The 57,477-nt window shown below is 54.4% G+C and carries 50 protein-coding genes, 2 tRNA genes and 1 pseudogene (1 of these 53 only partly in view); 27 read left to right on the top strand and 26 right to left on the bottom strand.

The features are described 5' to 3' along the window. Both dnaJ and INT19_RS10200 read left to right on the top strand, forming a co-directional pair. Nucleotides 1-111: the end of a molecular chaperone DnaJ gene (dnaJ, locus tag INT19_RS10205; RefSeq protein ID WP_193060649.1), read on the top strand. Its footprint begins 1,044 nt before the window's first position; only the last 111 of its 1,155 coding nucleotides appear in the window; its start codon lies off the left edge, out of view; it ends in the stop codon at nt 109-111. Between the two features lie 203 nt (nt 112-314). Next, complete coding sequence (locus tag INT19_RS10200; protein ID WP_193060648.1) at nt 315-1,217, top strand: DMT family transporter; 903 nt, start codon at nt 315-317, stop codon at nt 1,215-1,217. Here INT19_RS10200 and INT19_RS10195 read toward each other — a convergent pair. The 3 genes from INT19_RS10195 to INT19_RS10185 are packed head-to-tail and all read right to left on the bottom strand — an operon-like array spanning nt 1,195 to nt 4,125. Next, nucleotides 1,195-1,944: an ABC transporter ATP-binding protein gene (locus INT19_RS10195; protein WP_193060647.1), complete on the bottom strand. Its 750-nt coding sequence runs from the start codon at nt 1,942-1,944 to the stop codon at nt 1,195-1,197. The genes INT19_RS10200 and INT19_RS10195 overlap by 23 nt on opposite strands. Further along, complete coding sequence (locus INT19_RS10190) at nt 1,938-3,008, bottom strand: FecCD family ABC transporter permease (protein WP_193060646.1); 1,071 nt, start codon at nt 3,006-3,008, stop codon at nt 1,938-1,940. Before INT19_RS10190 ends, INT19_RS10195 begins: the two co-directional genes overlap by 7 nt. Continuing rightward, complete coding sequence (locus INT19_RS10185; RefSeq protein WP_193060645.1) at nt 2,998-4,125, bottom strand: ABC transporter substrate-binding protein; 1,128 nt, start codon at nt 4,123-4,125, stop codon at nt 2,998-3,000. Before INT19_RS10185 ends, INT19_RS10190 begins: the two co-directional genes overlap by 11 nt. Nucleotides 4,126-4,397: 272 nt before the next feature. Here INT19_RS10185 and INT19_RS10180 point away from each other — a divergent pair, with 272 nt between their 5' ends. Further along, nucleotides 4,398-4,679: a DUF2218 domain-containing protein gene (locus INT19_RS10180; RefSeq protein WP_193060644.1), complete on the top strand. Its 282-nt coding sequence runs from the start codon at nt 4,398-4,400 to the stop codon at nt 4,677-4,679. Nucleotides 4,680-4,818: 139 nt separating this feature from the next. After that, a complete protein-coding gene (gene dapB, locus INT19_RS10175) occupies nt 4,819-5,625 on the top strand; it encodes a 4-hydroxy-tetrahydrodipicolinate reductase (RefSeq protein ID WP_089039924.1) in 807 nt (268 codons plus the stop codon). A gap of 135 nt (nt 5,626-5,760) precedes the next feature. Here dapB and guaD read toward each other — a convergent pair whose 3' ends face one another. The 4 genes from guaD to INT19_RS10155 form a co-directional block, all read right to left on the bottom strand. Beyond that, the gene (gene guaD / locus INT19_RS10170) at nt 5,761-7,110 is read right to left on the bottom strand and encodes a guanine deaminase (RefSeq protein ID WP_193060643.1); all 1,350 of its coding nucleotides are present in this window, start codon (nt 7,108-7,110) and stop codon (nt 5,761-5,763) included. 35 nt (nt 7,111-7,145) lie between these two features. After that, nucleotides 7,146-9,557 carry a xanthine dehydrogenase molybdopterin binding subunit gene (gene xdhB / locus INT19_RS10165; RefSeq protein WP_193060642.1) on the bottom strand — a complete coding sequence of 804 codons (2,412 nt, stop codon included), beginning with the start codon at nt 9,555-9,557 and terminating at the stop codon, nt 7,146-7,148. Further along, a complete protein-coding gene (gene xdhA / locus INT19_RS10160; RefSeq protein WP_193060641.1) occupies nt 9,541-11,025 on the bottom strand; it encodes a xanthine dehydrogenase small subunit in 1,485 nt (494 codons plus the stop codon). Before xdhA ends, xdhB begins: the two co-directional genes overlap by 17 nt. Before the next feature lie 106 nt (nt 11,026-11,131). Further along, on the bottom strand, nt 11,132-12,490 hold the full coding sequence (locus INT19_RS10155) for an NCS2 family permease (RefSeq protein ID WP_083000706.1): 1,359 nt from the start codon (nt 12,488-12,490) through the stop codon (nt 11,132-11,134). Nucleotides 12,491-13,065: 575 nt separating this feature from the next. Here INT19_RS10155 and carA point away from each other — a divergent pair. From carA to greA, 3 genes are all read left to right on the top strand, one after another. Further along, complete coding sequence (gene carA, locus INT19_RS10150; RefSeq protein WP_193060672.1) at nt 13,066-14,211, top strand: glutamine-hydrolyzing carbamoyl-phosphate synthase small subunit; 1,146 nt, start codon at nt 13,066-13,068, stop codon at nt 14,209-14,211. A 72-nt stretch (nt 14,212-14,283) separates the two neighbouring features. Beyond that, a complete protein-coding gene (carB, locus tag INT19_RS10145) occupies nt 14,284-17,514 on the top strand; it encodes a carbamoyl-phosphate synthase large subunit (RefSeq protein ID WP_193060640.1) in 3,231 nt (1,076 codons plus the stop codon). Beyond that, nucleotides 17,511-17,987, top strand: a complete 477-nt coding sequence (gene greA / locus INT19_RS10140; RefSeq protein ID WP_009723748.1) for a transcription elongation factor GreA — start codon at nt 17,511-17,513, stop codon at nt 17,985-17,987. The genes carB and greA overlap by 4 nt, the downstream gene beginning before the upstream one ends. 132 nt (nt 17,988-18,119) lie before the next feature. Here greA and yhbY read toward each other — a convergent pair whose 3' ends face one another. Further along, a complete protein-coding gene (gene yhbY, locus INT19_RS10135) occupies nt 18,120-18,446 on the bottom strand; it encodes a ribosome assembly RNA-binding protein YhbY (protein WP_089039920.1) in 327 nt (108 codons plus the stop codon). A 114-nt stretch (nt 18,447-18,560) separates the two neighbouring features. Here yhbY and rlmE point away from each other — a divergent pair, with 114 nt between their 5' ends. From rlmE to INT19_RS10055, 16 genes are all read left to right on the top strand, one after another. Beyond that, a complete protein-coding gene (rlmE, locus tag INT19_RS10130; RefSeq protein WP_083000710.1) occupies nt 18,561-19,208 on the top strand; it encodes a 23S rRNA (uridine(2552)-2'-O)-methyltransferase RlmE in 648 nt (215 codons plus the stop codon). Nucleotides 19,209-19,452: 244 nt separating this feature from the next. Further along, nucleotides 19,453-21,450 carry an ATP-dependent zinc metalloprotease FtsH gene (gene ftsH, locus INT19_RS10125; RefSeq protein ID WP_089039919.1) on the top strand — a complete coding sequence of 666 codons (1,998 nt, stop codon included), beginning with the start codon at nt 19,453-19,455 and terminating at the stop codon, nt 21,448-21,450. A gap of 107 nt (nt 21,451-21,557) precedes the next feature. Continuing rightward, on the top strand, nt 21,558-22,475 hold the full coding sequence (gene folP / locus INT19_RS10120; RefSeq protein ID WP_193060639.1) for a dihydropteroate synthase: 918 nt from the start codon (nt 21,558-21,560) through the stop codon (nt 22,473-22,475). After that, entirely contained in the window at nt 22,472-23,821 is a 1,350-nt protein-coding gene (glmM, locus tag INT19_RS10115; protein ID WP_193060638.1) for a phosphoglucosamine mutase, read from the top strand. The genes folP and glmM overlap by 4 nt, the downstream gene beginning before the upstream one ends. A gap of 126 nt (nt 23,822-23,947) precedes the next feature. Beyond that, complete coding sequence (gene tpiA, locus INT19_RS10110; protein WP_193060637.1) at nt 23,948-24,697, top strand: triose-phosphate isomerase; 750 nt, start codon at nt 23,948-23,950, stop codon at nt 24,695-24,697. Between the two features lie 4 nt (nt 24,698-24,701). Further along, nucleotides 24,702-25,061 carry a preprotein translocase subunit SecG gene (secG, locus tag INT19_RS10105; protein ID WP_009723741.1) on the top strand — a complete coding sequence of 120 codons (360 nt, stop codon included), beginning with the start codon at nt 24,702-24,704 and terminating at the stop codon, nt 25,059-25,061. A gap of 34 nt (nt 25,062-25,095) precedes the next feature. Continuing rightward, a tRNA-Leu gene (locus INT19_RS10100) sits at nt 25,096-25,182 on the top strand. Nucleotides 25,183-25,346: 164 nt separating this feature from the next. Then, a tRNA-Met gene (locus INT19_RS10095) sits at nt 25,347-25,423 on the top strand. Nucleotides 25,424-25,718: 295 nt separating this feature from the next. Then, a complete protein-coding gene (gene rimP / locus INT19_RS10090; RefSeq protein WP_030074116.1) occupies nt 25,719-26,180 on the top strand; it encodes a ribosome maturation factor RimP in 462 nt (153 codons plus the stop codon). 70 nt (nt 26,181-26,250) lie between these two features. Continuing rightward, the gene (gene nusA / locus INT19_RS10085) at nt 26,251-27,765 is read left to right on the top strand and encodes a transcription termination factor NusA (RefSeq protein ID WP_009723738.1); all 1,515 of its coding nucleotides are present in this window, start codon (nt 26,251-26,253) and stop codon (nt 27,763-27,765) included. A gap of 26 nt (nt 27,766-27,791) precedes the next feature. Next, entirely contained in the window at nt 27,792-30,335 is a 2,544-nt protein-coding gene (gene infB, locus INT19_RS10080; RefSeq protein WP_193060636.1) for a translation initiation factor IF-2, read from the top strand. Nucleotides 30,336-30,352: 17 nt separating this feature from the next. After that, complete coding sequence (rbfA, locus tag INT19_RS10075; RefSeq protein ID WP_038480714.1) at nt 30,353-30,769, top strand: 30S ribosome-binding factor RbfA; 417 nt, start codon at nt 30,353-30,355, stop codon at nt 30,767-30,769. Continuing rightward, nucleotides 30,769-31,689 carry a tRNA pseudouridine(55) synthase TruB gene (gene truB / locus INT19_RS10070; RefSeq protein WP_089039915.1) on the top strand — a complete coding sequence of 307 codons (921 nt, stop codon included), beginning with the start codon at nt 30,769-30,771 and terminating at the stop codon, nt 31,687-31,689. Before rbfA ends, truB begins: the two co-directional genes overlap by 1 nt. A gap of 119 nt (nt 31,690-31,808) precedes the next feature. Further along, entirely contained in the window at nt 31,809-32,078 is a 270-nt protein-coding gene (rpsO, locus tag INT19_RS10065; RefSeq protein WP_009723734.1) for a 30S ribosomal protein S15, read from the top strand. A gap of 137 nt (nt 32,079-32,215) precedes the next feature. Beyond that, nucleotides 32,216-34,378: a polyribonucleotide nucleotidyltransferase gene (gene pnp / locus INT19_RS10060; RefSeq protein WP_083000730.1), complete on the top strand. Its 2,163-nt coding sequence runs from the start codon at nt 32,216-32,218 to the stop codon at nt 34,376-34,378. A gap of 88 nt (nt 34,379-34,466) precedes the next feature. Then, nucleotides 34,467-35,636, top strand: coding sequence for an MFS transporter (locus tag INT19_RS10055; protein WP_193060635.1), 1,170 nt, complete (start codon nt 34,467-34,469; stop codon nt 35,634-35,636). A gap of 80 nt (nt 35,637-35,716) precedes the next feature. Here INT19_RS10055 and INT19_RS10050 read toward each other — a convergent pair whose 3' ends face one another. The 11 genes from INT19_RS10050 to dksA all read right to left on the bottom strand — a co-directional run bounded on the left by INT19_RS10050 (nt 35,717) and on the right by dksA (nt 48,102). Beyond that, nucleotides 35,717-36,895 (bottom strand): acetyl-CoA C-acetyltransferase, encoded by a 1,179-nt coding sequence (locus INT19_RS10050; RefSeq protein WP_193060634.1) that lies wholly within the window; start codon nt 36,893-36,895, stop codon nt 35,717-35,719. Nucleotides 36,896-37,103: 208 nt separating this feature from the next. After that, nucleotides 37,104-37,484 carry an aspartate 1-decarboxylase gene (gene panD / locus INT19_RS10045; protein ID WP_089039911.1) on the bottom strand — a complete coding sequence of 127 codons (381 nt, stop codon included), beginning with the start codon at nt 37,482-37,484 and terminating at the stop codon, nt 37,104-37,106. Between the two features lie 26 nt (nt 37,485-37,510). After that, nucleotides 37,511-38,380: a pantoate--beta-alanine ligase gene (gene panC, locus INT19_RS10040; RefSeq protein ID WP_193060633.1), complete on the bottom strand. Its 870-nt coding sequence runs from the start codon at nt 38,378-38,380 to the stop codon at nt 37,511-37,513. A 29-nt stretch (nt 38,381-38,409) separates the two neighbouring features. Continuing rightward, on the bottom strand, nt 38,410-39,201 hold the full coding sequence (gene panB, locus INT19_RS10035; protein ID WP_089039909.1) for a 3-methyl-2-oxobutanoate hydroxymethyltransferase: 792 nt from the start codon (nt 39,199-39,201) through the stop codon (nt 38,410-38,412). Between the two features lie 135 nt (nt 39,202-39,336). Beyond that, nucleotides 39,337-39,858, bottom strand: a complete 522-nt coding sequence (gene folK, locus INT19_RS10030; RefSeq protein ID WP_193060632.1) for a 2-amino-4-hydroxy-6-hydroxymethyldihydropteridine diphosphokinase — start codon at nt 39,856-39,858, stop codon at nt 39,337-39,339. 7 nt (nt 39,859-39,865) lie between these two features. Next, nucleotides 39,866-41,251: a polynucleotide adenylyltransferase PcnB gene (gene pcnB / locus INT19_RS10025; RefSeq protein WP_038480742.1), complete on the bottom strand. Its 1,386-nt coding sequence runs from the start codon at nt 41,249-41,251 to the stop codon at nt 39,866-39,868. 876 nt (nt 41,252-42,127) lie between these two features. Beyond that, entirely contained in the window at nt 42,128-43,513 is a 1,386-nt protein-coding gene (locus tag INT19_RS10020) for a sigma-54-dependent transcriptional regulator (protein WP_089039907.1), read from the bottom strand. Then, nucleotides 43,491-46,436 carry an ATP-binding protein gene (locus INT19_RS10015; RefSeq protein ID WP_193060631.1) on the bottom strand — a complete coding sequence of 982 codons (2,946 nt, stop codon included), beginning with the start codon at nt 46,434-46,436 and terminating at the stop codon, nt 43,491-43,493. Before INT19_RS10015 ends, INT19_RS10020 begins: the two co-directional genes overlap by 23 nt. Then, entirely contained in the window at nt 46,426-46,602 is a 177-nt protein-coding gene (locus INT19_RS10010) for a hypothetical protein (protein WP_009723722.1), read from the bottom strand. The genes INT19_RS10015 and INT19_RS10010 overlap by 11 nt, the downstream gene beginning before the upstream one ends. A 1-nt stretch (nt 46,603) precedes the next feature. Then, nucleotides 46,604-47,503: a tRNA glutamyl-Q(34) synthetase GluQRS gene (gluQRS, locus tag INT19_RS10005; protein WP_193060630.1), complete on the bottom strand. Its 900-nt coding sequence runs from the start codon at nt 47,501-47,503 to the stop codon at nt 46,604-46,606. 161 nt (nt 47,504-47,664) lie between these two features. After that, nucleotides 47,665-48,102 (bottom strand): RNA polymerase-binding protein DksA, encoded by a 438-nt coding sequence (gene dksA, locus INT19_RS10000; protein WP_009723720.1) that lies wholly within the window; start codon nt 48,100-48,102, stop codon nt 47,665-47,667. A 186-nt stretch (nt 48,103-48,288) separates the two neighbouring features. Between dksA and INT19_RS09995 the strand changes: the two genes are divergently transcribed. Both INT19_RS09995 and sfsA read left to right on the top strand, forming a co-directional pair. Then, nucleotides 48,289-49,449 carry an aminotransferase class I/II-fold pyridoxal phosphate-dependent enzyme gene (locus tag INT19_RS09995; protein ID WP_089039904.1) on the top strand — a complete coding sequence of 387 codons (1,161 nt, stop codon included), beginning with the start codon at nt 48,289-48,291 and terminating at the stop codon, nt 49,447-49,449. After that, complete coding sequence (sfsA, locus tag INT19_RS09990) at nt 49,446-50,174, top strand: DNA/RNA nuclease SfsA (protein WP_193060629.1); 729 nt, start codon at nt 49,446-49,448, stop codon at nt 50,172-50,174. Before INT19_RS09995 ends, sfsA begins: the two co-directional genes overlap by 4 nt. Here sfsA and INT19_RS09985 read toward each other — a convergent pair. The 6 genes from INT19_RS09985 to INT19_RS09960 all read right to left on the bottom strand — a co-directional run bounded on the left by INT19_RS09985 (nt 50,171) and on the right by INT19_RS09960 (nt 54,779). Further along, the gene (locus INT19_RS09985; protein ID WP_089039902.1) at nt 50,171-50,632 is read right to left on the bottom strand and encodes a DUF4426 domain-containing protein; all 462 of its coding nucleotides are present in this window, start codon (nt 50,630-50,632) and stop codon (nt 50,171-50,173) included. The genes sfsA and INT19_RS09985 overlap by 4 nt on opposite strands. Nucleotides 50,633-50,680: 48 nt before the next feature. Then, on the bottom strand, nt 50,681-51,274 hold the full coding sequence (metW, locus tag INT19_RS09980) for a methionine biosynthesis protein MetW (RefSeq protein WP_038480763.1): 594 nt from the start codon (nt 51,272-51,274) through the stop codon (nt 50,681-50,683). After that, nucleotides 51,274-52,470, bottom strand: coding sequence for a homoserine O-succinyltransferase MetX (gene metX / locus INT19_RS09975; protein WP_193060628.1), 1,197 nt, complete (start codon nt 52,468-52,470; stop codon nt 51,274-51,276). Before metX ends, metW begins: the two co-directional genes overlap by 1 nt. 64 nt (nt 52,471-52,534) lie before the next feature. Then, nucleotides 52,535-53,128 (bottom strand): YggT family protein, encoded by a 594-nt coding sequence (locus INT19_RS09970; RefSeq protein ID WP_089039900.1) that lies wholly within the window; start codon nt 53,126-53,128, stop codon nt 52,535-52,537. Between the two features lie 29 nt (nt 53,129-53,157). Continuing rightward, nucleotides 53,158-53,982 carry a pyrroline-5-carboxylate reductase gene (gene proC / locus INT19_RS09965; RefSeq protein ID WP_193060627.1) on the bottom strand — a complete coding sequence of 275 codons (825 nt, stop codon included), beginning with the start codon at nt 53,980-53,982 and terminating at the stop codon, nt 53,158-53,160. Between the two features lie 80 nt (nt 53,983-54,062). Further along, nucleotides 54,063-54,779, bottom strand: coding sequence for a YggS family pyridoxal phosphate-dependent enzyme (locus tag INT19_RS09960; protein ID WP_193060626.1), 717 nt, complete (start codon nt 54,777-54,779; stop codon nt 54,063-54,065). 34 nt (nt 54,780-54,813) lie between these two features. Between INT19_RS09960 and INT19_RS09955 the strand changes: the two are divergent. Further along, nucleotides 54,814-54,918 (top strand): annotated as a pseudogene (locus INT19_RS09955) (twitching motility protein PilT); the annotation flags it as partial. Between the two features lie 38 nt (nt 54,919-54,956). Here INT19_RS09955 and INT19_RS09950 read toward each other — a convergent pair. After that, nucleotides 54,957-56,099, bottom strand: a complete 1,143-nt coding sequence (locus tag INT19_RS09950; protein ID WP_193060625.1) for an anhydro-N-acetylmuramic acid kinase — start codon at nt 56,097-56,099, stop codon at nt 54,957-54,959. 116 nt (nt 56,100-56,215) lie between these two features. Here INT19_RS09950 and tyrS point away from each other — a divergent pair, with 116 nt between their 5' ends. After that, the gene (gene tyrS, locus INT19_RS09945; RefSeq protein ID WP_089039896.1) at nt 56,216-57,415 is read left to right on the top strand and encodes a tyrosine--tRNA ligase; all 1,200 of its coding nucleotides are present in this window, start codon (nt 56,216-56,218) and stop codon (nt 57,413-57,415) included. Nucleotides 57,416-57,477: the final 62 nt, after the last annotated feature.

The following is a 57,477-nucleotide window of genomic DNA, read 5'->3' as shown; positions in this document are numbered from 1 at the left end:
CTTCGTCAGTTGCAAGAGAGCTTTGACGGCAGCAATAGCCACAGCCATTCGCCGAAGAAAACTGGTTTCTTCGACAGTGTGAAGAAGTTTTTTGAAGAGATGAAGCCGTAACGGCGATTCACTTCACAGCACATCAGCGCCCCGGCACTTTCAAGTGTTGGGGCGTTTTTTTGTTAACTAGTTATTGCTAATTCATTGTGTTGCATAGTGTAAAATAGTGGGTCTGATGGGCTTATCGCTTAATCGCTAACCGATACCCTTTTAAAGCGTGGATTATTTGCACATAACTTATTAGCACATAAGGACGAGGGCAAATGCTAGCGGATGAAGAGTCTCGCCCTGGGTTGGGCATTGGGCTGCGAGTGCTTTCTGGCGTGCTGTTCACCGGCATGTTGGTGTGTATTAAAGCGGTGAGTGACGAGGTTCCGGTAGGGCAGTCGGTTTTTTTCCGCTCGCTATTTGCGCTGTTGCCGATTGTTGTGTTTTTGATGCTACGTCGCGAGTTTCCGCAGGGATTGGCGACGCGCCGTCCACTGGGGCACGCGTTGCGCTCGGGCCTTGGGGCAGCGGCAATGTTCGCATCGTTCGCGGCGGTGGCCTTGTTACCTGTCGCGGAAACTACGTTGTTAGCCCAGCTGACGCCCGTGTTTATGGCATTGGGTGGTGTCTTGCTGCTGGGGGAGCGCTTCTCGCTTTATCGGGCGGGCGCTATTGCGTTGGCGTTAGCTGGGGTGGCGGTGCTGGTACTGCCAGGGCTTGAGGCCAGTCGCGAGCAAGGGCAGCTGGCTGGCTATGCACTAGGCGCGCTGAGCGCGCTGTTAACCGCTGGAGCGCTGCTAACCGTACGGCGCATTTCACGTACCGAAACAGCCGGTTCCATTGCCTTCTACTTTATTCTGGTCTCTGCGCTAGCGGGGTTGGCAACACTGCCCTTGGGCTGGGCACCGCTTAAGGGTGACGTGGTGTGGTTGTTAGTGCTGTCTGGCTTGTTTGGCGGTTCGGCTCATATTGCGATGACGCTGGCGCTACGTTACGCCGAAGCGTCACGCCTAGCGCCTTTTGAATATATTGCGTTGGTGTGGCCTGTGTTAGCAGATTGGATGCTGTTTGGCCTGCCGGTTTCTAGCGGCTTTTTGCTGGCATTGCCGTTGCTACTTAGCGGGGTCGGGCTGGCCACACTAGAAGGCCGCCGGATTAAACGGCTTCTTCGACAATAAGCTGAGGGCGGCCCTTTGAGCATGGCTCAATACGCGCCGTCACTTTGTAAACTTGGCGCAGTAACTCAGGTGAGATTACCTCCTCGGTTGAACCGCAGGCGATTAAACGGCCGTTCTCTAACACCATGGCTGCATCAGTGAAGCGCAACGCATGCCCGAGGTCGTGAAGGGCAACCAGAATAAGCATGTTGCGCTCATCGGCAAGGCGCCGCAGTACGCTTAGCAGGTTGATTTGGCGGTTAAGGTCAAGCGCTGAGGTAGGCTCATCCAGCATTAAAATTTCAGGCTCTTGAACCAGCGCCTGGGCGGCACTCACCAATTGGCGCTGTCCGCCGCTCAGATCACCGATATCGCGTTCGCCAAGTGCGCTGATATTGAGCTCTTCAAGCGCTCGGTCGACCTGGGTAAGGTCTTCAGGCTGCACTTTTAGGCTGCGCCCTTGCATACGTGCCAGTAGCACTGATTCGTACACCGTTAGCACTGCTTTTGCCCCCGTATCTTGAGGCATATACGCCACTGGGCGTTCGGCACTGGTGCCACTGACAATCACCTCACCGTCCCCTTTTAGCAGGCCTAAAATACGGCGAAACAGGGTTGATTTACCTGCTGCGTTAGGGCCAAGCAGGGCGACAACCTGGCCGCCCTGAAAGCGCGGCGTTGTAATGTCCTGAATAATAGGACGGCGCCCGTAGCGAGCAGAAACGTGGTTAAGTTGTAGGGTTACCATGATGCCTTCTTATGGTTGAGTACCAAAAATAGGAAGAAGGGAATGCCCACGAGTGATGTGATAATGCCAATGGGAATAATGGTGCCTGGGATAATGATTTTGGAAATCACTGAGCCAACCGAAAGAATAAGCGCGCCGCATAAAGCAGAGCCGGGCAGGAAGAAGCGCTGATCCTCACCCAGCAGAATGCGCGCAATATGTGGCCCTACTAGGCCGATAAAACCAATAGTGCCGACAAAAGCGACGGCAATCGCTGCAAGCAGCGACACCAGCACTAAAACTTCTAAGCGTAGTGTGCGTGGGTTGACACCCATGCTTTCGGCCTTGGTATCCCCTAGGCGCATAGCGGTTAGTGCCCAGCCGTGGCGCGCCAGTAACGGCATAACGGCTGCCAGTACACCGAGTGCAATCCAAAACTTTGGCCAGGTTGCCTTGGTGAGACTGCCCATGGTCCAGAAGACAACAGCGGCGACAGCCTGTTGGCTGGCAAAAAACTGAATCAATGCCATTAATGAGTTAAAAATAAACACCATCGCAATGCCTAGCAGTACGATCGTTTCCACGGTGACGCCGCGCTTAAGGCTGAGTGCGTGAATTAAAAAAGCGGTCACCATTGCCATCAGGAACGCATTGATGGGGACAACATACTCAATGGCCGCAGGAATGATCGCAACGCCAAAAGCCAAGCCCAGGGCAGCGCCAAAGCTAGCGCCGGCCGAAATGCCTAACGTAAACGGGCTGGCTAGCGGGTTGCTTAGGATCGTTTGCATCTGAGCCCCGGCCACCGAGAGGCTGGCACCGACCACTAACGCCATCAGCGCCACGGGCATGCGAATTTCCCACAAAATGACACGTGCCTGCTGGCTAACAGACTCCGGGGTAAACAAAGCAGCAACGACTTCGCCAAGACTGTAGCGTGCAGGGCCGAGTGCAAGGTCAATACACAGGCTTAAGAACAGTGCTATGACCAGCGCCGCCAAGATCATTTGGCGACGAAATACCTGGGTGCGATAGAAGGCGCGCCCGTGGGACACGCTATTCATAGCAGTGCTGTCAGTCGCCATTTAAAGATATCCAATAACCGGGTGCATAATCGATAGGCAGAAAGCGATCGTGCAGCTCGCGCATTGTCGCTTCAGGGTCGAGATCGTCAAACAGTTCGGGGTGCAGCCATTTCGCCAATTGCTGAACAGCAACAAAATAGTAAGGACTGTTATAGAACTGATGCCAAATGGCGTGGAAATTTCCAGTGTCGACCGCTTCAATACCGGTCATGGCGGTGCGCTCGGTGAGTGCTTCGAGTTTCGCGCGAGCATGATCCATGTTTGCGCCTGGTCCTACTCCTACCCAAGCGCCTCCGGGAACGTAAGCATCCCAATTGCCGCCCGTGACAACGACGTGCTCGGGGTTAGCGGCAATAATTTGTTCAGGATTCAAATTGCCGAAGCTGTTAGGAATAATGCCTTCGGCAATGTTGTTGCCGCCAGCCAGGGTGACATACTCGCCAAAGTTACCAGGGCCAAAGCTCATGCAGCATTCATCTGAATACCCGCCTGCCCGGTCAATAAATACGCTCGGGCGCTCTGGGTTGGCGTCCTCAATAACATCAGTAACCCGCGCCATCTGCTCTTCAGCAAAGGCGATGAATTCCTCGGCAGCGGCTTCATCTCCCATCAGCTGGCCAATAATCCGCATCGAGGGAATGGTATGTGCGATGGGGTCTTCACGGAAATCCACATAGACAATAGGGATATCCAGCTCGGCTAACTTATCGTCATAGGCGGCGTCTTCAGTGGCCGCTTTCGCCTCAATATTCATCAGTATGACGTCAGGGTTAAGTGCCGCAGCTTGCTCAACATCAAAGGTGCCATCTTTGAAGCCACCAAAGGTGGGGATTGCCTCAATGTCGGGGAAACGTTCCAGATAGCGGGCGTAATTGTCGGGATCCGCCTGAGAAAAGTCTTCCCGCCAGCCAACCACATGGGTAAAAGGCGTTTCTGGTTCCAGCAGGCCAAGCAGATAAATTTGCCTTCCTTCGCCCAAGACAACCCGCTCGGCAGGCGCGTCTAAGGAGACTTGACGGCCTGCAACATCGGTGACGGTGATGCTATCAGCATTGGCAGCGGTGAACGTTAAGGCGGTTAGTGCGCTAAGTAGCGTCCTGAAAGCGTGGGAAGACATAACTATATTGATCACCAGTTGGTAAGTGAAACTAACCGAGGGTCGCCAGCGCGACTATTGAGAGGTAATGCCAAGAGGAAATTGATTATGCGTGTAATTCGTATTCACTGAGCTGGGCATTATTACGAAAACAGGCTTGTTTGTCGAGGTACGCTGCTAAGGAGGTGTCGTTGGAACGTGTTGTTGCAAGGCTTTATCATTCGCCGCTTGGCGCTTTTCGCTGTGGGCATTACGCTAGTAGGAGTTCACTCGCTATCTTTGGAGAAAACACCATGCCTTTATCCCGTGCCGAAATCGTAACGCCTTCTGGTGAGCGCTTGATAAACCGCTTATGCAAGCACTGGGCACATAAGCTTGAGATTGAGCAGAATGAGCAGGAAGCCAAAATCACATTTGCCAATGGCACCTGCCTGATGCATGTCGAGGCAGATCGCTTGATTGTGTCCCTCGAAACCTTGGAAGAGGAGCATCTGGATCAGTTGGAGGGGGTGGTGGAAAGCCATCTCATGCGCATGGCAAAAGACGAGCCGCTGGAAATTGTTTGGGAGAACTAACCCGTTCGAGGCAGCGTGCGCGCTGCCTTAAGCAAGCACCGCATCATTAACAGGGGTCTGTTATAATTTCGGCCACTTTTTTATCCTTGTTTTTCTTATACCAAGCTGGGTGCCGAACGGCGCACGCGCAGGAGTTCTCATGACCCGAATTGCCATTGTAGGCGTCGCTGGCCGTATGGGCCGCACGTTAGTAAATGCGGTAGAGCAGCAGGCAGATGCCTCACTTGCAGGCGGTATCGTTGAGCCAGGTAGTTCCTTGGCGGGGGCGGACATTGGTGAGCTGGCAGGTGTTGGTAAGCGCGGTGTGGTGGCCGTTGATTCTCTCGCTGCGATTGTGGACGACTTCGATGTTCTGATCGATTTCACTGCGCCGCAAGTCACCTTGGCAAATTTGGCATTCTGTGCTGAGCACGACAAACGCATTGTGATTGGCACCACCGGCATGAGCGATGACGAGCTGGCCGAACTGGATAGCTACCGCGATAAGGTTGCTATGGTGTTTGCGCCGAATATGAGTGTCGGCGTTAACCTGACCCTCAAGTTGCTTGAGACCGCTGCAAAAGCTCTCGGTGACGAAGGCTACGATATTGAAGTTATTGAAGCGCACCATCGTCATAAAGTGGATGCGCCTTCTGGCACGGCGATTAAGATGGGAGAAGTGGTCGCGGAGAGCATCGGCCGCACGTTAAAAGAGCACGGTGTTTATGAGCGGGTAGGTCAGTGCGGTCCGCGCACCGACAAAGAGATCGGTTTTGCCACCGTGCGCGCTGGCGACATTGTTGGCGAGCACACGGTGATGTTTGCCACTGAAGGCGAGCGTATCGAAATTACTCATAAAGCCTCCAGCCGTATGACCTTTGCTAAAGGCGCGGTTCGCGCTGCTCGCTGGGTCGCTGATAAAGCACATGGTCGTTACGATATGCAGGATGTATTAGGTTTAGAGTAATGTTTTAGTACAACAGGGCGCGTTTCGGTATGCACTCTGTTGGCTGCTGAACATGACTGTTTGGATGGCCTCCGAACCTGCTGGCAGGGTGAGGGGGCTTTGTTGCTTCTGGCCCCCTCCTGATTGCTTTTCTGCTTAATTTTGACGCCGGTGCTGTAGGCGTCCTCCGGCCCAGGTTTCGAAGATAGCGCGGTCGTCGCCTAGCATCATTAGAGTGAATAACTCCTCTGCCAAACTTTCGCATCGTGCCATACGGCGTGCCATTAGCGGTGAGGCGGACAGGTCGATAACGACGAAGTCGGCATCCATGCCTGGTGCGAAACGGCCGATACGGTCATCTAGCGATAGGGATACGGCATTGCCTCTGGTCAGGGCATGGAAACCTGACCAGGCCGTCAGTGGCTGGCCGAGCAGTTGCCCTACTTGATAGCCCGCCTTGAGAGTCGCCAACCCGGAAAGATCGGTGCCAGCGCCAATATCGCTGGCCAGGGTGAGATTTAACCCATTTTCATGAGCGGCGTGGCGGTCGAACAAGCCGCTACCAAGGAAGAGGTTAGAGCTGGGGCAAAAAGCGATATTGGCACTGCGATCAGCAAGCCGCTTGCGCATACCATTGTCCAGGTGAATGCCATGGGCAAAGGTGCTGCGTGGTCCAACCAAACCAGACTGCTCGTAAACCTCAAGATAGTCACGGCTTTCTGGAAACAGCTCGGCTACCCAGTCCAGCTCGCCGAGGTTTTCCGATAAGTGAGTCTGTAGCCAGAGGCTTTCATCGTTGCGCAGCAGGCCGCCAGCGGCATCAAGCTGGGTGCGCGTGGAAGTGGGAGCAAAGCGCGGCGTAACGCTATAGCCAAGGCGATCGGTGCCATGCCAGTCGCTGATTAAGCGCTCGGTATCACGAATGCCGCCGAGGGTCTTATCAGTCAGTGCTTCAGGGGCGTGGCGATCCATGAGTACCTTGCCCGCAAGCATACATAGGCCGCGGCGTTGGGCAGCACTGAAGAAGGCATCTACCGAATTGGGATGGCTTGAGCAGAACACTTGGGCGGTGGTGGTCCCGACTCGCATCAGCTCTTTGAGAAAAGCGTCGGCCATGTTGTCGGCATGCGCGCGCTGGGCGAAACGGCACTCTTCAGGAAAGGTGTAGTCATTCAACCAGTCCAGCAGTTGGCGGCCATAAGAGGCCATGATATCGAGCTGAACATAGTGGACATGACTGTCAATAAAGCCTGGCATGACCAGCTTGTCACGCTGGTCGATGACGCTGATATCGGCGGGTAACTGAGGGGCCAGAGTGCGATAGTCGCCGACGCCCTGAATGCGACCGTCGGCCCACCATAGAGCACCGTCTTGGTGGTAGACAACGCTACCCTCTCGGGGCGTGTCACCATCGCCGGGGTCGGCATCGAAACTCAAGACCCGTGCACGTATTAACCAGGCTTGCCCCTGCTCTTGTTTCAGGCATGGTCCTTGCTCTTCATTCATAATGTTGCTCCTGAAGATAGTTAGAGAGGGAAGGCTTAATGGCCATTGCTGTGCCGTTTGTCAGCGTCAGGGGCAAGTTTGGCGCGTGCGGCTTCGGCTGCCGCCATGACTCGCTCCGGTGTGGCTGGGGTGTCCAGAGGTATCGCCTGAGTGTATCCGTTTAGGCTGGCCAAGCCGTCACGCAGAGCCGCCCATACCGACATACCAAGCATGAAAGGGGGTTCACCCACGGCCTTGGAACGATAGATGCTGGCCATGGAGTTGGGGTGGCCTTCCATTAAGGAGGTATTGAAAGTGGCGGGTAGGTCGCCGTAAGTGGGAATCTTGTAGGTCGCGGGGCCATTGGAAATCAGTTGGCCTTTATTATTCCATTTCAGCTCTTCACTGGTTAACCAGCCCATCCCCTGAATAAAACCACCTTCGACCTGGCCGATATCGATAGCCGGATTCAGTGAGTCACCCACGTCGTGGAGAATATCGACACGATCTACTAGGTACTCGCCGCTCAAGGTATCGATTGAAACTTCGGCCACCGCCGCACCAAAGGCATAGTAGTAAAAAGGGCGTCCATTGCCGGTGGCGCGGTCATAATGGATCAATGGGGTAGCGTAAAAGCCTTTTTCCGAAAGTGAGATGCGCGATAGATAAGCGGCTTGAACCAGCTCTCCCCAAGCGATGCGGCGTTCACTTTCGCCAAAGCCGGCTATTAAATAACCCTCTTTGATGTGGATGGTTTCTCGATCGAGATGGTAGTGCTCGGCGGCAAAGTCATAAAGTCGTGTTTTTAGTTTGAGTGCCGCATCGCGCGCCGCCTGGCCATTGAGATCGGCACCGCTGGAGGCGGCGGTGGGAGAGGTGTTGGGCACCTTGTCGGTACGCGTGGCGGTGATGCGCACGCTATCAAGATCCAATCCCAGCTCACGCGCAACTACTTGGCAAATCTTGGTGTGCAGCCCCTGACCCATCTCGGTGCCGCCATGGTTGATCATGACGCTGCCGTCGGTATAGACGTGAAGAAGCGCGCCCGCTTGGTTGAGGTGCTGGGCGGTGAAGGAAATGCCGAATTTTACCGGGGTCAACGCTAAGCCTTTACGAATGACGGGGCTCTTGGCGTTGAACTCTCGGATCGCTCGGCGCCGCTGCCAGTAGTCGCTAGAGGTTTCGAGTTGCTCAACCAGCTCATGCAGTAGAACGGTCTGATCTACCGTCTGGCCGTAATGCGTCGTGTTGCGGCCGTCGCGGTAAAAGTTGCGCTTGCGTATCGTCAGCGGATCTTCGCCCAGACGGCGAGCGATATCCTCCATTGCCGCCTCAATAACCATCATACCTTGGGGGCCGCCGAAGCCGCGGAAAGCTGTGTTAGAGGCCGTATGGGTGCGCGCTCGATATCCTGTAACGCGGACGTCACCCAGCGAATAGGCGTTATCCGAGTGGAACATGGCGCGATCAACAATGGCGTCGGAAAGGTCGGGTGAATAGCCACAGTCGCCGATTACATTGATATCGCCACCCAGAATCACGCCCTGAGCATCGACGCCAAGACGGTAGTCGTTATGAAAAGGGTGGCGCTTTCCGGTGACGCGCATGTCATCGACCCGCGGTAAGCGGAAGCGGCAGCTGCGCCCGGTTCGTCTAGCGATTAGGGCGGCTAGGCAAGCCCAGGGAGAAGCCTGTGTTTCCTTGCCGCCGAATCCGCCCCCCATGCGGCGAGTCTCGACGGTAACGGCATGGAAGGGAATGCCGAGCACCTCGGCAACCAGTTTCTGCGTCTCGCTAGGATGCTGGTTGGAGGTATGAATCATAACGCCTTCGTCTTCGCTGGGATGAGCGACGCAGGCTTGCCCTTCCAAGTAGAAGTGTTCCTGGCCACCGACAAACTGTTTGCCAGCAACGACAATGGCAGCGTCGGCAAAGGCTTTTTCCCAGTCTCCACTGATCTGTTGATGAGTAGGGCGTACCAGATCGCCCGCGTTGGCGGCAGCAACGGGGTCGAGGCTTGCAGGGCGCTCCTCGATCTCGATAATTGCCTTTTCGACTGCTTGACGAGCCGCACGGTGGCTGTCGGCCGCCACGGCAAATAGCACCTGGCCCGCGTAGAGCACTTCGCCGTCGGCCATGATGGGATCCCCTGGGAAAACGGGGCCAATATCGGTATGGCCTGGCACGTCTGCCACGCTAATAACATCGACCACACCAGGAGCAGACCTTACCGCTTCCAGATCCATGCGGGTAATGCGCCCGTGGGCGACAGATGACAGGCCTGCGGCTAGGTGGAGGGCATTGGCCGGAAGGGCTAGGTCATCAATATAAGCCGCGCGCCCGGTGACATGCTTGATGGCACTCTCGTGATTGGCCGAGGTGCCAGAAAAAAAACGGCCGGTATGTTGTGCTGGCTGAAATGCTTTCTGCTCAGGCTGTGGTGCTGGCAGATCAGTGAGCGTACGCATGGAGCATCACCTCCTGAGTGTGTGGTTGGGCGTGGGTAGACGATTCGATGACCAGACGCAGGCGTTCAAGTAGCGCGCTCGCTGAGCGCGTGCGGTAGTCGGCACTGCCACGAACATCGCTCATCGGTGAAAAGTCATTCGCGAGTGCTTGGCGTGCAGCCTCAAAGACGCTTGGTGAGGGGGGATTTCCTTCGAGAGCCGCTTCGGCCCCACGGGCTCGGGCAGGTATGCCGGCCATGCCACCGAAGGCCAGGCGTACATCGCGTAGACACCCATCCTCCAGATGCCAGGCAAAGGCACTCAGCACGGCAGAAATATCATCTTCGCGCCGCTTCGAGAGTTTCCATACTTTCAACTGATGGCCTGCTTGTGGGGCCGGGATGAAAACCGCGCTTAACACCTCATTGTCAGCCAAGTCGGTTTTTTTGTAGTCGATGAAGAAGTTGCTGGCGGCAATCTCGCGGGAGCCGTTAGGGCCTGCAAGACGAAGCTGTGCATCAAGAGCCAGCAGCACCGGCGGGGTATCGCCGATGGGGGATGCATTAGCAACGTTGCCGCCCAAGGTGCCGCGGTTGCGTACTTGTGCCGAGCCTAGGCGGTGTAGAAGATGGGCAAAGGTTGGATATTCACTCTCGAGTAGGGGCTCCAGGCGTGCATAGGTGACGGCTGCTCCGATCCACCAGCCGGGACGCCCGCTCGCATCCTGACCTTGTTCAATTTGCTGAAGCTCACTTACGCGGGTGGTGTCGATAAGCCGTGGTAAGTCCTTCAGTTGTTGGGTGACTTCAAGCCAAAGGTCAGTGGCACCCGCAACCAAGCGTGCTTCTGGATGGGCTGCGCGTAGGCGCACTAGGTCATTCAGCTGGCGAGGCTGATGGAAACGGCTGCTGGTTTCGTCCAGGTTGGCCACGTGCTGATTATCTTGCGCATCATTCAGTGTTGCATCTAACCATTCAGGGCGATGACCATCGATACTGTTCATTGCTAATGCCGCATCACGAATGGGGCGATAGCCAGTGCAGCGACACAGGTTGCCGCCAAGTGCGGCTTCAAGGCGCTCAGGGCTAAAGGGAGTGGCGAGCGGGTTAGTGTGCTGTTCTTCGTGCAGTGTGAACAATGACATCACAATGCCCGGCGTGCAGAAGCCGCATTGGCTACCATGGCATTCGACCATGGCTGCCTGGGCGGGATGCAGGTATTGCTGGTCGTCAGCGAGACCTTCGACGGTGACTAAGTGGCGGCCTTGGAGCTGATGAGCGGGCATGATGCAGGCGTTGGCGCTGTGGTAGCGTAGCTCGCCATTGGCATCGGGTGCCCCGATGGCTACCGTGCAAGCGCCGCAATCACCAGACGCGCAACCTTCCTTGGTGCCGGTCAGGTGTAGTTGTTCTCTTAGCAGTTCCAGAACGCTAAGGTGAACATCCGCTGTAACGCGATGCGGTTGCCCATTGAGGTGAAATGTAATCATAGTTCTACCCGTTATGTTGTTATTGGTTGCTTAATTGCTGTCCGATCGGTCAGGTGGTGCGTGAGAAACGGGGTATTTCTTGATGACTCAGCATGAGAAGAGTCGTCTATTGTGCTGTCAGTAGCATCACCACCGCTAACAGGGCGGAGACCCACATCGCAGGCTTAATCTCATCCAGCTTGCCGGTGGCCAGCCGGATGAGTACAAAGCTGATAAAACCAAAGGCGATACCCAGGGTGATGGAGTACGTCAGCGGCATTAAAATGATGGCTAGAAATGCGGGGAAGGCTTCCTCGAGACGGCTCCAGTCAATCTTTCCAATCGGTGCCATCATGAACAGCCCCACCAAGACAAGAGCTGGGGCTGTCGCGATGCTGGGAACTAGGGACAGCAACGGTGAGAGAAACAAGAAAGGCAGGAACAATACGCCAATAACGACGGCCGTGAGTCCTGTGCGGCCGCCCTGGGCAACGCCAGCACCGGATTCGATAAAGGTTTGTGCCGCGCTGGTGCCGAGAGGGGCCGCGATCATCGATGCGAAAGCATCCACCGTCATGGAACGCTTAAGGTTGCGTGGATTGCCGTTGGCATCCTTGAGATCCGCTGACTCGGATAGCGCCATAAAGCAAGACAGTGAGTCGAAGAAGTTAGTAAACAGCATCACGAAAATGAACGGCAGGTAAGCCACCTTGAGGGCGCCTAGAATATCGACCTTCATTACCGCCGAGAAATCCGGCCATGCGGCTAGGCCTTGCCAAGCCACCAATACGTCGTCACTCCACAGCCGCCCCATAGGGATTGCCAACAGAGTGGTTAGGGCGATGCCTAAGATCAGAGCGCCATTGAAGCCGCGAATGACCAGTATCGCGGTAGCCATTAGGCCAATAAAGAAGGTTATTAGGCTTGCGTTTAAATCGCCCAGGCTAATCAGGGTCGCTGGGTTGGCTACGATGAACCCGGCATTCTTGAGCCCAATAAAGGTGATGAATAGGCCTATCCCACAGGTGATGGCATAGCGCAATGAGGCTGGAATGGCCTCGATGATGGCTTCGCGAACGTTAAACAGCGCCAAAATAGCGAACAGTACTCCTGACCAGAATACGCAGCCTAGAGCAACTTCCCACGATAACCCTGCGCCAAGCACCAGGGTGTAGGTGAAAAGCGCATTCATGCCCATTCCAGGAGCAACTAAAATTGGATTGCGGGCATACAAGCCCATGGCCAAGCTACTAAAAAAGCTGATGACCACGGTGGCGGAGAGTGCTGCAGAAAAGGGAATACCCGCATCAGATAAGATGGCTGGGTTGACCACGATGATATACATCCCGGCTAGAAACGTCGCGATGCCTGCAAGCACTTCGGTCTTCACCGAGGAGCCGCGGCGGCTGACATTGAAGTAATTATCCAGGGTGCTCGTTGCTTGCACGGGAGGAGAGCCGGAATACGGCGTAGGGCTTTGTGGCATGACGATATTCTCTTTGTATTTGTTGGGTGAGCTATCGAAAAAAACGTGTTTGACCATTTGGTCAACTCGGACAAGCGTAGACAAAAAAACATCAAGAAGGCAACCAAATATATTAATTACGTACACAAAAAATTTTGGGGCGACTTCCATCCTCCTCATTTATCAATGACCTGAAGGTCGTGGCATATTGATTGCAGGGGTAAAATGGAGCATATAAAGTTGCTGGTAGTTTTAGGGCTAGCCTAAGGTCGATAAATCCTGTAACATTCCAAAAATTTTGGCCCAGTGGCTGCAAAAAGCAGCAAAATATCTGCAGCGAACGAATCGCTGTAGGGTAAGCACCGCGCTTGTTGCACTGGCCTCAGGTTAGAGAAAACAGTCAGCTAAATGCTGCGCCATGGCCATTCGCCACGGAAGAGAACAACAAGCGGGATGAAACCGATTTTTTTACTATCGGCTTCGTCCCGCTTTTTTACGACCCGACGTTTGCACGCAAACGCCGACAAACCGGATCGCCGAGCCTGCGCCCACAGGCTCCCACCAGCATGGGAGAACTTGTCTTGAATAACCCCGCATTGAGCAAACCCGCGATATTGGCCCTGGAAGATGGCAGTGTGTTTCATGGCATTGCCATTGGCGCGGATGGCGTCACAAGCGGTGAGGTGGTGTTCAATACAGCCATGACCGGCTACCAGGAAATCCTCACTGACCCTTCTTACACCCGCCAAATCGTCACGCTGACCTATCCTCATATCGGCAATACCGGCATTAATTCGGAAGATGTGGAATCTGCATCGATTGCCACAGCGGGCCTGGTGATTCGTGATTTACCCCTGCTGGCCAGCAGTTTCCGTTCAGAGCAAAGCCTCTCTGACTATCTAAAAAGCCAAAATGTGCTGGGCATTGCGGATATCGATACTCGCCGTTTAACGCGCATTCTGCGTGATAAAGGCGCGCAAAACGGTGCGATTCTGGCGGGTGCAGAAGCAGAGGGCGATGATGCGGTAGAGCGGGCGCTGGCGGCAGCGAAGGCATTTCCCGGGTTGAAGGGCATGGATCTGGCCAAGGAAGTCTCGTGCAAAGAGGCTTACGAATGGACCCAAGGCGAGTGGACGCTGGGCGAGGGCTATGCTGATGCTTCCCAAGGTGAGCGTCCTTACCACGTGGTGGCGTATGACTTCGGGGTGAAATTTAACATCCTACGTATGCTGGCCGAGCGCGGCTGCCGGTTGACGGTCGTACCGGCACAAACGCCTGCGGCTGACGTGTTGGCGATGAATCCGGATGGGATCTTTTTGGCTAACGGCCCCGGTGACCCCGAGCCCTGTGATTACGCCATCAAGGCAATTCAGGATGTATTGGAAACCAATACGCCGGTATTTGGCATTTGCCTTGGTCACCAGTTGCTGGCGCTGGCCTCGGGTGCCAAAACCATCAAGATGGGCCACGGCCACCACGGTGCTAACCATCCGGTGCAGGATTTAGACACCGGCACGGTAATGATTACCAGCCAAAACCACGGCTTTGCTGCCGATGAAGCGACCCTTCCAGCCAACGTGCGTGCCACGCACCGTTCGCTGTTCGATGGCACGCTGCAAGGGATCGAGCGCACTGACCGCCCGGCGTTTAGCTTCCAAGGTCACCCGGAAGCTAGCCCTGGCCCGCGTGATGTGGCGCCGCTGTTTGATCGCTTTATTACCATGATGCAGGCGCGTCGCTAACGCTGCCCTTGATCGCCGCCATGTAACGCCGTTTTTTTGTCGCTCATCGTCACCTATTTTGCGGGAACCGTTATGCCTAAGCGTACCGATATCAACAGCATTCTTATCATTGGCGCTGGCCCGATTGTCATCGGCCAGGCCTGCGAATTTGACTACTCTGGCGCCCAGGCGTGTAAAGCGCTGCGTGAAGAGGGGTTCCGGGTTATTTTGGTTAACTCCAACCCGGCCACCATCATGACCGACCCGGCCATGGCCGATGCCACCTACATCGAGCCGATTACCTGGCAAGCGGTTGAAAAAATTATTGAGGCCGAGCGCCCGGACGCGATTCTACCCACGATGGGTGGTCAGACAGCGCTCAACTGCGCGCTTGACCTGGAAAAGCATGGCGTACTGGAAAAGTACAGCGTCGAGATGATTGGTGCCAATGCCGATGCGATTAACATGGCTGAAGATCGCGATCTGTTCGATCAAGCCATGAAGCGCATTGGTTTGGAGTGCCCGAAAGCCAAGGTGGCGCACACCATGGATGAGGCCTGGGAAATTCAGGCTGAATTAGGCTTTCCGACCATTATTCGTCCTTCTTACACCATGGGCGGCTCCGGCGGCGGCGTGGCGTATAACAAAGAAGAGTTCGAAGAGATCTGTACCCGCGGTTTCGAGCTTTCCAATAACCACGAGCTGCTGATCGACGAATCGCTGCTGGGGTGGAAAGAGTACGAGATGGAAGTGGTGCGGGATAAGAATGACAACTGCATCATTGTCTGTGCGATTGAAAACTTCGATCCGATGGGTGTTCACACCGGTGACTCGATTACCGTCGCGCCAGCGCAAACGCTGACCGACAAAGAGTATCAGATCATGCGTGATGCCAGCCTCGCGGTACTGCGCGAGATTGGTGTGGAAACCGGCGGCTCCAACGTACAGTTTGGTATGGACCCGAAAACCGGCCGCCTGGTGGTTATCGAGATGAACCCGCGGGTATCGCGCTCGTCGGCGCTGGCATCTAAGGCTACTGGTTTCCCGATTGCCAAAATCGCCGCGAAACTGGCGGTGGGTTACACCTTGGATGAGCTGCAAAACGATATTACCGGTGGCCGCACGCCCGCGTCGTTTGAGCCATCAATCGACTATGTCGTCACTAAGATTCCGCGCTTTACCTTCGAGAAATTCCCTCAGGCAAACGACCGCCTGACCACCCAGATGAAGTCGGTGGGCGAGGTGATGGCGATTGGCCGTACGTTCCAAGAGTCGCTGCAGAAAGCGCTGCGCGGCCTGGAAACCGGTAACGATGGTCTTGATCCGATCATCACCGATTTCACGCCAGACAATATGGCGATCATTCAGGGCGAGCTGCAGGCCGCCGGTGCCGAGCGTATTTTCTATGTGGCTGACGCCATGCGCTCTGGAATGAGTGTTGATGAGGTATTTGCGCTCACCAATATCGACCCTTGGTTCCTGGTGCAGTTGGAAGACCTGGTGTTGACTGAAAATGCCGTCGCCAAGCGCGCTCTGGCCGATTTCTCTGCTCGCGAGCTTTACCAGCTTAAGCGCAAAGGCTTTGGTGACGCGCGTTTGGCCAAGCTGCTGGGCGTGTCTGAAAAAGAGTTCCGCAAAACGCGCCAAGCAGCGGGCATTCGTCCGGTTTATAAACGTGTCGATACCTGTGCGGCGGAATTTGCCTCAGACACCGCTTACATGTACTCCACCTATGAAGAGGAGTGCGAAGCGGACGTCTCTGATCGTCAGAAAATTATGGTATTGGGTGGTGGCCCGAACCGTATCGGTCAAGGTATCGAGTTCGATTACTGCTGTGTTCATGCCGCCTTTGCCATGCGCGATGATGGCTATGAAACCATCATGGTCAACTGCAACCCGGAAACCGTTTCTACCGACTACGACACCTCTGATCGTCTCTACTTCGAGCCGGTGACGCTGGAAGATGTGTTGGAAATTGCCGACAAAGAGAAGCCGGTTGGCGTGATTGTGCAGTTCGGTGGCCAAACGCCGCTGAAGCTTGCCCGTGAACTAGAGGCAGCAGGCGTGCCGATTATCGGTACCACGCCGGACGCCATTGACCGCGCTGAAGACCGCGAGCGCTTCCAGGTAATGATCGACAAGCTAGGCTTGAAGCAGCCGCCCAACGCCACTGCCCGTAGCTTTGAAGAGGCGTTTTCCAAGGCAGAGGCCATTGGCTACCCGCTGGTGGTGCGCCCTAGCTACGTGCTGGGTGGTCGGGCAATGGAGATCGTTTATGACGCCTCCGAGCTTGAAAACTACATGACCAATGCGGTGAAGGTGTCTAACGACTCTCCCGTTTTGCTTGACCACTTCTTGAGTGCCGCGATCGAAATTGATATCGACGCTGTGTCGGACGGTCAGCAGGTGGTGATCGGCGGCATTATGCAGCACGTTGAGCAAGCTGGCGTTCACTCTGGTGATTCCGCCTGTGCGTTGCCGCCTTACTCGCTGCCTGCCGATGTGCAGGATGAAATGCGCGAGCAGGTCAAGAAAATGGCCGTTGAGTTGGGCGTTAAAGGTCTGATGAACGTGCAGCTGGCGTGGCAGGGTGGCGAAATTTATGTCATCGAGGTTAATCCTCGTGCGTCGCGTACCGTACCGTTTGTGTCTAAGTGTATCGGCACTTCGTTGGCGCAAATTGCGGCGCGCTGCATGGCGGGTAATACACTGGCCGAGCAGGGCTTTGAGCGCGAAATTATCCCGCACTTCTATAGCGTGAAAGAGGCGGTCTTCCCGTTCAACAAGTTCCAGGGTGTTGACCCGATTCTGTCGCCCGAGATGAAGTCGACGGGTGAAGTAATGGGCTCTGGCGAGACCTTTGCAGAAGCGTTCTTTAAAGCGCAGTTGGGCGCTGGCGAAGCCATTCCAGCATTGGATGGTGACCGTAAAGCGTTCCTTTCGGTACGCGAGCCCGACAAGCAAGGGATTATCGAAGTGGCGCGTTCTCTGCTAACATTGGGCTTCACACTATGTGCAACGCGCGGTACAGCGGCAGCACTTGAAGCTGCTGGACTGGAAGTGGAGCACGTCAATAAAGTCTACGAAGGCCGTCCCCATATTGTCGATCTGTTGAAGAACGACGAAATCGCCTACATCGTGAACACGACTGAAGGTCGTCAGGCTATTAACGACTCTTCAATTATTCGCCGTACTGCTCTCGCGCGCAAGGTGCCCTATGCGACCACCTTGGCGGGCGCTAATGCTGTTTGCATGGCGCTTGAGTACGGTAGGGAGATTACGGTGCGGCGCCTTCAGGATCTGCATGCAGGAGCAAGTCAATGAACAAGGTCCCGATGACGGTAGCGGGAGAAAAAAGTCTTCGCGAAGAGCTTAATCACTTGAAGGGCGAAGCCCGCCCTCAAGTTATTGCTGCTATTGCTGAAGCGCGTGAACATGGCGATCTCAAGGAGAACGCCGAGTACCACGCCGCTCGCGAGCAGCAAGGATTTATTGAAGGCCGTATCCAGGAAATTGAAAGCAAGCTTTCAGGTGCGCAGGTCATCGACGTTACTAAGCTGCCCAAAACCGGCAAGGTGATCTTTGGGGTTACCGTGTCGTTGCTGAATCTGGATAGCGACGCCAGCGTTACCTACCGCATTGTTGGTGAAGACGAAGCCAATATTAAAGAGGGGCGCATTTCTGTGACCTCACCTATCGCCCGAGCAATGATTGGCAAAGAAGAAGGCGATGTGGTGGTGGTAAAAACACCTGGTGGCGATGTTGAGTACGAAATTGAGAGTGTTGAACATCTCTGATTTACCGCGGTGACGCGGGGCGGGCGTCTTGATGGCGCCTGCAGTCCAGGCACACTAAAAGGCCCGTGACGGTGACGTCGCGGGCCTTTTAGTATCATGCGTTCATGCGTTGTTTAACGAGTCACGTGTGGGTTAATGCCGTCCGTGGTGGTTTTCAAAACGCGTGATGTTGGAAAGCTTGGGGTTTACCTTTGGGTTGTGGCGATAGAGCAGCGCCATTTTGCCAATGGTTTGTACTAGCTCGGCGTTACTGTCGGCGACTAGCTCATTGAGCGCCGCGACGCGGTCTTCCCGCTCGGGAATAGCGAGCTTCACTTTGATGAGCTCGTGATCGTTGAGCGCGCGGCTGAGTTCTGCGAGCAAATTTTCGGAGACGCCGTTCTCAGAAACGGTGACCACTGGATTAAGGTGATGGCCAATGCTACGAAATGCTTTCTTTTGTGCCTGTGACAAGCTCATGGTATCTTGCGGTATCCCGGTTAGCGCTTAACGCTCCATCTTACGGTGAAATGCCGTTAAGTGAAAGCAATCGCGTGAATGCGCCCATCTCTTATTCCAGTGTTAGATTCCCACATGCAGCAAAAGCCCCCAAGCCGTAAACATTCAGTGAGCAAGACCAGCAACAACTGGAAGAAAGAACATTTCGACGATCAGTATGTGAAACAACGCTGGCAAGATGGCTATCGCTCCCGTGCAAGCTATAAACTGCTTGAGCTTGATGAAAAGGATAAGCTGTTTCGCCCAGGCATGACGGTAATTGATCTAGGCGCTGCCCCAGGGGGGTGGAGTCAAATTGCCGCAGAAAAGGTGGGGCCTGACGGTGTCGTGATAGCGTCAGACATATTAGAGATGGATGCCCTCGCCGGCGTTGACTTTATCCAGGGCGATTTTACTGAAGAGAGCGTGCTTAACGCGATTCTTGAACGTTTAGGAAATCGTCAGGTAGACCTTGTGATGTCCGATATGGCCCCCAATATGAGTGGTATGGCGGCTATTGATCAGCCACAGGCAATGTACCTTGTTGAACTCGCTTTGGAACTTGCGCGAGAAACGCTACCGCCTGGCGGGCGTTTTCTGGCTAAGGTATTTCAAGGCGAAGGATTTGATACCTATTTGAAAGAGCTCCGAAGTAGCTTTGATCGTGTTGTGACTCGCAAGCCGGATGCTTCGAGGGCGCGCTCGCGGGAAGTCTATTTTTTAGCGGAAGGATTTCGAGGCTAGCGAGACGTGGCCCTGTACTCGTCAGTGAGTGCGAGCGTGTAGATACTGGCGGGTAATAGCAAAGATTTATCACCACGATTGCCAGACAGGCAGGCGTAAATTGTGTCACATTATGCACATTGGACGAGCGTGACACAGATGGCCCAAAGCAAAATGTGCTTTGGCAATGGTTGAACGTTAAGCTCTAGTGTAAGGTCTGAGTATTGACGGTTAACTGACGGATTCTTGTAATGAGGGTAGCCCCTTGAACGATATGGCGAAGAACCTGATTCTGTGGTTGGTCATCGCGGCCGTTCTACTGACAGTGTTCAACAATTTCAGTACGGAAAGCGCACCGCAAACCACCAACTACTCTCAGTTTGTGCAGCAGGTGCAAAATCAGCAGGTACGTAGTGTCACGATTGATGGCTATACCATCATTGGTGAGCGTACGGACGGTTCTCAGTTCCAGACCATCCGCCCGTCGGCGGAAGATCCTAAGCTGATGGATGATCTGCTAAGCAATAACGTGACCGTTGTCGGTAAAGAGCCGGAACAACAAAGCATCTGGACGCGCTTGCTGATTGCGAGCTTCCCGATTCTGCTTATTCTGGCCATCTTTATGTTCTTTATGCGCCAAATGCAAGGTGGAGCCGGTGGCGGTAAAGGCGGTCCCATGAGCTTTGGTAAGTCGAAAGCCAAACTGCTTTCCCAAGATCAGATCAAGACCACATTTGCCGATGTTGCAGGCTGCGACGAGGCGAAAGAAGAAGTTGAAGAGCTTGTAGACTTCTTGCGTGATCCTACTAAATTCCAGCGTTTGGGTGGCACAATCCCGCGCGGTGTATTGATGGTAGGTCCGCCAGGAACAGGTAAAACGCTGCTGGCCAAGTCCATTGCGGGCGAAGCCAAAGTACCGTTTTTCTCTATCTCTGGTTCAGACTTTGTTGAAATGTTTGTGGGCGTTGGTGCTTCACGCGTTCGTGACATGTTTGAGCAAGCCAAGAAACAAGCGCCTTGCATTATCTTTATTGATGAAATCGATGCGGTTGGCCGTTCACGCGGTGCTGGCATGGGTGGCGGCAATGATGAGCGTGAGCAGACACTCAACCAGTTACTGGTAGAGATGGATGGCTTCGAAGCTAATGAAGGGGTCATCGTCATTGCGGCCACTAACCGCCCTGACGTGCTTGATCCTGCGCTGCTGCGTCCGGGGCGTTTCGACCGTCAAGTAACGGTTGGGCTGCCGGATATTCGTGGCCGTGAACACATTCTGGGCGTTCACCTGCGTAAAGTGCCGCTGGCGGATGATGTTAAGCCGCAGCTGATTGCGCGCGGTACGCCAGGCTTCTCTGGTGCGGATCTTGCGAACTTGGTCAACGAGGCAGCGCTGTTTGCCGCCCGTCGTAACAAGCGCTTGGTTGCCATGGAAGAGCTGGAGCTTGCTAAAGACAAGATCATGATGGGCGCTGAGCGCAAATCGATGGTTATGACCGATAAAGAGAAGCTCAACACGGCGTATCACGAATCAGGTCATGCCATTATTGGCCTTGTTGCGCCGGAGCATGATCCTGTTTACAAAGTGACGATCATCCCGCGTGGCCGTGCGCTAGGCGTCACCATGTTCTTGCCGGAAGAAGATCGTTACAGCCTGTCTCGCCAGCAAATTCTCAGTCAGATTTGCTCGCTGTTTGGTGGGCGTATTGCCGAAGAGATGACGCTGGGTGCTAACGGTGTGACAACGGGTGCTTCAAACGATATCAAGCGCGCCACCGAGCTGGCCCATAACATGGTCGCTAAATGGGGGCTATCGAATGAGATGGGCCCGATCATGTACGACGAGGATGAGTCCCACCAGTTCCTTGGTGGCCCTGGTCAGGGTGGCGGTAAGCTAAAATCTGGCGAAACGACGTCTCGTCTCGATAAAGAAGTGCGCAAGATTATCGACGAGTGTTACGAGCAGGCACGCCAGATTCTGGAAGATAATCGCGACAAGCTAGATGCGATGGCCGAAGCGCTGATGAAGTACGAAACCATCGATGCTGATCAGCTGAAAGATATTATGGAGGGGCGCGATCCGCGTCCGCCAGAAGGCTGGAACGATGGTGATTCATCTGGCGGCGGCACGCGTGTTGGTGACGAGAAGGCGGAGGAAAAGGCTGACGGTACGCCTTCTGATGCATCTGGCGACGATGGCGAAGAGGATGATGACCAGCCACGCCGTCGTCCTTCTGACCCGTTAGGCGGTCCCGCAGGTCCTTAACGTGTGCGAGTGTTAGAGATGTTAGCAAAGGCGCCCCATAACGGGGCGCCTTTTTGTTATGCTGTGAAGCCATTGCAAACACGTTTTTTCTTTTAGTAGGCCGCAGCATGAAACCGATAGTTGACTCTTCATCGCCTTCACGGGCAGCGGATAGCGCATATCACCTGCGCTGTGGGCGCCATTCATTAGATCTTTCGTTTCCACGGGTAATGGGTATTCTGAATGTTACGCCGGACTCCTTCTCTGATGGCGGGCAACACATTGGTCTAGATAGCGCGTTGCGCCACGCTGAACAAATGTTGGCGGAAGGGGCCGCGATGATTGACGTGGGCGGGGAGTCGACAAGGCCGGGGGCTAGCCCTGTATCAGAGCAGGAAGAGTTAGACCGTGTGGCGCCTGTGGTTGAAGCGTTAGTGCACGAGCTAGATGCGCTGGTGTCAGTCGATACCAGTAGCCCTGCTGTTATGCGAGAAGTAAGCGCGCTTGGCGCTGGTATGATTAACGATGTGCGAGCGCTAGAGCGCGAGGGTGCGCTGGGCGCTGCGGCAAGCACTGGCCTGCCTGTGTGTTTAATGCATCGCCAGGGTGAGCCCCAGGATATGCAGCAGTCGCCCTATTATGGTCAGCCAGTTGAGCGAGTGGTTGCCGACTATCTTGCTGAGCGGGTAGCGGCGTGTGAAGCCGCTGGAATTCGCCGTAGCCGTCTGTTGGTAGATCCTGGTTTTGGTTTTGGCAAAACCATTGAACATAACCTGCGCTTGCTGAAGTATATGGATGAACTTCAGGCGCTGGAGTTGCCGCTGTTAGTGGGGATGTCGCGGAAAAGCATGATTGGTAAAGTGTTGGGTCGCCCGGTGGAGGAGCGCTTGGCCGGAAGTCTTGCGCTAGCAGCCATGGCGGTTGAACGGGGCGCCAATATTTTGCGCGTGCATGATGTCGGGCCCACGGTAGATGCCGTGGATATGGCATGGGCGGTGCTTCAGGAAGGCTGCGAGCCGCCGTTAAATAAGGAGATGGCGCCATGACGCGACGTTATTTTGGTACCGATGGGATTCGCGGTACGGTTGGGCAAGCGCCTATTACTGCCGATTTTATGCTCAAGCTGGGGTGGGCGGTGGGTCAGGTATTGCGCCGTGAAAAAGGCCGCACGCGTGTGTTAATTGGTAAAGATACGCGCATCTCTGGCTATATGTTTGAGTCAGCCTTGGAAGCGGGGCTATCTGCCGCAGGTGTCGATGTTTCGTTGCTGGGGCCAATGCCTACACCGGGAATCGCCTATCTAACGCGTACCTTTCGCGCCGACGCTGGGATAGTGATTTCCGCGTCGCATAACCCGTTTGATGATAACGGCATTAAGTTTTTCTCTGCCGAGGGTAAAAAGCTACCCGATGAGATTGAAGATCGCATTGAGACGATGCTTGATGCGCCTCTGACAACGGCGAGCGCGGCTCAGTTGGGTAAAGCGACGCGCATTGACGATGCTGCCGGGCGCTATATCGAATTCTGCAAATCGACGTTACCTGATCGTCTCAGCCTGCACGGTCTAAAAGTGGTATTGGATTGTGCTCATGGGGCTACCTACCACATTGCGCCAAACGTATTTCGTGAGCTAGGCGCTGATGTTAGCGTAATTGGTTCTTCTCCTGATGGGGTGAATATTAACCATCAAGTGGGGTCTACCCATCCCGCAGCGCTGCGTGCAGCGGTGATTCAGCAAGGTGCTGATTTAGGCATTGCCTTTGATGGTGATGGAGATCGAGTGCTGTTGGTAGATGCCGATGGCCGTGAGGTGGATGGCGACGATATTCTTTACCTGATTGCCCGAGATCGTCATGAGCGGGGACTGCTTGAAGGTGGCGTGGTGGGCACTCTGATGAGCAACTTCGGGCTTGCCATGGCGCTGGAGCGGCTGGGGATTCCCTTTCAGCGCGCGAAAGTGGGTGATCGCTTTGTCATGGAGATGATGGCTGCCAACGGCTGGGAGCTGGGAGGCGAGTCATCAGGTCATATTGTATGTGGCCATGCTCAAACGACGGGCGATGGGATTGTTTCAGCGTTGCAAGTGTTGGCGTTGATGGTGCGAGAGCAGAAGCCGCTGCTGTCTCTCTTGACGGGGTTGGAAAAGGTGCCCCAGTCGCTGGTTAACGTCAGGCTGCCTGGGGGTACCAACGCAAAAGATGTCATGACGGCAAAGCCGCTACTCGAAGCGGTGGCTGCCCTTGAAGCTGAGCTAGGTGACCAGGGCCGAGTGTTGCTACGCCCGTCGGGTACTGAGCCGCTAATCCGAGTGATGGTGGAAGGGCGGGCTCACCTGGATGTTGACCGTCTGGCGCATAAACTTGCCGATCAGGTCCAGGCGTTGCTCAGCTAGCTTGGTAAAAGTGTTTGATAGGCGAGTATGCTTGCCACGCCCCCAACTAACTAACCTGTATAACAGCGGTTGTCTTGACAAGGCCGCTCCTATACCATTTCGCTCCACCTTGAGTGAGGATAATCGATGCGTACGCCATTAATTGCCGGTAACTGGAAAATGAACGGCTCCACGGCGTTGATTCAAGCGTTCGGAGACGCCTTCGCCGCGTCCAAGCTGCCTAATGATATCGACGTTGTAGTTATTCCGCCGTTTCCTTATTTGGAAGCTGCACGAAGTGCTTTCCAAAATACGCCGTTACAGCTAGGGGCGCAGACGCTCAATCCTCAGCACTCAGGTGCGCATACGGGTGAGATTAGCGGGCGTATGCTTAAAGAGTTTGATGTGGCCTATGTGCTGGTTGGTCACTCTGAGCGTCGCCAGCTATACAAAGAAGGTGATGAGCAGGTATTTGACCGCTTGGTAGCCGCGCTTGATGTCGGCATCACGCCGATTCTTTGTGTGGGTGAAACTCTAGAAGAGCGCGATTCCGGTAGCACGATGGATGTTGTATTGCGGCAAGTTGGCTATGCAATGGCGCGTTTAGAGCCAGCACAGCGGCTTAAGGTTGTTATTGCCTATGAGCCCGTATGGGCAATTGGGACAGGCCGTACAGCAACGCCTGAGCAGGCTCAGGAAGTAATGGCCGGTATTCGTACCTATCAGGCCGGGTTTGATAAAACGCTAGCCGAGCAGCTTAAGTTGCTTTACGGCGGCAGCATGAATGCAAACAATGCGGCTGAGTTGCTTGCTCAGCCGGATATCGACGGCGGTTTAGTGGGTGGTGCTTCGCTCAAAACCGACGATTTCTACGCCATTTGTCAGTCAGCAGGATAATCCCATGCAAGTTGCAATTCTTATGGTTCACGTGGTGATTGCGATCGCCTTGGTTGTGCTCATCCTGCTTCAGCAGGGTAAAGGTGCCGAAGCGGGTGCCGCCTTTGGTGGAGGGGCATCGCAAACTGTGTTTGGTTCGCGGGGTAGCGGTAACTTTTTGTCTCGCGCAACGGGACTTTTAGCCGCCGGCTTTTTTGTTACCTCAATGGCATTGGCTTATTTTGCGACCCAGGCAGGACAAGCGCCCGAAGCGGGTATTCCCGACTCTCGGCTAATTGAGCAGCAGCGCAATATTCCAACGCTTGACGATGGCCCTGCAAGTATGGATAATACCGCGCCAGTGCTAGAGGAAAGCAGCGAGTAACATATTGATACTGCTTTTTTTAGCCTCCCCTGTTGCCGAAGTGGTGGAATTGGTAGACACGCTATCTTGAGGGGGTAGTGACCGTATGGTCGTGCGGGTTCAAGTCCCGCCTTCGGCACCATCTGTTTTGCTGGCTCGCCAGCTTCCCAGAGTTGTTTTGTCAAATAAGCTTCATTAAAGAGCTATTGTCAAAAAGTAGGGATTGGCACCTAAGACGAAAAATGCACTTGAAAAGAAAGGTTGACGAAAGTGGTTCAAGTGTCTATTATCGTCGACCTAGATTGATGCGGGGTGGAGCAGTCTGGTAGCTCGTCGGGCTCATAACCCGAAGGTCATCGGTTCAAATCCGGTCCCCGCTACCATTTACTAGTAACATGTTAATCGCCTGAAAAGTCTTGATGTTAGCTAATCTTGATGTTGGTTGGGCAAGGGCGAAAGCCAAGTCATGTTATTAGGTGGTATTACAGGTTTCTTTCGAAAAGCCCCTTCCTGTGAAGGGGCTTTTTGTTAGTAGCTTTTCGAGAGCCAAGAGTGTCTCCAGAGCGGATGTCTTCCGAATTGCCAGAGACACATTTCCGGGTAACGCCAATCAGCCACCTAGCTTCTCATTCAACTCCTGGCCAGGTGCCTGATGCAACGGCTATAGGAGCTTTGTCTGTGGCCACAAAACACGCTGCGCTTCACGCGCTGATCGAACCTGTCGTAGCCGCCATGGGTTTTGAGCTATGGGGTATCGACCATCTTTCCCAGGGCAAGCATTCGCGGCTGGTAATTTATATCGAACGCGAAAGTGGCGTCAGCGTGGAAGACTGCGCTGATATTAGTCGCCAAGTCAGTGCCGTTATGGATGTGGAAGATCCCATTCCTGGCGAATACCGCTTGGAAGTCTCGTCGCCTGGTATGGCACGTCCCTTATATACCCTGGATCAATTTATTCGTTATCAAGGCCACCACGTTGCGCTCAAATTGCGCGTGGCTTTTGATGGACGGCGTAAATATCAAGGCCTTCTCGCTGGTGTCGAAGGCGATGAGGTACTGCTACAGCTGGATGGCGAAGAGTACTGTTTTCCAATCGAAAGCATCGATTCTGCGCACGTCGTCCCGCAATTCGACGAATAAACGGGTGGCGGCTTCCGGCAGGCTGCCGGGATGATGCACAAAAGGACAGGTTTTCTGGCGAGGCAAACGCATGAGTAAAGAAATTTTAATGGTCGTGGACGCGATCTCAAACGAAAAAGGCGTCCCCCGCGATGTTATTTTTGAAGCGGTTGAGGCCGCGCTAGCTAGCGCGTCACGCAAGCGTTTTGATCAGGAAGAAGCCAATGTGCGCGTTCATATCGACCGCCGCACGGGCGACTACGATACGTTCCGCTACTGGACCGTTGTCGAAGATGACGAATTTGAAACACCTGATTATGAAATTAAAGAAACCATCGCCGAGCAGCGTGATCCGCCGCTGAAACTAGGCGATGTGGTTGAGAAAAAGATTGAAAATGCCGTGTTTGGCCGTATCGCTGCGCAAACTGCAAAGCAGGTTATCGTGCAAAAGGTACGTGAAGCCGAACGCGCTGAAGTGGTTCGTCAGTACGCTGACCGCGAAGGCGAGTTAGTGGCAGGTATCGTCAAGAAAACCACGCGTGACGGATTGATTATCGACCTGGGTGAAAACGCTGAGGCGTTCTTGCCGCGTAACGAAATGATTCACGGTGAGCGCTACCGCATGAATGAGCGGGTACGCGCCTTGCTAGTGAAAGTTGATCCAGAGGCGCGTGGTGCACAGCTACAGCTGTCACGTACCTGTCCTGAATTCATCATTGAGCTGTTTAAAATTGAAGTACCGGAAATTGCTGAACAGCTGATTGAAATCAAGGGTGCGGCGCGCGACCCTGGCTCGCGGGCCAAAATCGCCGTTAAAACTAACGACCGCCGCATCGATCCTGTTGGGGCGTGTGTTGGTATGCGTGGTTCTCGCGTACAGGCAGTGTCGTCAGAGCTGCAAAATGAGCGTGTCGATATTGTGCTGTGGGACGACAACCCAGCGCAGTTGGTGATAAATGCCATGGCACCTGCCGATGTGGCGTCTATCCTGGTTGACGAAGATGCTCACGCCATGGACGTTGCCGTTGCTCAAGACAATCTGGCGCAGGCCATTGGTCGTAGCGGCCAGAACGTGCGCTTAGCTTCTGAGCTAACCGGCTGGCGTATTAACGTGATGACCGAAGATGAAGCTGAGTCAAAACGTGAGCAGGAAATTGATAGCCTGGTGGATTCCTTTGTTCAGCATCTGGAAGTGGACGAAGACGTTGCCCGCCTATTAGTAGAAGAAGGGTTCACCACCCTGGAAGAAGTTGCCTACGTGCCGCTTGAAGAGATGCTCGAAATCGAAGAGTTCGATGAAGATTTGGTGGAAGAGCTGCGCGCACGAGCGAAAGACGAGCTGCTGACGATGGCCATTGCCTCGGAGGAAGCGCTAGACGGTGCCCAACCAGCAGACGATCTGCTGGACATGGACGGCATGGAGCGCCACCTGGCCTTCATTCTGGCTAGCCGAGGCATCGTCACCATGGAAGATCTCGCCGAGCAGTCTGTCGACGATCTGGTCGATATCGAGGAGTTGGACGAAGCGCGCGCAGCGGCACTGATCATGACTGCCCGTGCGCCCTGGTTTGAAGACGATGGCGTATCGGATTCGAACACACAGTAAAAGGTCACGGGCTGAGGAGGGTCACTATGTCGGATATGACAGTTAAAGATTTTGCAGTAAAGGTGGGCCGTGATGTGCCCCGCCTATTGGAACAGATGAAAGAAGCTGGTTTAAAACATGCGTCAGAAAGCGACGCCGTGTCTGAAGACGATAAGCAAACGCTGCTAAGCTTTTTGAAAAAAAGCCATGGCGGCGGTGACAGCGATGCTAGCAAAAACCGCATTACGTTGACGCGTAAAACCCGTAGCCGTATTAAAACGGGCGAGCGTGGCAAAACGATCGAAGTGCAGGTGCGTAAGAAGAAAACGTACGTTAAGAGCGCCGAAGACGATAAGCCGAAGGCGCCTGAGCCTAAGCATTCTGGCCCGCGTCAACTGGTAGGTGATATGGCAGAAGCGGAAGCCGAGCGTAAAGCTCGCGATATCCGCGAAGCTGAAGAGAAGGCGGCAGCGGCTAAAGCGAAAGCAGCGGAAGAGGCTGCACGTAAAGCCGAGGAAGAGAAAGCCAAGGCAAAAGCGGCTGAAGTGCCCGATATCGCTGTGCCTGAGCTGCAAATCGACGATACCCCGGCACCTGATGATTTGCCGCCCGCGCCGCCGAAAGAAGGCCGCACGGATCGTCGTACAGCACCGCCTAAAAAGGCAGCGGCTAAGAAAAAAGGCCGTAGTGACGATGAGGATCGTGGCGACCGCGAAGAGCGTAAGCGCGGTGGTGGCGGTAAGAAAGTCAAACGTGCCGAGCGTCGCGGCGGTCGTCGTGGTGGTGCCAGCCAGAGTGGCAACGGCAAGCATGCTTTCCAAAAGCCGACTCAGCCGATCGTTCGTGAAGTCTCGATTCCTGAGTCAATCAGCGTTGCTGAGTTGGCCGACAAAATGTCGATCAAGGCCAATGAAGTGATCAAGGCCATGTTCAACATGGGCGCGGCCGTGACCATCAACCAAACGATTGACCAGGATACTGCGGCTATCGTTGTGGAAGAGATGGGCCACAAGGTCAAACTGGTGAAAGACGATGCGCTGGAAACGGAAATGCTGGAAGGCATCTCCTACGAAGGCGAAGAGATCACTCGTTCACCGGTGGTCACTGTTATGGGCCACGTTGACCACGGTAAAACATCGCTGTTGGATTATATCCGTCGCGCGAAAGTCGCCACTGGCGAAGCGGGCGGTATTACCCAGCACATCGGTGCTTACCACGTGGAAGACAACCACGGCGGCGTTACCTTCCTGGATACCCCTGGCCACGCGGCGTTTACCGCAATGCGTGCCCGTGGTGCTAAAGCGACTGACGTCGTTATCCTGGTTGTTGCTGCTGACGACGGCGTAATGCCCCAGACGATTGAAGCGATCGAACACTCCAAAGCTGCTGAAGTACCCATGGTGGTGGCGGTGAACAAGATCGACAAGCAGGGCATCGATCTGGACCGCATTCGTAATGAACTCTCGCAGCATGGCGTGATTTCAGAGGAATGGGGTGGTGACACCCAGTTTGTGCACGTTTCTGCGAAGACTGGCGAGGGCATCGAAGAGCTGTTGGAAGCCATTCAGCTTGTGTCAGAAGTACTTGAATTGACGGCTGTACCTTCCGCACCTGGTAAAGGCGTTGTGGTTGAATCGCGCCTTGATAAAGGTCGCGGTCCGGTAGCCACTGTTCTGGTACAAAACGGCACGCTGAAGAAAGGCGATATCGTTCTTGCTGGTCTGCATTACGGCCGCGTTCGTGCGCTTACCAATGAGCTGGGCAAGCAAGTGGATACCGCTGGCCCTGCGATGCCGGTCGAAATCCAAGGTTTGGATGGCACGCCGGATGCAGGTGATGACTTCATGGTTGTTGCCGATGAGAAGAAAGCCCGTGAAGTGGCTAACTTCCGTCAAGGTAAATACCGCGAAGTGCGCCTGGCACGTCAGCAGAAGGCCAAGCTGGAGAACATGTTCAGCCAGATGGGCCAAGACGAAGTGGCCAAGGTCAACATCGTTCTGAAAGCCGACGTTCAAGGTTCGCTGGAAGCTATCAAAGGCGCCCTGGAAGAACTCTCCACCGGTGAAGTTGAAGTTGCCGTGGTCTCCTCGGGTGTTGGCGGTATCACCGGTACCGATGCCAACTTGGCGCTTGCTTCTGAGGCCATCGTCGTCGGCTTCAACGTCCGTGCTGATGCGGCTGCTCGTGAAATCATCGAACGTGAAGGTCTGGATCTGCGCTACTACAGCGTTATTTACCAGCTGATCGATGAGGTTAAGCAGGCGATGAGCGGTATGCTTGCTCCCGAGTGGAAAGAAGAGATCGTGGGCGTGGCCGAAGTACGCGATGTGTTCCGCGCACCGAAAATTGGTGCAGTGGCTGGCTGTATGGTTGTCGAAGGCACCGTATCGCGCAGCAAACGTATCCGTGTACTGCGTGACAACGTTGTGATTTACGAAGGCGAGCTCGAGTCGCTGCGCCGCTTCAAAGATGACGTTCAAGAAGTGCGTAATGGCATGGAATGCGGCATCGGCGTGAAGAACTACAACGATGTTCAGGTCAACGATAAGATCGAAGTCTTTGACCAAGTGAAGGTCGAGCGCAGCCTGTAAGGCCGCGAGGAGCAATCATGCGCGAATTTAAGCGTACCGACCGAGTCGCTGACCAGCTCCAAAAGGAGCTGGCAGTACTGATCCAGCGCGAAGTAAAAGACCCGCGTTTGGGCATGATCACGGTGAGCGGCGCGACCGTTAGCCGTGATCTTGGCTACGCCGATATCTATGTCACCTTATTGGGTGAGCAAGATCCCGCGCGTATCAAAGAAAACCTGCAGGTGCTAAAGCGCGCTGGAGGCTTTCTAAGAAGCCAAATTGCCAAACGTATTAAGCTGCGTCACGTACCTGAACTGCGCTTTCATTACGATGAAAGCGTGGTGCGTGGTCAGCACCTCTCATCACTGATCGACGAAGCGGTTTCAACTGACCGCGCACGTCAACAGGATGATGAAGAGGGAAGCGACAATGACAATGGTGAGGAGACGCGCTAATGGCACGTCGCCGTCGCGGATTGCCGGTTAATGGCGTATTGCTGCTGGATAAGCCTAAGGGCATTTCCAGCAATCATGCGCTGCAGCGTGTGCGTCGTCTGTTTGAGGCGCAAAAAGCCGGTCATACCGGCACGCTGGACCCTATGGCAACAGGCTTGTTACCTATTTGCCTTGGGGAAGCTACTAAGTTTTCCGCGCACCTGTTAGAAGCCGACAAGATGTATCGCACCCGTGTAGAACTGGGCGTGATTACAGACACCGGTGATGCCGAAGGCACGGTCATTGAGCAGCGCGAGATCCCCCGCTTAACGGCCGAGGATGTCGAGTCAGTCCTAGCTCGCTTTCACGGCGAGATTGACCAAGTGCCGCCGATGTATTCGGCACTGAAGCATCAAGGCAAAAAGCTGTATGAGCTTGCTCGTGAGGGTAAGCACGTTGAGCGTGCAGCGCGGCGAGTAAGCGTGTATGATGCGCGGCTGCTTGCTTTCGAGGGCACTGCCTTTGAGATTGAAGTCAGTTGCAGCAAAGGCACGTATATTCGCACCTTGGCTGAAGATATTGGTCATGCGCTGGGCTGTGGTGCCCACATTAGCCAGTTGAGAAGGCTCAAAACGGGGCCCTTTACTGGCGATGCAATGTGGACACTGGAGGGCCTTGAGGCGCTGGCAGACCAAGCCACCCGCGAGGCTGAACTAATGCCTGCGGATGTGCTGGTTGATCATTTGCCGTCGCTGACGGTGGATGAAACGGCTTACGGGCGTCTTGCACACGGCCAATCGGCTAGCTTAGCCATTGGTGCGCTTGAGCCTGAGGCGCTGGCAAGACTTTATTACGCTGAGACGTTTATCGGCCTTGGCGTTGTAAAAGGGGCGCAGGAAGTAGCTCCCAAGCGGCTGTTAAGTACCGTCGCTATCTCGTAAAACGTTGCAAGGACGTAGCGATTTGCGCGAAAATTGTACGTGAAGATAGTTGCATGAGACTGCAAATATGCGTGGTCTCACCCATTCAATTTTAGGCATATTGCTTACTGGAGAGACAGATGGCATTAACCGCTGAGAAGAAGGCCGAGATCGTCAACGAATACGGCCGCGGCGATAACGATACCGGTTCCCCTGAAGTTCAGGTTGCACTGCTGAGCGCCAACATTAATGGCCTGCAGGACCACTTCAAAACCAACAAGCAGGATCACCACTCTCGTCGTGGTCTGATCCGCATGGTAAACCAGCGTCGTAAGCTGTTGGATTACCTGAAGCGTAAAGATTTTGAACGCTATCAGTCTCTGATTCAGCGTTTAGGTCTGCGTCGTTAAGCGTTAACGGCAACGATCAAAAACGGGCAGCCCCTTGTGGGCTGCCCGTTTTTTTGTTTCTGGTAGCCGTATGGCGCCACAGCGCCTAGAATGGTGGCGAGTCAAAACGACCCAAGCGAAAAGACAAGTAGATATTAATGTTAAAGGAAGTCGCCGTGAATCCGGTAAAAAAAACGTTTCAATACGGTCGTAGCACCGTCACCCTAGAAACTGGGCGTATTGCTCGCCAAGCCACTGGCGCCGTTATGGTGACCATGGATGAAACCGTCGTACTGTGTACGGTTGTGGCTAAAAAAGAAGCAAACCCCAATCAGCCTTTCTTCCCACTCTCGGTACACTACCAAGAGAAAACCTACGCAGTGGGCAAGATCCCCGGCGGCTTCTTTAAGCGCGAAGGGCGTCCTACTGAGAAAGAAACCCTTACCTCGCGTCTGATTGATCGTCCGATCCGTCCGCTATTTCCTAAAGGGTTTATGAACGAAGTGCAGGTTATCTGTACTGTTCTGTCGACTGATCGTAATCATGACCCCGATATCGCAGCCCTACTGGGCACTTCGGCAGCGCTGGGTATTGCTGGCGTGCCGTTCAACGGCCCGATTGGCGCGGCACGTGTGGGCTTTAATGAAGAGCAGGGCTACTTCCTAAACCCAACCGTTGAAGAGCTGACTACCTCAGAGCTGGACATGGTTGTTGCCGGTACCGAAAACGCGGTATTGATGGTGGAGTCGGAAGCTCAGGAACTGCTTGAAGACGAAATGCTCGGTGCCGTGCTGTTTGGTCACCAAGAAATGCAGGTAGCCGTTAGCGCGATTAAAGAGCTGGTCGCTGAAGCTGGCAAACCGCGTTGGGATTGGCAGCCGGCCCAAGAAAATGTAGCACTGAAAACGGCCATGGCCGATGCCTTTGAAGCCAAGGTAGGTGATGCTTATCGCATTACTGACAAAATGGCTCGCCAAGATGCGCTGTCAGCGCTGAAAGATGAAGCGGTTGCACAGTTGGCCGCTGCTGAAGGCGAAGAAGTAGAAGGTAAGTTCAGCAAAGATGACGTGAAAGGTGCGTTTGCTGGCCTTGAAAAGCGCGTTGTACGCTCTCGTGTCGTGAAAGGCGAGCCCCGTATTGATGGACGCGACAATGCCACTGTACGTCCTCTAGCGATTGAGGTGGGTGTACTGCCTAAGACACACGGTTCGGCAGTATTTACCCGTGGTGAAACTCAGGCCATCGCCATTGCTACCTTGGGCACCCTGCGCGATTCGCAGCTGATCGAGTCCCTGGAAGGTGAGCGTAAAGACCGCTTTATGCTGCACTACAACTTCCCTCCTTACTGTGTTGGTGAAGCCGGCTTTATGGGCGGCCCGAAGCGTCGCGAAATCGGCCATGGCCGTTTAGCACGCCGTGGCGTTCAAGCAATGCTGCCGTCAGAAGACGTTTTCCCCTATACCATCCGTGTGGTATCGGAAATCACCGAATCTAACGGTTCTAGCTCCATGGCGTCAGTGTGCGGCTCCTCGCTCGCGCTGATGGATGCTGGTGTACCATTAAAAGCACCGGTGGCCGGTATTGCCATGGGCTTGGTGAAAGATGAAGACGGCTATGCGGTATTGACCGATATCCTGGGTGACGAAGATCATCTGGGCGATATGGACTTCAAAGTTGCCGGTTCTGAAGAGGGCGTTACTGCTCTGCAGATGGACATTAAGATTGAAGGCATCAATGAAGAGATCATGGAGAAAGCGCTGCAGCAGGCCCATGATGCTCGCCTCAGTATCCTCGCTCAGATGAACGACGTGATCAGCCAAAGTCGTACGGATGTGTCGGAAAATGCTCCGTCCATGGCGACGATTAAAATCGATCCGGACAAGATCCGTGATGTGATTGGTAAAGGCGGCGCGACGATCCGTAAAATTTGCGAAGATACCGGCGCCTCTATTGATCTGGATGATGATGGCACCGTGCGCATCTACGCCGAAGATAAAGCCGCAGCCAAAAAAGCCATTGATACCGTGCTGGCAATTACCGCAGAGGCGGAAATTGGTAAGCTTTATAACGGTAAAGTAGTTCGCATTGCGGACTTTGGCGCTTTCGTTAATATCATGCCGGGTACTGACGGCTTGGTTCACATATCGCAAATTGTTGCCGAGCGCGTTAACAACGTGCGCGACTTCTTAAATGAAGGCGATGATGTGATTGTGAAAGTATTGGATATCGACAACCGCAATCGTGTGAAACTCTCAATCAAAGAGATCACCGAGGAAGAGAAAGCAGCTTTTGCCGCTGCCGAGGCGGACGTCGCTAACTAAAGCGATGTAGACGTAACGGCCGCCCCCGCAGCTTTCAGTTGCGGGGGCGGTGTCGTTTTATAGGCAGTATAGGAAAAGAGAAGAGAACATGGAGAAGGAGCAAGCGCCGCGTTGGTGGGCGGTAGTGGCCGTGATGATCGGTATTTTTTTATTGGTGACAGCTGAGCAGCTGCCTATAGGGTTATTGTCCCAGGTGGCGTCGTCAATGGGTGTCACGCCAGGTATGGCGGGCCTTATGGTGACCGTGCCGGGAGTGGTTGCTGCTTTCTCTGCGCCGCTGTTGCCGGTCGCGGTAGGCCGTTTAGATAGACGTGTCATGCTCACGGTGATGATGATTGTGATGGTGATTGGCAGCGCGCTTTCAGCAGTGGCCAGCAACTTTGGGTTACTTCTGGCAGCCCGTGTGTTGGTGGGCATTAGTATCGGCGGGTTTTGGGCCATTGCGGGCAGTATTGCCCCAAGGCTGGTGCCCAGCGATCAGGTTGCCAAGGCCATGACGATTATTTTCGGTGGTGTGGCCGCTGCGTCAGTATTGGGGGTGCCGTTAGGTACGCTGCTTGGGGACCTGAGCAACTGGCGGGTGGCGTTTGGCGCGCTAGGCGGGCTGAGTCTTTTAACCGCCATTGCACTATGGTGTTGGCTACCGCCACTGCCGCCAAGAGAGCCGGTACGATTGCGTATGTTAGCGCAGCAGTTTAGCAATCGTGGTGTGCGTGTCGCGGTGTTAACCACCGGCTTTGTCGTTATTGGGCACTTTGCTGCTTATACCTTTATTAGCCCTATTCTGCAGGAGATTAGTGGCGTAGCTCAGCGCCATGTTGGCAGTTTGCTGTTGCTATATGGGGCGGCAGGGATTTTGGGTAATATCGCGGCAGGTATCTTTGCTGGGCGTCACCCGTATCGGGCGGTGCTGGCCATTCCTAGCCTGTTACTGTTAGTGGTGGCTGTTTTCCCGCTGCTGGGTGTTCAGCCTATCAGCGGCGTCCTGCTGCTAATGGTATGGGGAGCTGTTTTTGGCAGCGTGTCAGTGAGTATTCAAACCTGGATTATACGTACGGCACCTAATACCGAGGCAGCCACCGCGCTGATGGCCTTTACCTTTAATATGTCGATTGGTTTAGGGGCCATGTTTGGTGGACGTATCGTCGATGGCACTAGCCTGCCTATTGCTATGTGGGCGGCATCGGGGCTATTCCTGCTGGGGGCGTTGTTGGTATGGCGAACGCCTTCAAGCATTGTGGGTGAGAAGCGTCGCTAGGACGTTGCAACATAAACCGTAAAAAATGCCCCCGCTCTTAGTAGCGGGGGCATGGCGTTTAAGCGCACTAAACGTAGGGCTTAGGGACGTTCAATCGCCAGTGCAACACCTTGACCGCCGCCGATACACAGGGTGGCCAGGCCTTTCTTAGCATCACGCGCAATCATTTCATGCAGTAGGCTGACCAAGATGCGGCAGCCAGAAGCACCGATCGGGTGGCCTAGTGCAATAGCACCGCCATTCACATTCACTTTGCTGACATCCCAGCCCAACTCTTTGTTGACTGAAAGCGCCTGAGCAGCGAATGCTTCGTTAGCTTCTACTAGGTCCAGGTCGTCCAGGCTCCAGCCCGCTTTTTCGAGGCAGCGGCGGGTGGCTGGGGCTGGGCCAATGCCCATAATTGCCGGGTCAACGCCAGCGTTAGAGTAAGCGGCAATACGTGCCAGTGGCTCTAAGCCAAGTTCTTTGGCTTTTTCTGCTGAGCAAAGCATCACCACGGCAGCGCCATCGTTTAAGGATGAGGCGTTACCGGCGGTAACGGTGCCGTCTTTCTTGAACGCGGGGCGCATTCCACCTAGCTTCTCAGCGGTAACTTCCCGCGGGTTCTCATCCGTATCAAACACCACTGGATCGCCTTTGCGCTGCGGGATTTCCACAGGAACGATCTGGCCTTTGAATTTACCATCTCTGATAGCTTGCGCAGCTTTTTGTTGCGAGGCCGCCGCGAACTCGTCCATCGCTTCGCGAGTGATACTGTATTTATCCGCCAGGTTTTCCGCGGTAATACCCATGTGATAGTTGTTGAATGCATCCCACAGGCCGTCGTGAACCATGGAATCAATCGCTTTCCAGTCGCCCATGCGCTGACCGTTACGCGAGTTAGGCAGGATATGCGGGGACGCAGACATGTTTTCCTGTCCACCTGCCAGAATAACGCTGGCGTCACCGCAACGGATGGCTTGGGTAGCCAAGTGCAGGGCCTTGAGGCCTGAGCCACATACCTTGTTGATCGTCATGGCTGGAACGGCATCAGGCAGACCAGCTTTGATAGCCGCCTGGCGCGCAGGGTTTTGGCCTACGCCAGCGGTCAGCACTTGGCCTAGCAACACTTCATCAATTTGCTCTGGGGCAACGCCGGTAGCGGCGAGAATGTCTTTAATAACCAATGCACCTAAATCGCTAGCAGGAATGCCAGCGAGTGATCCACCAAAGCTTCCTACGGCGGTGCGGCGAGCGGCGACAATAACCACGTCTTGCATATGATGACTCCTTGGGTAAGTAACGCAACGTTCCGAGTGAGGACAGAGGCTTCAGGGGAAGCGGACTCTCCATTGTTGTTAGCATGTTGTGTCGAACTTATCTATCAGCATAGGGGAAGGTTGTGCATTGCGGCAATACGCTTTTTTAGGCAAATAAAAACGGGCCGTAAAACGGCCCGTTAAATAGCTGCTTACTCAACTGCTTGGCTTACGCTAATTGAACAGGAATCGCATTACTGGTGTGGCTAACGTGATTGCCTTCTTGCAGATAGACAAGCGCTGGCTGATGCTTTTCAAGTTCTGCTTCAGAGTAGTGAGCGTAACTACAAATAATGATCCGGTGTTCCGGTGAGGCTAAATGCGCGGCTGCACCATTGATGGAAATTAGCCGAGAGCCTTCTTCTCCACGAATCGCGTAGGTAGTGAAGCGCTCGCCGTTTTCCACGTTATAGATCTGGATTTGCTCGTTTTCGCGAATACCGGCCATATCCAGCAATTCCCCGTCGATAGCACAGGAACCTTCGTAATTGAGTACCGCGTGGGTAACGCGAGCCATATGCAGCTTGGCTTTCAGCATAATCGTGTGCATAGAAACTCCTAAATAGCGAAACTAGCTTACGCGCTAGTGTCAGTGGCAGCGTCTGGGAGCTGCACGCTGATGTTGTCAATAAGTCGAGCGGGGCCTAGCTTAGCCGCCGCTAGTAGCACGGCACTGCGTGTCGAGCTGCCCACAGGAGCAAGCGTTGCGTCACGTAGCTCAAGGTAATCAGGCCTAAAGCCAGCATCATACAGTGCCGTTTTACCCTGTTGTAGTACCTCTTCGGCGGGGGTGCCGCGCTCTAACGCATCGCGTAGCTCGCATAAGGTGCGATATAGCATGGGGGCTTTTGCGCGCTCAGACGCACTTAAATAACCATTACGAGAGGAGAGCGCTAGGCCGTCATCGGCGCGCACAATCGGTACGCCGATAATCTCGATAGGCATGTGTAGATCACTCACCAGCTTACGAATGACCGCAAGTTGCTGGTAATCTTTTTCACCGAAGCAAGCCACATCCGGCTGCACCAGATTAAATAGCATGCTGACCACGGTAGAAACGCCATCAAAGTGCCCGGGGCGCGAGCCTCCGCACAACCCTTCGCCTACGTCGGGGACATGCACGAGGGTCTGGGCAGACAGGCCATTGGGGTAAAGCGCGCTGACGGTGGGGGCGAACAGAATATCGCAGCCAGCATCGGTCAACTGCGCTTGGTCTGCCTCGAACGTGCGTGGGTAGGCGTCCAGGTCTTCCCCGGGACCGAACTGCATGGGGTTCACGAACAGGCTTGAAATGACGACGTCAGCGTGCTGACGAGCATTGGCCACAAGCGCCAAGTGGCCTTGATGCAGGTTGCCCATGGTGGGCACTAAGGCAATGCGTTGGCCACGCTGGCGGTATTCGCGGAGCGTGCTGCGTAATTCGTTGATATCTCGTAAAGTGCGCATAAAGGGGTCGTGGTCGTTCCAGTTGGCGCTTAAAAACAGTGCTCAGCGGCTGGGAAAGTACGGGTTTTAACCGCTTCATGGTAGTGTGAAAATGCACTTTGAATGCTTTCAGCATCCGCCATGAAATTCTTGACGAAGCGCGGCGTGCGGCCATGAGTAACGCCTAGCACGTCGTGCATGACTAGAATTTGGCCATCGGTATCAGGGCCTGCGCCGATACCAATCACTGGGACGTCTAAGGCTTCAGTTACTGCTTTACCCAGGCTTGCTGGCACACACTCCAGCAAAATTACGGAAGCACCTGCCTCAACGAGCACTTTGGCATCATTGATAATTTGTTCGGCCTGGGCAGCTTCGCGGCCTTGCACTTTATAACCACCTAGCTGGTAGACCGTTTGCGGTGTTAACCCGAGGTGGGCGCATACCGGAACGCCGCGGCGGGTCATCTCACGGATACCGTCGGCCATCCATGCTTCGCCTTCGACTTTTACCAGTTCAGCGCCAGCACGCATCAATGCGGCAGAATCTTCTAGCATGCGTTCCGTGGTGGCGTTGCTCATAAACGGCAAGTCCACCATCAACAGGCTATGGCCTTTGCCACGCGCCGTGCAGCGTGTGTGGTAGCAAATATCTTCCATAGTCACAGGAAGCGTACTAGTGTGCCCTTGTAAGACCATGCCTAGGGAATCGCCGACTAGCAGAACATCAACGCCTGCAGCGCTGGCGGCATGGGCAAAAGAGGCATCGTAAGCGGTCAGGCAACTGAACGTTTCGCCGGCGCGCTTATACGCCTGCAGAGTGCTCAGGGTGACGGTTTTCATGGCGTGCTCTCGTAGTTTCTAAGTGGGCCGATGCAACGTGGGCAGCCGACCATTATTAACGTTGCATCCTTGCAAGCGTGAAGTGGCGTAACTGGCAATTGTTACCTGAATGGGGGCTTGGTGTCGAGATTTGTGTCAGACGGTAGCAGTCACGGTAGCATTTGGATTGTCTAACCGTTGTATCCCGCTTTGCTCAAGCTGCTTCAGCCACTCAGCAAGCGGCTGTTGATAAAGCACTATTGGCTCTAATTGAGTAGCAGACACCAGTTCTTCAAGAGGCGCTAATACAAAGGCGCGTTCATGCATATGGGGATGAGGAACCTGAAGCCTAGGGCGCGCGATCGTGGTTTGATCGTAAAGCAGCAGATCTAAATCCAGCGTGCGCGGCCCCCAGTGACGTAATCGCCGACGGCGGTGGCGTTGCTCTAGCCCTTGAAGCTGGTCCAGTAGTGCCAGCGGAGAAAGCGTAGTTTCAAGGGCGGCCACGGCGTTAATAAAGTCAGGCTGGTCTTGTGGCCCTATTGGCCGTGTAGCGTATAGGGACGACTGAGCCACCAACTGGCAAAGAGGCAGGGTGTCCAGTTCTCGTAAGGCTTGGCGAACCTGGCTGACAGGGTCATCCAGATTGCTACCTAGGCCAATATAAGCAAGTGACATTGTGCTCTTACTGCTCTGTTTTGCGTGGTTTGCGTCGTTTTTTACGTCGACGGTCCCCCTGGCTTGCCGGATCACTTCCCACTTTTTGCAGCAGCCGAAGTTGCTCGTGCTCATCACCTTGCTGGAAGGCATTCCACCAATCGCCTAAGCCACGCGGTATTTCACCTGCTTGTTCACGCAACAGCAGCAAATCGTAGGCGGCTCGGAAGCGTGGGTGTTCGCGGGTTTGAAATGCCCGTTTGCCACGGCGCAGAGGAAGGCGTGCCTGTAGTTCCCAAATATCGCGCATGGGCATGCCAAAGCGTTTGGGAATCGAAATATGCTGTAACTGACGAGTGACTACCTGCTGGGCAGCAGTTTGCAGCGCTGGAATTGCGGGCATGCCTTCGCGCTCAAGCTCGGCTTGACGGTGTGCCACTGGTGCCCACAAAAAGGCGGCTAGCAGGAAGGCTGGCGTCACTGGCCGTCCTTCCGCAATGCGCTTATCGGTGTTAGTGAGCGCTTGTTCAATCAGATCTTCGGCCCAAGCAGCATCCGCCATGGCTTCTTCCGCTTCGGGGAACAGCATGCCAAACAAGTTGTAATGGCTCAGTAAGCGGAAAGTAATTAAGCCGTGCCCCGACATGAATAGCTTGAGTACTTCATCAAACAAACGGGCGGGAGGAATTTGCAGTAACAGCGGCGCCAGATCGTACATCGGCTCTTCAGTGGCTGGCTCGATGGTGAAATCGAGCTTGGCCGCAAAGCGCACCGCACGCAGCATACGTACAGGGTCTTCCCGATAGCGGGTAACGGGGTCGCCAATCAGTCGCAGCGTACGTGACTCAATATCACGCGCGCCGTTGGCAAAGTCATGAATCGTGAAGTCAGCGATATTGTAGTAAAGCGCATTCACGGTGAAGTCGCGGCGTAGAGCGTCTTCTTCGATGTTGCCCCACACATTGTCTCGCAATAGCAGGCCATCGTCAGACTGCTGGGCGATATGATCGCCGTGCTCGTCCTGAGGCTTGCCGCGGAAAGTGGTAACTTCAATGACTTCGCGACCAAAGCGCACATGCACAATGCGAAAACGCCGACCAATCAGCCGCGAATTGCGAAACAGATCGCGCACCTGTTCCGGCGTTGCATTCGTGGCAACGTCGAAATCTTTCGGCATTTTGCCCAGCAATGCATCACGAATGCAGCCGCCAACCAGGAAGGCATCAAATCCAGCGCCATTAAGGCGATAGAGTACCTTTAACGCGGCCTCGCTGATTTGCTGACGAGAAACAGGGTGCTCGGAGCGCGGAATAATACGGGGACTGAGCGCATCGGCGGCGCTCTCTGGGGAATCGAGCAGGGATTTCAAGTGCTCTCCCGGGCTATGTAATAAACGGGTAAATCCTTTAAACATGCGGCGATATCGACTCGCAGGGTATCGAAAACAGTATCGAGAAACGTAGCGAAAAAATGACCGCAAGGTTAGCGGTAAGTTGCTGAGTGTAGCCGACCCCTTGAGGCTTGCAAAGCACTGGAGCAGGGTTTGTAAAAGACGACTGCTTTAAACGCGGAAAGGGGAGGCTACAAGAGCCTCCCCTATAAAGCAGACAATCAGCGTCCATGCTGTTGTTTTTCTTCATGATGGCACATCGCTCTGAATACGCACCGCAGTCGGTAGGCGTGAGAACCAGTCTGATTCCGACCGCCTCGTATTCAAAACAATAATCCAACCGCGAACTTTTTCTCCCGGCGTGTTGTTATTGGTTCCGGGGTGTACACACATGCTGCTGTTGTTTTTGTTTGGGAGCAGATTCTTTGTGTACGTCGCGTCCTTTTTTGGGCACTTGCTGACTGTTGTTATTGTTCGCTGCGCCTATTCTGCTTAGCGCTAGCAAGTCGTGAGACTCAAGCCTGTTGTTCTTGTTAGTACTATGATCTCTGCCTAGCCCTGTTGTTTTTGTTTTGGCTCAGGTTGGGGCGGTGTCATGTTGTTTTTGTTAGCGACGTCCGCGCTGCCCATTTTGTTCTTCTTGCCCAGTAATATTGCACTTGCTGTGCCACCCATTTTTTATTCTTTTATTTTCATGGGCTTGGAATTTATTGGCTATGCCAGGGAACTAATCGCAACGCATAGTGTTACCCGTTTTTAAGGGATTTCTGGGGCGTGTTGTGTGGGAAGGTAACAGTGGCTGATGGGAAGGTTTTGGATATTTCTTATGCAAATCAATCTATTGGACGTTAGTCGTAGAAGGCGAGGTGGTGAATGGCTAATCATAGGTATTGCCGCCACCTAATTGGGGCGGCGTGCGGTTTTTTTACGTGGGATGCCTAGGCGCTGGCGCCGCTCCCATAAATTTTTACGGCTAATTCCCAGCTTTTGGGCTAACTCGGTTTCACTCATTTGATCCTGATGTTCCAGCACAAAATGCTGAAAATAGTCCTCAAGAGAGAGGTCGTCGTCATCGCCACTTGGCGCTGATGATTCATTGGCTAATGCGGAGCTGTTACCTGCAGAAGAGTGAGGTCGGTTGGTAACAGGGCCAAGGCCTAGGTCGTCAGGGTGAATCAAATGCCCCTCGGCTAGAATTACGCCCCTCTCCAGTGCATTCTCAAGCTCGCGTACGTTACCAGGCCAAGGGTAGTCGCGTAGGTCCTGTCGGGAAGCCCGTGACAAACGAAGCCCTTGGCGATCATGACGTTTGCAGGCTTTATCTAACAGAATATCGGCTATCTTCAATACGTCTTCTTCACGGTCGCGCAGCGGTGGCAATTCAATCTGCATAACGTTGAGGCGATAGTAGAGATCTAGTCGGAATTCCCCGCTTTTAGACAGAGCGCGCAAGTCTCTGTGGGTGGCGGCGATCAGGCGCACGTCCACATGGCGTGTTTCGACGGAGCCAATTTTGCGGATTTCACCTTCCTGAAGTACGCGTAACAGCCGCGCTTGGGCATCCAGTGGTAACTCGCCGATTTCATCTAAAAACAGGGTGCCACCGTCGGCGGCTTCCACTAACCCGGTTCGGGCAGCGCTAGCGCCGGTAAACGCTCCTTTCTCATGGCCAAAAAGCTCTGACTCGATCAGCGTCTCAGGTATTGCCGCGCAGTTCACACAAATCAGCGGTGCTTTGGCGCGTTTGCTTTGCTGATGAATGGCCCGGGCAACGAGCTCTTTGCCTGTGCCGGATTCTCCTTGAATTAGCACGGTAACGTCTGCCGGGGCTGTTTTGCGAATGCGCGTGTAAACCTGCTGCATAGCCGTGCAATTGCCGATCATCGTTTGACGCCCACCTCCTTCATCGGTGATATCCGGAGGTGTGCCTTGCTGCATCGACTGCTTATGCAGAATGCGTTCGACGGTTTCTAAAAGCTCGGTGTGATCAAATGGTTTAGCAACATAGTCCACAGCCCCTTGCTTAAGCGCGTCGACTGCCGAGCGCATGCTGGCATAGCTGGTCATTATCAGTACCGGCGCGGGTGCTGCGGCCTCAATTAGGGCGGTGCCAGGATCACCTGGCAGTCGCAGGTCGCTAATGACTAGATCAAACTCGCTAGGCGCCAGCTCACGTGCTTCTTCTGCGCTGCCCGCTTCGCTGACGGTATAGCTGTGACGTTCGAGTAAACGCTTTAAAGCGCTGCGAATAATCGCTTCATCTTCAACAATCAGTATCCTGGGCATGAGGTAGGTGATCATCCTGTTGGTAAAGCGGTAGCCAAAGCGTGATGGCAGTGCCGCGAGGCTTTCCTGGAGGTGGTGACGCAACCTCTATTTTGCCTTGGTGCTCATTGATAATTTGGTAGGCCAACGAGAGCCCAAGCCCCGTTCCTTGACCCGCAGGCTTGGTCGTGGTGAAGGGCTCGAAAAGGCGATGCTTCACGCTTGGGTCAATGCCGTGGCCATCATCGGTGACTCGCCACCAAGCATGGCTTGCCTGTTTGCCTGCTTCAATATGAACCGTGCCCTGAGCGTCGCAAGCGTCTTTGGCATTGCTCAGTAAGTTGACCATGACCTGGGTTAATCGCTGAGCATCGCCACGCACCACGATGTCATCCGGACAGTCATTGGTAAAGCTTACATCCTCCCCCGAGCGCGCTAAATGGATCAAGTGCAGCGCGTCTTCGCTAACGGTAGAGAGCGAGGCGGGGGATGCCGGCAGTGGCAGGGTTTGACGGCCACCGTGGGCAAAACCGACCAGCGAGTTAACAATCTTGGTGACTCGTTGGGTTAACTGTTGAATTTGGTTAGCCGTTTCCAGTAGCGCTGGGTCATCGGTATCGTAGCGCAAGTTTTGGGCCAGTGACGAAATGCCCGTGATAGGGTTGCCTATTTCATGTGCCACGCCTGCCGCAAGTTGCCCTATGGATGCCAAGCGCGCTGCGTGGACAAGTTCCTCTTCTAGCCACTTCATTTCAGTATGGTCTTCTACCAAAATCACGCTGCCGCCACGGCTGTCGTGTCCGCTTAACACTGCTTTGTGAAGGGTGAGGAAGTAATCCTTGCCATGTAGTGACACGGCTTGTTTATACAACGGCGTATGGCTGGCGTTGAGTACGCTACCGAGTAAATTGGGCCAGGGTGGGGGCAGGCTATCTCGGCGTGAGCCAATCACGCTATCGCCGCTAATCCCGGAGAGTGATGAAAGCGCCTCATTCCACATTAACAGCTCATCATCGTCGCCTAGCACGCACAAGCCTACGGGCAAGTAGGCTAGCGTTTGCCGGTGATGGCGGCGCAAGCCATCCAGTTCCCGAGCCAGCCCAGTGAGCCTAGAGCGGTAAGCTTCAAGGCGGCTTTCAACAAAATGAATATCGTCAGTGACCGGTGCGTCGTCGTGGCGGTAGGGCAAGTAACGATCAACAATATCTCGCGCAACTGAAGGCCCCATTAAACCGGATAGGTTCGCCTGGATTCGGTCGCGCAGGCGGCGCAGTGCATAGGGGCGGCGCTCCTGAGGTGTCAGGTTTAGCGCTGCCAGTGCGCGGTCAACTTCACGGCTGGCAGCTTCATCGCCCAACGCTTGGGCAAGATAAGTAGGGAAGTCTCCCGCCGTAGCTGCTTCCAGTGGTAGGCGTTTTGAACGAATGACCGCATCTACGGAGCATGCTTCAGCCGCAGAGCGTTCGCCTTCTGAGATGCGGGTAAATAACGACACAATGAGAAGCAGTAAAATATTCACCGCTAAAGAAACAAGCGTAACGTTATACCAAATGGGCGCATCCGCAGACATCAGGGGAGTGAGGGGCAGCGAGAGTGTGGGGAGATCAAGCAAAAGCGGCAACCATAGGCCCCACAGCCAAATGATGATGCCGCTCATTAGCCCGGCGATCATGCCCTTGCGGTTCGCACCGGGCCAGTATAACAACGCCAGCATGCCAGGCAGGCACTGTGCCATGCCTACAAATGCAGCGAGCCCCAAGTTTGTTAGCGAATGGTAGCGACCGACGCTTTCAGCAAATAGCCACCCGCCCGCAATTACAGCGACGACTAAACCGCGACGTAGCCAGAGCAGCCAGCCGTATAAATCGCTACGCGCCTCCGGGGGGCGAGCCACTAGCACCACGTGGTTTAGCACCATGCCTGAAAGAGCCAGCGCGATCATCATCATGGTGCCACTGGCGGCGGCAAGGCCGCCAATGAAGGCTAGCGCTCCCACCCACCAATGTTCTGACATCAAGAAGGCGGCGTAGGCTGCGACTGGAACCGTCTCGTTTGTCGATTGTGCAGCCCACCAAATCAACGGTACTGGCAGTGCCATCAGTAGCAAAAATAGCGGTAATGTCCAACTGGCTTGGAGCAGGGTGTGGCGAGAAAGGCTTTCTGCAAAGGTAATCTGAAACAGGTGCGGCATCATGAACGCGGCCGCAAAGAACAGCAGTAGCAGCGTGCGCCATTGGGGGGCTTCAAATTGCGGCGTTGCGGCTTGGGCTGCGGCTCCAGGCCCTTCTAACCACTGCTGTAATCCGTGAGGCCCATCAAATACCCACCACAGTGCAATGGCACCTAGCCCAAGCATCGCCAGTAGTTTAATGATCGATTCAAAAGCAATCACGCTGAGTAGCGTATCGTGACGATGTCGATGGCTGTGGCGTGCGCCAAACAACACTGCACAGCCTGCGATCACACCGCAAAACAGCAGGGTGGCCGCCGCGCTATAGCGGCTGCCGGTGAGCAAGTAGACCGCATCGCTTAAGGTTTGCACCTGGATGCCCAGCAGCGGCATCACGGCTAGCAGGCTGATCAGCGTTACCAGAGTGCCTGCCCAGCGGGATCGGTAGCGAAACGCAAATAGATCCGCGAGTGAAGAGAGCTGGTAGGTACGAGTAATGCGTTGTATGGGCACAAGCAGTACGGGGGCCAGCAGAAAAGCCCCGGCTGCACCGAGGTAATATGCCAGGTAGCCAAAGCCTGCTTTCGCCGCAAGCTCCACACTGCCATAGATTGCCCACGCGCTGGCGTATACGCCCAGCGCCAGGGTGTACACAATAGGGTGGCGCGTAATGCGCACGGGCACCCAGCCACGCTCAACGGCCATGCCGCAGGCAAACAGTAAGGCAAGATAGCCTAGGCCCAGCAGTACTACTCCTAAAAGCTCAACGCTCATCTAACTTCCTTTTTTGCTCAAGCCATAGCGTTAGCGCGATCAGACCGCCCCAAATAGCAAATGGGCGATACCAGGCAACGCTTGGATCTCCCCAGCCGTCCATCAGTAACGGCGAAAGCAAATAGCCGCCAAACACCAAGAACAGCAGTATGCGATAAACGTACATATTAAAACTCTGATTGATAGCGGCGGTGGGTGGTAGCGACAAGCTTTTCAACAGACCAGTGTGCTATTGCCCAGTTTAGTTGTGTTTCGGGTGGCTCTTGAACCAACGTGTCAGGTGGGGCCTGATCGAGTAGTCGCAGTGCTTGAAACAGCTGTTGGCGAATGCCGTCGGCGTCTTCGGCTAATGCAGGGGCCAGATTTTGCTTAGAAAGCTTTTGACCCTCTTGAGTAACCACGAGCGGTAAATGTAGATAGCGGGGAGTTGATAAGCCAAGCGCTTGCTGCAACTGGCCTTGCCAGGGCGTGTTATCCAGCAGGTCATAACCGCGCACAATATCGGTAATGCCTTGATCGGCATCATCCACTACGACGGCGAGCTGATAGGCCCAAAGCTGATCTTTGCGTTTAAGCACAACATCCCCCAAAACGGCAGGGTCGAACTGTTGGAAACCAAAAAGCCGATCCTGCCAAGTAATAGGGCGCTTTGCCAGATCGCTGCGCAGCCGCCAGGCCACCGGCTTTGTGGCATCACGAACGCTCTCGCGGCACCAGCCAGGATAGATTGAAAACGCTTGCCACTGCTTTCTCGAACAGCTACATGGATAAGCCAAGCCTTGGGCAGCCAGTTGATCGAGCGCCTGCTGATAAGCCTCATCACGGTGGCATTGCCAGCGGATTTCTTCATCCCAATGAAGCCCAAAGGCGTCAAGCTGACGCAGAATTGTATCAGCAGAGCCTTCAGGGCAGCGGGGCGGGTCGATATCCTCAATGCGCACCAGCCACTGCCCGCCAACAGCGCGGGCGTCTAAATAGCTGCCTAGGGCGGCTACTAGCGAGCCAAGATGCAGTGGCCCTGACGGTGTAGGAGCGAAACGTCCTCGGTAGTGCGTGGTATGGGTCATGACAGCCCGAATCAATTGTTCAAATAGCGCCAGCGATTAACTACGATGATAAGTACAGCGATAAATACAAGATGACAAACAAAAACGGGCACCTCAAGGGTGCCCGTTGGACGCTTTAGCTTGTAACAAACTAGCAGCTTGTAGCGTATGCGCGCCGATGGTTAGCCACCGAGCTGTTTCTCTTTAAGCTCTGCCAGCGTTTTACAGTCCACGCACAGCGTTGCCGTGGGGCGGGCTTCAAGGCGGCGAATGCCGATTTCAACGCCGCAGGCTTCACAAAAGCCGTAGTCGTCTTCATCGATTTTTTCGATGGTTTCGTTAATCTTTTTCAGCAACTTGCGTTCGCGATCCCGAGTACGCAGCTCCAGGCTGAAGCCCTCTTCTTGAGTAGCGCGGTCAGCGGGGTCAGCGTAGTTATTAGCGTCTTCCTGTAGGTGGCGTACGGTACGATCCACCTCTTCCATGAGATCTTGTTTCCAGTCTAGAAGGAGCTGGCGGAAGTGCGCGAGCTGCTTCTCGTTCATATACTCTTCGCCCGGTGCTGGCTCATACGGGGTGAAGGACTTGGACGCTTCCGGTTTCTTTTCCGCTACTGGCATGGGAGTGCCCCTTACGTATGTGACTGCTGATCGACCATGAGTGTGTGTCACGATCTCACGCCAAAGGGATGCTTGTTTAGCTGAAAAATGCGCGCTATGCAAGCATAATGGCGCATTTTCGACCATGGTCTTGCCTCTTCAACGACCTGCGTCATGATTTCTCTACCATTTAGTGAAGGAACCGTTATGGCTTGGAATTCACGTGTAAATCACGTTGCACCTTTTCGCGTGATGCATCTATTGGAAATGGCCCAGGCTCGAGAGGCCGAAGGCCACGATGTGATTCACCTAGAGGTCGGCGAACCTGATTTCGCGACGCCGGCACCGATTGTAGCAGCAGGCCAGCAAGCGTTGGCAACAGGCAAAACGCGCTATACACCTGCGGCAGGCCTAGCGTCGCTGCGGGAGGCGATTTCAAGACATTACGCCGAGCATTTTAACGCCACCGTTGACCCCTCACGTATTTTGGTAACGCCAGGGGCCTCTGGAGCGCTGCTGCTGGCTAGCCAATTACTGGTCGAAGAAGGCGACCGTGTTTTGATGGCCGATCCCAACTATCCGTGTAATCGTCACTTTATGGCCCTAGCTGGCGCAGACATTGATGCCATTCCCGTAGGGCGCCAAAGCGGTTGGCAGTTAACGGCGCCGTTAATTGAACAGCACTGGCAAGCTAAAACGAGTTTAGCCATGCTGGCTTCCCCGTCTAACCCTACGGGACATACGTTAGGCGCTGAGGCGCTAAACGCGGTCATCAACACGGTAGCTGCGAAAGGCGGTGACGTGATTGTCGATGAGATTTACCAAGGCTTGAATTATGACGATGCACCACTATCGGCGACATCGCTTTCCGATCAAGCCTTCGTGGTGAACAGTTTCTCTAAATATTTCGGCATGACAGGCTGGCGCTTGGGCTGGTTGGTGGCGCCTGAACATGCCGTCGAGCCGCTTACTAGGCTGGCGCAAAACGTCTTCCTTGCCGCGCCTACGCCTTCCCAGCATGCGGCGTTGGCCGCTTTCACTCCAGAGTGTCGAGATATTTTGGAAGCGCGTAGATCGACGCTCAAGCAGCGACGCCAAGTGTTGTTGGATGGGCTAGCGCAGTTGGGGCTTGCCCCGGACCTGCCACCTCAAGGGGCTTTTTATCTGTGGTTGGATATTTCCCATTACAGCCGAGATAGCCAGGCATTCTGTGAGCGGTTGCTGGTCGAGGAGAACGTGGCAATTACTCCGGGCATTGATTTTGCGCTGGAGGGCGGCGAACACCATGTGCGCATTGCCTTTACTAACAGCGTTGAACGGTTGCAGGAGGCCGTAGAGCGCATTGGCCGTTTCGTGAGTCGACTATGACGACCTATCCTGAGTTGGTATCTGGGGTGTTGCTGCGTCGTTATAAACGCTTTTTAGCCGATGTAAGGCTGGAGGGTGGCGAGGAAGTCGTCGCCCATTGCCCCAACACGGGCTCAATGAAGGCGGTGAATGTGCCCGGTTGTCGAGTGTGGCTGTCACGGAGTGATAATCCCAAGCGCAAGCTGGCCTGGACCTGGGAATGGATTGAGTTGCCACAGTCAGAGGGTGCCTTGGCGCTGGCTTCTGTCCACACTGGCCGCGCCAACCGCATCGTGGAGGAGGCCATTTTAGCCGGTGATATTGCGCCATTGGCAGGCTATCAAACGCTCAAGCGGGAAGTGAAGATCAGTGACGCAAGGCTCGATTTCCGGCTGAGTGATCCTGATAAGGGCGAGGTTTTTATTGAAGTTAAGCAGGTCACCCTTAAAGAAGCCGATGGACATGGTTATTTTCCTGATTCGGTCAGCGTGAGGGGCACCAAGCATTTGCATACATTAACCGCGCTGGCCGAGCTGGGCGAAAGGGCCGTGCTGCTGTTTTGTGTCGCCCATGAAGGTATTCACGATGTAGCCCCAGCGGCCCATATCGATCCCATCTATGCGGCGGCGCTAGCCGCAGCAGTAGATGCTGGGGTTGAGGTGTTGGCTTACGGTATTACGCTAGATTGGCAGGCAGGAGCGCCGGTAGCGGTGCGATTAGCACGACCGCTACCGGTGCGAATTTAACGCTCGATATAAAAACGCTGAATAAAACTGACCCGCTCGGGACTGGCATTGCGGTCGTAGCGAACGTCCAAGTTAAAACGTGTGGGCTCGTCGTGGCGCAGGGCGAAGGTGGCCAAGTGATAAGTGGCATCACCATCGTGCACAGTACGAAAGCTTAGCGACTCTTGGGCGTCGGTGAGGCCTGTCACGTGGCCTTGTACGCTAGCGTTAACGGCACGGGTGCTGCCGTCCTCTTGGCGTTCGCGTACGCTTACATTAACCAATCCGAGACCTGCACTGCGCTGAATTCCGTGCGCTTGGGCAACTTCAGGGGTGAGGAAGCTGGTGGCCACAGCACTGTAATGGATCTCATAGTCGCCTATCCGTACCAGCTGCTCAGCTACCGCTTGTGTGGCGAGGAGCAGTGAGCAAAGCAGCGTAGTAAGCAGGGTTGTTCTGCGTAACGCTCGATAAACCATGGCAGGTCTCCTCTTATGGGTCGATATGGCGAGTTAACGTAAAATAAATTAGCGACGGCGCACTCTAAAAATAGCAATTTCACCGAACAAGTTGGGCCACCACTTGGATGTCCAGTGCCCTTTGTGATCGCCAACCCCTACCGCGCGATCCACAATTACCAACCCTTTTTCACGGCACAAATGCTCGAAGTCGTTAAAGGTAGAAAGGTGGATGTTGGGTGTGTCATACCAGGCATGGGGTAGCGATTTAGAGACCGGCATATAGCCACGTAGGCCAAGATGAATTCGGTGACGCCAATAAGCAAAATTAGGAAAGGTGATAATGCCTTCCTCGGCGACACGTAACATTTCATCAAGCATTTTATCCGGGCGACGTAGTGCCTGAAGCGCTTGGGTCATAATGACTTGATCATAGCTGTTGTCGCAGAAACTACCCAGGCCATCATCCAGGTTATGCTCAATAACGTTCACGCCCCTGGCGACACACTGGGTAATACCGTCGGGGTCGATCTCTAAACCGTAGCCGGTAACATTTTTCTCCTGTGCTAAGCGCTCAAGCAGAGCACCATCACCGCAGGCTAAATCCAGCACGTGAGCCCCTTGGGGCACCCAGTCGTAAATCAGTTCAAGATCCGCACGCATTACAGGGTCTCCTCCCTGGCTGTTTCTTCGATATTCAGCTCTCGGGCGATGCGAGTCATAAATGCGCTGAACAGAGCGTGGTAACGTGGCTCGGGCAGTAAGAAGGCATCATGCCCGTGAGGAGAGTCGATATTGGCATAGCTAACCGATTTGCCAGCGCGGGTGAGCGCGTCGACGAGTTCTCGAGAGCGAGAAGGTGGGAAACGCCAGTCAGTGGTAAAACTAACAACCAGAAAAGGGCACTTTGCTGGTGCTAGTGCGCTGGCTAGGTCGCCTGCTTGAGTGGCTGCGGGATCGAAGTAGTCAAGGGCCTTGGTCATTAACAGGTAGGTGTTAGCGTCAAAGGCGGTGGAGAAGGTATCGCCCTGATAGCGCAGATAAGACTCAACCTGGAACTCGACATCAAACCCAAAGTTCAAATCGTTGCTGCGCAAATCGCGGCCAAACTTACTGCCCATTGCATCTTCGGAGAGGTAGGTGATGTGGCCCACCATGCGTGCCAGTTTCAAACCACGCTTGGGGACCGTGTCGTGCTCTGCATACCAACCGTCGAAGAATTCAGGGTCAGAGCGAATCGCCTGACGAGCCACTTCGTTAAAGGCAATATTCTGGGCGGAAAGCCGGGGGGTGGCGGCAATCACTACCGCATTGGCGACACGTTCAGGGTAAGTCATTGTCCACTGAAGCACCTGCATACCACCCAGGCTACCGCCCACTGCTGCGGCCCAGCGCTCAATGCCTAGTTGATCGGCTAGGCGCGCTTGGCTGGCTACCCAGTCACTGACAGTGACCATGGGGAAATCAGGCCCCCACTGGCGGCCGGTTTCAGGGTTGTGGCTAACAGGGCCTGTGCTGCCATGGCAGCCGCCCAGATTGTTTAGCGATACCACAAAAAAACGGTTGGTATCGATAGATTTTCCGGGGCCGATATGAGCATCCCACCAGCCAGGTTTGCGGTCTTCGTCACCGTGATAGCCCGCTGCGTGGTGGTGTCCCGATAACGCATGGCAGATCAACACAGCGTTACTACGCTCAGCGTTTAACGTGCCGTAGGTTTCGTAGATAAGCTCGTACTCAGGCAGCACCTTGCCACAAGCAAGCGGCAGCGGCGTATCAAATTTCGCTACATGGGGGGTGACGAGGCCAACGGAGTCCGCCGGCCGGTCAACGAAAGTGAGAGTGTCTGAATCAGGCATCGAAAGCGCTAGTCCTGCAAAAAATAAATCCTGCTAAAAAGAGGCCCTGGGGAATATTGCGCGGTTACAGCCCAACCAGTGCGCCAGAGATACCCGCAGCGCGGATCAAAGCCCCCACTACTAAGCCATCCACCAAATTAATCGCAATAAACACCACGATGGGTGATAAATCGATCATGCCGAGTGGCGGAATGACTTTCCGAACAGGCGCCATAATGGGCTCGACTAGCTGCATGACCAGCAAAGCACCTGGGTGGCTAGCATTCGGGGCGACCCAGCTCAGAATAATCATCACAATCATGGCAAAGAAATAGATCTTTAATATGGCGTTAGCCAGTGCCGCAATGCCCGCAATCAGTAGTCCTGGAATGGGCGGCATGCCAACGCCAATCACCATGAAAATTGCCAGCATGCTAACCACTTTCAGCACAAAACCCGCGGCCAGCGTGGCAAGGTCAAAGCGCCCAGCGACGGGACCTAAGAAGCCCTGAAATAGCCCTACAACAGGCTGGGTAATTTTAACCACTGATTGGCTAAGCGGGTTGTAATAATCTGCCCGCGATGCCTGCAGCAAAAAGCGCAGCATCAGTAAGAATAAATAAATATTGATTAACGAGTTAACAAGCATTAACCCGGCACTGCCCACTTGACTACCCATTGCGGCCTCTCCGTTGCAAAGTTACGTATTTAGTTGGCGCTAAGTTCCTTGGACATTGCTTCTGCGCGCTGGGCACAGGCCTGCATGGCGTCGGCGATGGTGGCGCGTAGTTGCGCATCTTCCATGTGCTGAATCGCGCGTTCTGTTGTGCCGCCTGGTGACATAACATTTTGTTTAAGTGTGGCCGGGTCTTTGTCACTGCGCTGGGCCATAGTGGCGGCACCTAGCGCCGTTTGAATGGCCAAGCGTCGCGCCGTGGCGGCAGGCAAGCCTAGTTTGACAGCGGCTTCTTCCATCGCCTCAAACATTAGAAAGAAGTAAGCTGGCGCACTGCCTGATACCGCAGTTACCGCATCAAGCAGGCCCTCTTCTTCAACCCACTCCACAATGCCAACCGCTTCCATAAGCTGTGTTGCTAGCGTGCGTTGCTCCTCGCTCACCGCGCTATTGGCATATAAGCCGCTGGCACCGATACCAACCAATGCAGGCGTGTTGGGCATGCAACGAACTAACGCATTATTACCGCCTAGCCATTGATCAATGGTGGCTGCATCGAGACCTGCCGCGATCGAAATAATCAGCGGTGATTGCTGTTGTACGTTATCCCGCATCGCTTCGCATACGCTGCGCATAATCTGGGGTTTTACCGCGAGTACGACCACGTCGGCGTCTTCGACGGCGGCGTTATTATCGGTGTTTGTGTTAATTCCTAAACGTGCTGCTAAAGGCGTTAACTCGCTTTCATTAGGTGCGGTGGCCGTGATGTCGCTAGGAGACACGCCACTATCGATGAGGCCGCCGATAATGGCGCTGGCCATATTGCCTGCGCCAATGAAGGTAATCTTGCTCGCCATGTGGGTATCCTTATTGGGTAAAAAAGCTGCATCGGGCAGCATGGGCTGTCAGTCGTCTTTACGCTCTTCAATTAGCAGTGTTACTGAGTCGCGTGTTGAGTGGTGCGTGCGCCAAAAATCGCCGTTCCTAAACGTACCAGCGTTGCGCCCTCTAAAACAGCGGCTTCTAAATCGTCGCTCATCCCCATCGATAGCGTATCCAGAGGGGCATCCGGGAGCGCTGTCTGAAGGGTTTCCAAAAGTTGTCGCAAGGCCGCAAGCGGCGCCCGCTGTTCTGCAAGGCTGTTGGCCGGGGCCGGAATCGCCATGAGTCCACGTAGACACAGCCGTGGCAGGGCGGCCACTTCTTTCGCTAGTGCCATTACCTCATCGGGCATGACGCCCGACTTTGAAGCCTCGCGGCTAATATTGACCTGCAAACAAATGTTGAGTGGCGGTAAGTGTTCCGGGCGTTGTTCGCTAAGCCGTTTGGCAATTTTTAAGCGGTCAACGCTATGTACCCAAGCGAAGCTTTCTGCCACTGCGCGGGTTTTGTTGGACTGTAGTGGGCCAATAAAATGCCACACAATACCGTCTAAGTCGGCCAGTTCGACTTGTTTTTCCAGGGCTTCTTGCAGATAGTTTTCGCCGAATTCACGCTGACCATGCTGCCAGGCTTGGCGAATCATGGAAGCGGGCTTTGTTTTACTAACGGCTAGCAGCGTTGCGCTATCGAGTGGGCGTTCAGCCTTTTTTAATGCGTTACTCAGGCGTTCGTGGGCCTGGGCGAGTGACTCGGGAAGCGCGATGTCTGTCATACTCAAGCACCTTACCACTGCTGGGAAAAGAGAGGTGGATATTACCGAACTGCTGGTGTTCTCGGCAAAGCAGAATGCATCTAATCAGCACCTTTCTGCTGGGCTTCCACCTATGATACGTGCTGATGGTGTTAGCCGTTGACTTAATCTACCCGCCATGGGGAGCGTTGGTGTCAATCAGCAGGCGTAAATGCCACCCAGAACTCTCGGGCCACTGGCGCCAGTGACAGAAGGTAAGTTGCCGGGCAGATCGTGTAAACGTTGATGGGCAAGCCAGGCAAAAGCGCCTGCTTCAATCCAGTCTTCGGGCCAGCCTAAGTCGGCGGGAGACTTAAACGTCGCATGGGGCAAATGCGCCGCTAGCCTCGCCATTAAATAGCTGTTATGTGCACCGCCGCCGCAAGCAATTAAGGTCATGCTATCGTGGGTCGCGGGCAATTGTTGAATACCCTGGGCAACGCTTATCGCGGTCAGTTCCGCTAACGTAGTTTGCACATCGCAAGCAGTTTCATTGCCCGTTAGCTTGTTTTCTAACCAGGCCAAGTGGAATAGTTCGCGCCCGGTGCTGCGCGGCGGCGGTTGATGAAAAAAAGGCTCGCTAAGCAGGCGTTTTAGTAGCGCTTGATCGACCTGTCCGCGAGAGGCCCAGGTGCCATTTTGGTCAAAGCGTCCGTCGTGATGTTTTGAGAACCAAGCATCTAACAGCACATTAGCGGGTCCTGTATCAAAGCCAATGGCAGGAATGCTGGTATCGCTGGGTAGCCACGTCAGATTCGCAAAGCCTCCTAGGTTTAAAACAAGCTGCTCGCTTGTCTGGCGACCAAAAAGGGCTTGATGAAATGCTGGTGCCAGCGGCGCTGCTTGACCACCAGCGGCTAAGTCTCGTCGGCGAAAATCAGCCACCACCGTGCAGCCGGTTAATTCGGCCAACAGGCTGGGATTGTCCAGCTGTAGTGTATAGGCAGGGCCGCCGTGGTGGCCGCTGGGAGCATGCTCGATTGTTTGTCCATGGCTACCAATAGCACTAATTTGCGCTGCTGAGACCTGTTGCTGAGCCAGCAGTGCTTTCACAGCGTTTGCCTGTAGCTGGCAAAATTCGGTTTCGGCCGCTGCCAGCTCAGCAAAGCTCACTTGCTCGGCATGACACAAGTTCAGCAGTAGGTTATGAAGCGACTGAGGCATGGGCGACGCATGCGTAGCAATGAGCTCCGGTGGCGAGTGCGGCGTTATAGCGACCAACGCCGCATCAATGCCGTCCAGGCTGGTGCCCGACATTAAGCCAACATAGTACGACGGTAAGGTAGGGTGGGGCGTTTTCATAAAGCGGCTCATCCAAAACGTAGTGAAGGCTCAACCAAGGCGATAGGGCATGGTAACATCGCCGGTTATTCGATATCTGACGCCTATATGGCACATATTACATGGAGAGAGAGGCAATGAGTGAGGTGGATCAGGCGTTAGCGCTACTGTCGCGAGGCACGCATGAAATCCTGGTAGAGGATGAGCTGAAGAAAAAGCTGGCGTCTGGCCGTAAGCTGCGTATTAAAGCAGGGTTTGATCCGACAGCACCTGATTTGCACCTTGGGCATAGTGTGCTGCTGACGAAAATGCGCCAGTTCCAGGATCTCGGGCACACCGTTATTTTCTTGATCGGGGATTTCACTGGTCGTATCGGTGACCCCACTGGCAAAAACGTTACTCGTAAACCGCTCACCGAGGCCGACGTAAAAGCCAACGCTGAAACCTATAAAGAGCAGGTGTTTAAAATCCTCGATCCCGAAAAGACCGAGGTGCGCTTTAACGCCGAATGGTTTGGTGAATTAAGCGCCGCTAAAATGATTGAGTTGGCAGCGCAAAGCACGGTCGCGCGGATGCTTGAGCGTGATGACTTTGAAAAGCGTTATAAAGCTAACCAATCTATCGCGATCCACGAGTTTCTCTACCCGCTCGTCCAAGGCTACGACTCAGTCGCGCTTGAGGCGGATGTTGAGTTAGGTGGGACCGATCAGAAATTTAACCTGTTGATGGGCCGAGAAATTCAAAAGCACTTCGGCCAAGAGCCTCAGGTCGTGATCACCATGCCGCTGCTCGAAGGCCTGGACGGCGTGCAGAAAATGTCCAAGTCGTTGGGCAACTATGTTGGTGTCGATGAAGCGCCGGGCTCTATGTTCAATAAGCTAGTGTCTATGCCCGATAGCTTAATGTGGCGTTACTTTGAGCTGCTCTCTTTGAAATCCAACGAAGAGATCGATGCGCTCAAGCAGAGCGTTGAGGCGGGGGCTAATCCGCGTGACGTGAAAATGGAGCTAGCCCGTGAGCTTATTGCCCGTTACCACGGCGATGAAGCTGCCGCCAATGCACACAAGTCGGCGGGTAATCAGCTAGCGGAAGGTGAGTTGCCGGAAGACCTACCTGAAGTAGAAGTAGATTTCGAAGGTAATGAGCAGGCGCCTATCGCGGCAGTACTCAATCGCTCTGGTCTCACCAAGAACAGTGCGCAAGCCAAAGACATGTTGAAAAACGGTAGTGTGAAAGTCGATGGGGATGTTGTTGCCCAAGACACGATGTTAGCTACGGGTAGCGCCTACGTTATCCAGGCAGGTAAGAAACGTTATGCTCGTGTGACGCTTACCTAACGTTTTCGATAACTTTCTCAAAAAACCACTTGCCAAGACGGCAGCGAATCCGTAAAGTACGC

The sequence above is a fragment of the Halomonas sp. 3A7M genome (assembly GCF_014897875.1).
Lineage (GTDB): Bacteria > Pseudomonadota > Gammaproteobacteria > Pseudomonadales > Halomonadaceae > Vreelandella.
Note: the sequence above shows the minus strand (reverse complement) of the source record. Positions and strands in the feature narration are given on the sequence as shown.

What these genes read in the sequence shown, in the direction of transcription:
- glmM (WP_193060638.1), top strand. Translation starts at nt 22,472, where the DNA reads ATGACGCGACGTTATTTTGGTACCGATGGGATTCGCGGTACGGTTGGG.
- xdhB (WP_193060642.1), bottom strand. Translation starts at nt 9,557, where the DNA reads ATGCGTACGCTCACTGATCTGCCAGCACCACAGCCTGAGCAGAAAGCA.
- tyrS (WP_089039896.1), top strand. Translation starts at nt 56,216, where the DNA reads ATGAGTGAGGTGGATCAGGCGTTAGCGCTACTGTCGCGAGGCACGCAT.
- metW (WP_038480763.1), bottom strand. Translation starts at nt 51,274, where the DNA reads ATGCGTGCGGATCTTGAACTGATTTACGACTGGGTGCCCCAAGGGGCT.
- INT19_RS10015 (WP_193060631.1), bottom strand. Translation starts at nt 46,436, where the DNA reads ATGAGCGTTGAGCTTTTAGGAGTAGTACTGCTGGGCCTAGGCTATCTT.
- guaD (WP_193060643.1), bottom strand. Translation starts at nt 7,110, where the DNA reads ATGAATGAAGAGCAAGGACCATGCCTGAAACAAGAGCAGGGGCAAGCC.
- INT19_RS10020 (WP_089039907.1), bottom strand. Translation starts at nt 43,513, where the DNA reads ATGCCCAGGATACTGATTGTTGAAGATGAAGCGATTATTCGCAGCGCT.
- INT19_RS10050 (WP_193060634.1), bottom strand. Translation starts at nt 36,895, where the DNA reads ATGCAAGACGTGGTTATTGTCGCCGCTCGCCGCACCGCCGTAGGAAGC.
- infB (WP_193060636.1), top strand. Translation starts at nt 27,792, where the DNA reads ATGTCGGATATGACAGTTAAAGATTTTGCAGTAAAGGTGGGCCGTGAT.
- INT19_RS09995 (WP_089039904.1), top strand. Translation starts at nt 48,289, where the DNA reads ATGGCTTGGAATTCACGTGTAAATCACGTTGCACCTTTTCGCGTGATG.
- INT19_RS10180 (WP_193060644.1), top strand. Translation starts at nt 4,398, where the DNA reads ATGCCTTTATCCCGTGCCGAAATCGTAACGCCTTCTGGTGAGCGCTTG.
- sfsA (WP_193060629.1), top strand. Translation starts at nt 49,446, where the DNA reads ATGACGACCTATCCTGAGTTGGTATCTGGGGTGTTGCTGCGTCGTTAT.
- INT19_RS09970 (WP_089039900.1), bottom strand. Translation starts at nt 53,128, where the DNA reads ATGGGTAGTCAAGTGGGCAGTGCCGGGTTAATGCTTGTTAACTCGTTA.
- panD (WP_089039911.1), bottom strand. Translation starts at nt 37,484, where the DNA reads ATGCACACGATTATGCTGAAAGCCAAGCTGCATATGGCTCGCGTTACC.
- dksA (WP_009723720.1), bottom strand. Translation starts at nt 48,102, where the DNA reads ATGCCAGTAGCGGAAAAGAAACCGGAAGCGTCCAAGTCCTTCACCCCG.
- dapB (WP_089039924.1), top strand. Translation starts at nt 4,819, where the DNA reads ATGACCCGAATTGCCATTGTAGGCGTCGCTGGCCGTATGGGCCGCACG.
- rpsO (WP_009723734.1), top strand. Translation starts at nt 31,809, where the DNA reads ATGGCATTAACCGCTGAGAAGAAGGCCGAGATCGTCAACGAATACGGC.
- INT19_RS09950 (WP_193060625.1), bottom strand. Translation starts at nt 56,099, where the DNA reads ATGAAAACGCCCCACCCTACCTTACCGTCGTACTATGTTGGCTTAATG.
- yhbY (WP_089039920.1), bottom strand. Translation starts at nt 18,446, where the DNA reads ATGAGCTTGTCACAGGCACAAAAGAAAGCATTTCGTAGCATTGGCCAT.
- INT19_RS10055 (WP_193060635.1), top strand. Translation starts at nt 34,467, where the DNA reads ATGGAGAAGGAGCAAGCGCCGCGTTGGTGGGCGGTAGTGGCCGTGATG.
- panB (WP_089039909.1), bottom strand. Translation starts at nt 39,201, where the DNA reads ATGAAAACCGTCACCCTGAGCACTCTGCAGGCGTATAAGCGCGCCGGC.
- INT19_RS10195 (WP_193060647.1), bottom strand. Translation starts at nt 1,944, where the DNA reads ATGGTAACCCTACAACTTAACCACGTTTCTGCTCGCTACGGGCGCCGT.
- panC (WP_193060633.1), bottom strand. Translation starts at nt 38,380, where the DNA reads ATGCGCACTTTACGAGATATCAACGAATTACGCAGCACGCTCCGCGAA.
- gluQRS (WP_193060630.1), bottom strand. Translation starts at nt 47,503, where the DNA reads ATGACCCATACCACGCACTACCGAGGACGTTTCGCTCCTACACCGTCA.
- INT19_RS09960 (WP_193060626.1), bottom strand. Translation starts at nt 54,779, where the DNA reads ATGACAGACATCGCGCTTCCCGAGTCACTCGCCCAGGCCCACGAACGC.
- greA (WP_009723748.1), top strand. Translation starts at nt 17,511, where the DNA reads ATGAACAAGGTCCCGATGACGGTAGCGGGAGAAAAAAGTCTTCGCGAA.
- secG (WP_009723741.1), top strand. Translation starts at nt 24,702, where the DNA reads ATGCAAGTTGCAATTCTTATGGTTCACGTGGTGATTGCGATCGCCTTG.
- xdhA (WP_193060641.1), bottom strand. Translation starts at nt 11,025, where the DNA reads ATGATTACATTTCACCTCAATGGGCAACCGCATCGCGTTACAGCGGAT.
- truB (WP_089039915.1), top strand. Translation starts at nt 30,769, where the DNA reads ATGGCACGTCGCCGTCGCGGATTGCCGGTTAATGGCGTATTGCTGCTG.
- nusA (WP_009723738.1), top strand. Translation starts at nt 26,251, where the DNA reads ATGAGTAAAGAAATTTTAATGGTCGTGGACGCGATCTCAAACGAAAAA.
- tpiA (WP_193060637.1), top strand. Translation starts at nt 23,948, where the DNA reads ATGCGTACGCCATTAATTGCCGGTAACTGGAAAATGAACGGCTCCACG.
- INT19_RS10200 (WP_193060648.1), top strand. Translation starts at nt 315, where the DNA reads ATGCTAGCGGATGAAGAGTCTCGCCCTGGGTTGGGCATTGGGCTGCGA.
- folK (WP_193060632.1), bottom strand. Translation starts at nt 39,858, where the DNA reads ATGTCACTTGCTTATATTGGCCTAGGTAGCAATCTGGATGACCCTGTC.
- rbfA (WP_038480714.1), top strand. Translation starts at nt 30,353, where the DNA reads ATGCGCGAATTTAAGCGTACCGACCGAGTCGCTGACCAGCTCCAAAAG.
- proC (WP_193060627.1), bottom strand. Translation starts at nt 53,982, where the DNA reads ATGGCGAGCAAGATTACCTTCATTGGCGCAGGCAATATGGCCAGCGCC.
- INT19_RS10155 (WP_083000706.1), bottom strand. Translation starts at nt 12,490, where the DNA reads ATGCCACAAAGCCCTACGCCGTATTCCGGCTCTCCTCCCGTGCAAGCA.
- pcnB (WP_038480742.1), bottom strand. Translation starts at nt 41,251, where the DNA reads ATGTTTAAAGGATTTACCCGTTTATTACATAGCCCGGGAGAGCACTTG.
- metX (WP_193060628.1), bottom strand. Translation starts at nt 52,470, where the DNA reads ATGCCTGATTCAGACACTCTCACTTTCGTTGACCGGCCGGCGGACTCC.
- carB (WP_193060640.1), top strand. Translation starts at nt 14,284, where the DNA reads ATGCCTAAGCGTACCGATATCAACAGCATTCTTATCATTGGCGCTGGC.
- folP (WP_193060639.1), top strand. Translation starts at nt 21,558, where the DNA reads ATGAAACCGATAGTTGACTCTTCATCGCCTTCACGGGCAGCGGATAGC.
- INT19_RS09985 (WP_089039902.1), bottom strand. Translation starts at nt 50,632, where the DNA reads ATGGTTTATCGAGCGTTACGCAGAACAACCCTGCTTACTACGCTGCTT.
- INT19_RS10190 (WP_193060646.1), bottom strand. Translation starts at nt 3,008, where the DNA reads ATGGCGACTGACAGCACTGCTATGAATAGCGTGTCCCACGGGCGCGCC.
- INT19_RS10010 (WP_009723722.1), bottom strand. Translation starts at nt 46,602, where the DNA reads ATGTACGTTTATCGCATACTGCTGTTCTTGGTGTTTGGCGGCTATTTG.
- rlmE (WP_083000710.1), top strand. Translation starts at nt 18,561, where the DNA reads ATGCAGCAAAAGCCCCCAAGCCGTAAACATTCAGTGAGCAAGACCAGC.
- INT19_RS10185 (WP_193060645.1), bottom strand. Translation starts at nt 4,125, where the DNA reads ATGTCTTCCCACGCTTTCAGGACGCTACTTAGCGCACTAACCGCCTTA.
- pnp (WP_083000730.1), top strand. Translation starts at nt 32,216, where the DNA reads ATGTTAAAGGAAGTCGCCGTGAATCCGGTAAAAAAAACGTTTCAATAC.